This is a genomic window from Weissella koreensis KCTC 3621 (assembly GCF_000277645.1).
Map to the genome: position 1 here is coordinate 171,746 of NZ_AKGG01000016.1, position 57,671 is coordinate 229,416.

The 57,671-nt window shown below is 36.7% G+C and carries 55 protein-coding genes, 1 tRNA gene, 1 riboswitch and 1 other annotated feature (2 of these 58 running past the window's edge); of the genes, 8 read left to right on the forward strand and 48 right to left on the reverse strand.

Translation table 11 applies throughout. From position 1 onward, the window contains the following. The 19 genes from JC2156_RS07425 to leuS form a co-directional block, all read right to left on the reverse strand. Positions 1 to 956: the 5' portion of an L-threonylcarbamoyladenylate synthase gene (locus tag JC2156_RS07425; protein ID WP_006846016.1), read on the reverse strand. It extends 76 nt beyond the left edge of the window; only the first 956 of its 1,032 coding nucleotides appear in the window; the start codon lies at positions 954 to 956; its stop codon lies beyond the left edge, outside the window. Between the two features lie 114 nt (positions 957 to 1,070). Beyond that, positions 1,071 to 1,934: a peptide chain release factor N(5)-glutamine methyltransferase gene (gene prmC / locus JC2156_RS07430; protein WP_006846017.1), complete on the reverse strand. Its 864-nt coding sequence runs from the start codon at positions 1,932 to 1,934 to the stop codon at positions 1,071 to 1,073. 1 nt (position 1,935) lies between these two features. Continuing rightward, entirely contained in the window at positions 1,936 to 3,015 is a 1,080-nt protein-coding gene (prfA, locus tag JC2156_RS07435; protein ID WP_006846018.1) for a peptide chain release factor 1, read from the reverse strand. A gap of 5 nt (positions 3,016 to 3,020) precedes the next feature. Then, on the reverse strand, positions 3,021 to 3,626 hold the full coding sequence (locus tag JC2156_RS07440) for a thymidine kinase (protein WP_006846019.1): 606 nt from the start codon (positions 3,624 to 3,626) through the stop codon (positions 3,021 to 3,023). A 220-nt stretch (positions 3,627 to 3,846) separates the two neighbouring features. Continuing rightward, a complete protein-coding gene (locus tag JC2156_RS07445; protein ID WP_006846020.1) occupies positions 3,847 to 4,554 on the reverse strand; it encodes a type 1 glutamine amidotransferase in 708 nt (235 codons plus the stop codon). Beyond that, a complete protein-coding gene (locus tag JC2156_RS07450; protein ID WP_006846021.1) occupies positions 4,554 to 5,912 on the reverse strand; it encodes a Mur ligase family protein in 1,359 nt (452 codons plus the stop codon). The genes JC2156_RS07445 and JC2156_RS07450 overlap by 1 nt, the downstream gene beginning before the upstream one ends. Before the next feature lie 185 nt (positions 5,913 to 6,097). After that, a complete protein-coding gene (locus JC2156_RS07455; RefSeq protein ID WP_006846022.1) occupies positions 6,098 to 7,897 on the reverse strand; it encodes a M3 family oligoendopeptidase in 1,800 nt (599 codons plus the stop codon). A gap of 201 nt (positions 7,898 to 8,098) precedes the next feature. Continuing rightward, positions 8,099 to 9,514 carry an APC family permease gene (locus JC2156_RS07460; RefSeq protein ID WP_006846023.1) on the reverse strand — a complete coding sequence of 472 codons (1,416 nt, stop codon included), beginning with the start codon at positions 9,512 to 9,514 and terminating at the stop codon, positions 8,099 to 8,101. A gap of 82 nt (positions 9,515 to 9,596) precedes the next feature. Further along, positions 9,597 to 10,424 (reverse strand): hypothetical protein, encoded by an 828-nt coding sequence (locus JC2156_RS07465; RefSeq protein WP_006846024.1) that lies wholly within the window; start codon positions 10,422 to 10,424, stop codon positions 9,597 to 9,599. Positions 10,425 to 10,515: 91 nt separating this feature from the next. Next, entirely contained in the window at positions 10,516 to 10,923 is a 408-nt protein-coding gene (locus JC2156_RS07470) for a helix-turn-helix domain-containing protein (protein ID WP_006846025.1), read from the reverse strand. A 78-nt stretch (positions 10,924 to 11,001) separates the two neighbouring features. Beyond that, the gene (locus JC2156_RS07475; protein WP_006846026.1) at positions 11,002 to 11,859 is read right to left on the reverse strand and encodes a methyltransferase domain-containing protein; all 858 of its coding nucleotides are present in this window, start codon (positions 11,857 to 11,859) and stop codon (positions 11,002 to 11,004) included. 13 nt (positions 11,860 to 11,872) lie between these two features. After that, a complete protein-coding gene (locus JC2156_RS07480) occupies positions 11,873 to 13,210 on the reverse strand; it encodes an APC family permease (RefSeq protein WP_006846027.1) in 1,338 nt (445 codons plus the stop codon). Positions 13,211 to 13,459: 249 nt separating this feature from the next. Then, positions 13,460 to 14,887 (reverse strand): NADP-dependent phosphogluconate dehydrogenase, encoded by a 1,428-nt coding sequence (gene gndA / locus JC2156_RS07485; protein WP_006846028.1) that lies wholly within the window; start codon positions 14,885 to 14,887, stop codon positions 13,460 to 13,462. A 204-nt stretch (positions 14,888 to 15,091) separates the two neighbouring features. Continuing rightward, positions 15,092 to 15,229 (reverse strand): hypothetical protein, encoded by a 138-nt coding sequence (locus JC2156_RS09015; RefSeq protein WP_006846029.1) that lies wholly within the window; start codon positions 15,227 to 15,229, stop codon positions 15,092 to 15,094. A gap of 79 nt (positions 15,230 to 15,308) precedes the next feature. Beyond that, entirely contained in the window at positions 15,309 to 16,226 is a 918-nt protein-coding gene (locus tag JC2156_RS07490) for a magnesium transporter CorA family protein (RefSeq protein ID WP_006846030.1), read from the reverse strand. Between the two features lie 99 nt (positions 16,227 to 16,325). Further along, entirely contained in the window at positions 16,326 to 18,374 is a 2,049-nt protein-coding gene (locus JC2156_RS07495; RefSeq protein ID WP_006846031.1) for a putative polysaccharide biosynthesis protein, read from the reverse strand. A gap of 37 nt (positions 18,375 to 18,411) precedes the next feature. Beyond that, positions 18,412 to 18,484: transfer RNA gene (locus JC2156_RS07500), tRNA-Arg, on the reverse strand. A 72-nt stretch (positions 18,485 to 18,556) separates the two neighbouring features. Next, on the reverse strand, positions 18,557 to 19,786 hold the full coding sequence (locus JC2156_RS07505) for a D-alanyl-D-alanine carboxypeptidase family protein (protein ID WP_006846032.1): 1,230 nt from the start codon (positions 19,784 to 19,786) through the stop codon (positions 18,557 to 18,559). 217 nt (positions 19,787 to 20,003) lie between these two features. Continuing rightward, positions 20,004 to 22,421 carry a leucine--tRNA ligase gene (gene leuS / locus JC2156_RS07510; RefSeq protein WP_006846033.1) on the reverse strand — a complete coding sequence of 806 codons (2,418 nt, stop codon included), beginning with the start codon at positions 22,419 to 22,421 and terminating at the stop codon, positions 20,004 to 20,006. Between the two features lie 325 nt (positions 22,422 to 22,746). Here leuS and JC2156_RS07515 point away from each other — a divergent pair, with 325 nt between their 5' ends. After that, positions 22,747 to 23,388 carry a phosphatase PAP2 family protein gene (locus JC2156_RS07515; RefSeq protein ID WP_006846034.1) on the forward strand — a complete coding sequence of 214 codons (642 nt, stop codon included), beginning with the start codon at positions 22,747 to 22,749 and terminating at the stop codon, positions 23,386 to 23,388. A gap of 3 nt (positions 23,389 to 23,391) precedes the next feature. Further along, positions 23,392 to 23,907, forward strand: coding sequence for a hypothetical protein (locus JC2156_RS07520; protein ID WP_006846035.1), 516 nt, complete (start codon positions 23,392 to 23,394; stop codon positions 23,905 to 23,907). Between the two features lie 50 nt (positions 23,908 to 23,957). On the opposite strand, the gene rlmD is transcribed toward JC2156_RS07520, so the two are convergent. The 5 genes from rlmD to JC2156_RS07545 form a co-directional block, all read right to left on the reverse strand. Next, positions 23,958 to 25,337 carry a 23S rRNA (uracil(1939)-C(5))-methyltransferase RlmD gene (gene rlmD, locus JC2156_RS07525; RefSeq protein ID WP_006846036.1) on the reverse strand — a complete coding sequence of 460 codons (1,380 nt, stop codon included), beginning with the start codon at positions 25,335 to 25,337 and terminating at the stop codon, positions 23,958 to 23,960. A gap of 33 nt (positions 25,338 to 25,370) precedes the next feature. Further along, on the reverse strand, positions 25,371 to 26,720 hold the full coding sequence (gene brnQ, locus JC2156_RS07530; RefSeq protein WP_006846037.1) for a branched-chain amino acid transport system II carrier protein: 1,350 nt from the start codon (positions 26,718 to 26,720) through the stop codon (positions 25,371 to 25,373). 219 nt (positions 26,721 to 26,939) lie between these two features. Beyond that, the gene (yjeM, locus tag JC2156_RS07535; protein WP_006846038.1) at positions 26,940 to 28,463 is read right to left on the reverse strand and encodes a glutamate/gamma-aminobutyrate family transporter YjeM; all 1,524 of its coding nucleotides are present in this window, start codon (positions 28,461 to 28,463) and stop codon (positions 26,940 to 26,942) included. Positions 28,464 to 28,504: 41 nt separating this feature from the next. Then, the gene (locus JC2156_RS07540; RefSeq protein WP_006846039.1) at positions 28,505 to 29,929 is read right to left on the reverse strand and encodes a C69 family dipeptidase; all 1,425 of its coding nucleotides are present in this window, start codon (positions 29,927 to 29,929) and stop codon (positions 28,505 to 28,507) included. A gap of 362 nt (positions 29,930 to 30,291) precedes the next feature. Further along, the gene (locus JC2156_RS07545) at positions 30,292 to 31,620 is read right to left on the reverse strand and encodes an APC family permease (RefSeq protein ID WP_006846040.1); all 1,329 of its coding nucleotides are present in this window, start codon (positions 31,618 to 31,620) and stop codon (positions 30,292 to 30,294) included. Positions 31,621 to 31,919: 299 nt separating this feature from the next. On the opposite strand from JC2156_RS07545, the gene JC2156_RS07550 reads away from it, so the two are divergent. Next, on the forward strand, positions 31,920 to 32,378 hold the full coding sequence (locus tag JC2156_RS07550) for a LytTR family DNA-binding domain-containing protein (RefSeq protein ID WP_006846041.1): 459 nt from the start codon (positions 31,920 to 31,922) through the stop codon (positions 32,376 to 32,378). Then, positions 32,375 to 33,184, forward strand: coding sequence for a LiaF transmembrane domain-containing protein (locus tag JC2156_RS07555; RefSeq protein ID WP_006846042.1), 810 nt, complete (start codon positions 32,375 to 32,377; stop codon positions 33,182 to 33,184). Before JC2156_RS07550 ends, JC2156_RS07555 begins: the two co-directional genes overlap by 4 nt. Before the next feature lie 197 nt (positions 33,185 to 33,381). Here the strand turns inward: JC2156_RS07555 and JC2156_RS07560 are convergent, their stop codons facing one another. The 6 genes from JC2156_RS07560 to JC2156_RS07585 form a co-directional block, all read right to left on the reverse strand. Beyond that, positions 33,382 to 34,338, reverse strand: coding sequence for a nucleoside hydrolase (locus tag JC2156_RS07560; RefSeq protein WP_006846043.1), 957 nt, complete (start codon positions 34,336 to 34,338; stop codon positions 33,382 to 33,384). Between the two features lie 196 nt (positions 34,339 to 34,534). Continuing rightward, positions 34,535 to 35,197, reverse strand: coding sequence for an ABC transporter ATP-binding protein (locus JC2156_RS07565; protein WP_006846044.1), 663 nt, complete (start codon positions 35,195 to 35,197; stop codon positions 34,535 to 34,537). Between the two features lie 73 nt (positions 35,198 to 35,270). Next, positions 35,271 to 36,707: an ABC transporter permease gene (locus JC2156_RS07570; protein WP_006846045.1), complete on the reverse strand. Its 1,437-nt coding sequence runs from the start codon at positions 36,705 to 36,707 to the stop codon at positions 35,271 to 35,273. A gap of 272 nt (positions 36,708 to 36,979) precedes the next feature. Next, a complete protein-coding gene (metK, locus tag JC2156_RS07575; RefSeq protein WP_006846046.1) occupies positions 36,980 to 38,173 on the reverse strand; it encodes a methionine adenosyltransferase in 1,194 nt (397 codons plus the stop codon). Between the two features lie 96 nt (positions 38,174 to 38,269). Further along, positions 38,270 to 38,360: riboswitch (SAM riboswitch) on the reverse strand. 95 nt (positions 38,361 to 38,455) lie between these two features. Further along, a complete protein-coding gene (locus tag JC2156_RS07580; protein ID WP_006846047.1) occupies positions 38,456 to 39,304 on the reverse strand; it encodes a DNA-binding domain-containing protein in 849 nt (282 codons plus the stop codon). Next, positions 39,301 to 40,584, reverse strand: a complete 1,284-nt coding sequence (locus tag JC2156_RS07585; protein WP_006846048.1) for a sensor histidine kinase — start codon at positions 40,582 to 40,584, stop codon at positions 39,301 to 39,303. Before JC2156_RS07585 ends, JC2156_RS07580 begins: the two co-directional genes overlap by 4 nt. Positions 40,585 to 40,774: 190 nt before the next feature. On the opposite strand from JC2156_RS07585, the gene JC2156_RS07590 reads away from it, so the two are divergent. After that, positions 40,775 to 42,325 (forward strand): YfcC family protein, encoded by a 1,551-nt coding sequence (locus JC2156_RS07590; RefSeq protein ID WP_038241302.1) that lies wholly within the window; start codon positions 40,775 to 40,777, stop codon positions 42,323 to 42,325. 216 nt (positions 42,326 to 42,541) lie between these two features. On the opposite strand, the gene JC2156_RS07595 is transcribed toward JC2156_RS07590, so the two are convergent. The 5 genes from JC2156_RS07595 to JC2156_RS07615 all read right to left on the reverse strand — a co-directional run bounded on the left by JC2156_RS07595 (position 42,542) and on the right by JC2156_RS07615 (position 46,761). Further along, the gene (locus JC2156_RS07595) at positions 42,542 to 43,456 is read right to left on the reverse strand and encodes a GRP family sugar transporter (RefSeq protein ID WP_006846050.1); all 915 of its coding nucleotides are present in this window, start codon (positions 43,454 to 43,456) and stop codon (positions 42,542 to 42,544) included. Positions 43,457 to 43,599: 143 nt separating this feature from the next. Then, positions 43,600 to 44,022, reverse strand: coding sequence for a D-ribose pyranase (rbsD, locus tag JC2156_RS07600; protein ID WP_006846051.1), 423 nt, complete (start codon positions 44,020 to 44,022; stop codon positions 43,600 to 43,602). Between the two features lie 29 nt (positions 44,023 to 44,051). After that, on the reverse strand, positions 44,052 to 44,987 hold the full coding sequence (rbsK, locus tag JC2156_RS07605) for a ribokinase (RefSeq protein WP_006846052.1): 936 nt from the start codon (positions 44,985 to 44,987) through the stop codon (positions 44,052 to 44,054). 492 nt (positions 44,988 to 45,479) lie between these two features. Beyond that, positions 45,480 to 46,586: an SLC13 family permease gene (locus JC2156_RS07610; RefSeq protein ID WP_038241304.1), complete on the reverse strand. Its 1,107-nt coding sequence runs from the start codon at positions 46,584 to 46,586 to the stop codon at positions 45,480 to 45,482. Further along, entirely contained in the window at positions 46,579 to 46,761 is a 183-nt protein-coding gene (locus tag JC2156_RS07615; RefSeq protein WP_006846054.1) for a hypothetical protein, read from the reverse strand. Before JC2156_RS07615 ends, JC2156_RS07610 begins: the two co-directional genes overlap by 8 nt. A 449-nt stretch (positions 46,762 to 47,210) precedes the next feature. Here JC2156_RS07615 and JC2156_RS07620 point away from each other — a divergent pair, with 449 nt between their 5' ends. After that, entirely contained in the window at positions 47,211 to 47,729 is a 519-nt protein-coding gene (locus JC2156_RS07620; protein ID WP_006846055.1) for a dihydrofolate reductase family protein, read from the forward strand. 86 nt (positions 47,730 to 47,815) lie between these two features. Here JC2156_RS07620 and JC2156_RS07625 read toward each other — a convergent pair whose 3' ends face one another. The 5 genes from JC2156_RS07625 to JC2156_RS07645 form a co-directional block, all read right to left on the reverse strand. After that, complete coding sequence (locus JC2156_RS07625) at positions 47,816 to 48,139, reverse strand: DMT family transporter (protein WP_006846056.1); 324 nt, start codon at positions 48,137 to 48,139, stop codon at positions 47,816 to 47,818. Between the two features lie 164 nt (positions 48,140 to 48,303). Then, complete coding sequence (locus JC2156_RS07630) at positions 48,304 to 48,651, reverse strand: MmcQ/YjbR family DNA-binding protein (protein ID WP_006846057.1); 348 nt, start codon at positions 48,649 to 48,651, stop codon at positions 48,304 to 48,306. Positions 48,652 to 48,679: 28 nt separating this feature from the next. Further along, complete coding sequence (locus JC2156_RS07635) at positions 48,680 to 49,105, reverse strand: nuclear transport factor 2 family protein (protein ID WP_006846058.1); 426 nt, start codon at positions 49,103 to 49,105, stop codon at positions 48,680 to 48,682. A 292-nt stretch (positions 49,106 to 49,397) separates the two neighbouring features. Then, the gene (locus tag JC2156_RS07640) at positions 49,398 to 50,357 is read right to left on the reverse strand and encodes an ABC transporter ATP-binding protein (RefSeq protein ID WP_006846059.1); all 960 of its coding nucleotides are present in this window, start codon (positions 50,355 to 50,357) and stop codon (positions 49,398 to 49,400) included. Positions 50,358 to 50,364: 7 nt separating this feature from the next. Then, entirely contained in the window at positions 50,365 to 51,885 is a 1,521-nt protein-coding gene (locus JC2156_RS07645) for an ABC transporter permease/substrate-binding protein (protein ID WP_006846060.1), read from the reverse strand. 116 nt (positions 51,886 to 52,001) lie between these two features. On the opposite strand from JC2156_RS07645, the gene JC2156_RS07650 reads away from it, so the two are divergent. Both JC2156_RS07650 and JC2156_RS07655 read left to right on the forward strand, forming a co-directional pair. Beyond that, positions 52,002 to 52,418 carry an Lrp/AsnC family transcriptional regulator gene (locus JC2156_RS07650; RefSeq protein WP_038241308.1) on the forward strand — a complete coding sequence of 139 codons (417 nt, stop codon included), beginning with the start codon at positions 52,002 to 52,004 and terminating at the stop codon, positions 52,416 to 52,418. A 26-nt stretch (positions 52,419 to 52,444) separates the two neighbouring features. Further along, positions 52,445 to 53,404: a zinc-binding dehydrogenase gene (locus tag JC2156_RS07655; RefSeq protein WP_006846062.1), complete on the forward strand. Its 960-nt coding sequence runs from the start codon at positions 52,445 to 52,447 to the stop codon at positions 53,402 to 53,404. Between the two features lie 164 nt (positions 53,405 to 53,568). Here JC2156_RS07655 and rplL read toward each other — a convergent pair whose 3' ends face one another. From rplL to JC2156_RS07690, 8 genes are all read right to left on the reverse strand, one after another. Beyond that, positions 53,569 to 53,934 carry a 50S ribosomal protein L7/L12 gene (gene rplL, locus JC2156_RS07660; RefSeq protein WP_006846063.1) on the reverse strand — a complete coding sequence of 122 codons (366 nt, stop codon included), beginning with the start codon at positions 53,932 to 53,934 and terminating at the stop codon, positions 53,569 to 53,571. Positions 53,935 to 54,033: 99 nt separating this feature from the next. Next, the gene (gene rplJ, locus JC2156_RS07665) at positions 54,034 to 54,537 is read right to left on the reverse strand and encodes a 50S ribosomal protein L10 (protein WP_006846064.1); all 504 of its coding nucleotides are present in this window, start codon (positions 54,535 to 54,537) and stop codon (positions 54,034 to 54,036) included. Between the two features lie 29 nt (positions 54,538 to 54,566). Then, positions 54,567 to 54,697: a sequence feature (ribosomal protein L10 leader region), on the reverse strand. Between the two features lie 57 nt (positions 54,698 to 54,754). Then, entirely contained in the window at positions 54,755 to 55,447 is a 693-nt protein-coding gene (rplA, locus tag JC2156_RS07670; protein ID WP_006846065.1) for a 50S ribosomal protein L1, read from the reverse strand. Between the two features lie 121 nt (positions 55,448 to 55,568). Further along, positions 55,569 to 55,994, reverse strand: coding sequence for a 50S ribosomal protein L11 (gene rplK / locus JC2156_RS07675; protein ID WP_006846066.1), 426 nt, complete (start codon positions 55,992 to 55,994; stop codon positions 55,569 to 55,571). A gap of 313 nt (positions 55,995 to 56,307) precedes the next feature. After that, entirely contained in the window at positions 56,308 to 56,925 is a 618-nt protein-coding gene (nusG, locus tag JC2156_RS07680; RefSeq protein ID WP_006846067.1) for a transcription termination/antitermination protein NusG, read from the reverse strand. Between the two features lie 90 nt (positions 56,926 to 57,015). Next, on the reverse strand, positions 57,016 to 57,186 hold the full coding sequence (secE, locus tag JC2156_RS07685; RefSeq protein ID WP_006846068.1) for a preprotein translocase subunit SecE: 171 nt from the start codon (positions 57,184 to 57,186) through the stop codon (positions 57,016 to 57,018). Between the two features lie 38 nt (positions 57,187 to 57,224). Beyond that, a complete protein-coding gene (gene rpmG / locus JC2156_RS08785; RefSeq protein ID WP_006846069.1) occupies positions 57,225 to 57,374 on the reverse strand; it encodes a 50S ribosomal protein L33 in 150 nt (49 codons plus the stop codon). A 166-nt stretch (positions 57,375 to 57,540) separates the two neighbouring features. Beyond that, positions 57,541 to 57,671, reverse strand: the end of a protein-coding gene (locus JC2156_RS07690; RefSeq protein ID WP_006846070.1) for an RNA polymerase sigma factor. 412 nt of this gene lie beyond the right edge of the window; 131 of the gene's 543 nt are visible here — the last part of the coding sequence; its start codon lies off the right edge, out of view — the gene reads right to left on this strand; its stop codon occupies positions 57,541 to 57,543.

Below are 57,671 nucleotides of genomic sequence, written 5' to 3' on the forward strand. Positions count from 1 at the left end.
TTTTCTGGCTGAAGTGGCATTTCTGCTACTAAAATCATTTTAACATTCTTTTGGTCATCAAAGTTTCTTAATCCAGCAAACAATTTAGCAGCCGCAGTCGTCCCATCTGGACCCAAAGGCCAGACAAAATCCATTCCTGCTAAATGATGGGCTTCAATCATTTGATCTGATAACATTAAACCTACTGGTTCTAGTTGACTTTGAGCCCAAATAATTGCTTTCGTCCAATCTGCCTCTTTCACCATATAAACAGTTTTATCTGGTGCATAATGCCGGTACTTCATCCCCGGTGCTTTTGGTGCTTCGTCAGCTGAAACATGGTGTTCACTAGTATCAACGGATTCACCTAAAATCGCCTCAATTTGCTCCGCCGTAATCTTACCTGGCCGCAAAATCGCTGCCTGTGGAGTTGAAAGATCGATTACGGTTGACTCAACTCCAATCTTAGTTGCCCCATCATCAAGCACTCCCGCAATTTTACCGTGTAAATCATGATAAACATGATTTGCGATTGTAGGGCTAGGCTTCCCTGACGTATTAGCAGATGGGCCGACCAACGGTGATCCAACTTGATCAATTAAAGCACGTGTTAAGTCGTTATCAGGCATTCGTGAAGCTACTGTCTGTAGTCCACCGGTAACCAACGCAGATAATTTTCCTACTTGAATAGGTAAAATAATTGTAAGCGGTCCTGGCCAAAAGGTATCCATCAGTTTTTGCGCCCGTGCATCGACTTGGGCATATGTCTGTACCGTCTCAGGACGAGAAACATGAACAATGAGTGGATTATCTGACGGACGTCCTTTAGCCGCATAAACCTTACTTACGGCTTTTTCATTAAAAGCATCGGCTCCTAATCCATAGACCGTCTCAGTTGGAAATGAAACCAACTGACCTTTTTGCAAAGCTTTAACTGCTGGTTCTAGCTCTGTATTTTTCCATATTTTTGTTTCCATACTCATTTGCCTTCTTACTTTTAATATTTAAAATAATTGAATTTAAACATAACAAATTGAATTTAAACCCTTAACCTGGTCAATCCAATCCTAATTTTCAATCTAAACACTAGTTTAATTTGTCCGCTTAACCTTGATCATTCGATCATGTCCGCTTAAGTCAGGCCTCAATTCTACAACTACGTCTGGCAAAGTCTTAAATAAAGCAACTAATGCTGGCCCTTGTAAATATCCAATTTCAAAATAAGCACTACCTTTGGGTGTCAGATAATCCAATAATGATTGGGCCATTCTTTTATACAAAGCTAATCCTTCATCAGCGGCAAATAAAGCAAGATCTGGTTCATACATCAATACAGAATCATCCATTACAAATTTCTCTTGTTCTGCAATATAAGGCGGATTTGAAACAATGACATCAAACTGATGTTCAGGAACAAATTGATCCAATAAGTCACTCTCTACTAATGAAACATCCACATTTTGCTGTACTTGATTATCTTTAGCCACACTGAGCGCATCTTTTGAAATATCACTGGCTGTGACTGTCCAATTCGGACGTTCCGCTTTTAGTGTAATAGCAATTGCTCCGGAACCAGTTCCAATATCTAAAATATTTAAAAAATTTGCTGTTTCATCTTTTAAAATCCAATCAACTAATTCTTCGGTTTCAGGACGTGGTATTAATACCCGCCGGTCAACCTTAAATTCACGCCCATAAAAAGGCGCATGTCCAAGTGCATACTGCACCGGTTGTCCGCCCTTAATTGCTCTCACAGCTACCATAAACCGAATTCTTTTTTCATCTTCGATAACAGTATTCAAATTATTCTGTAACTGTCCATAATTCCAATTCATCATTCCAGTTAGCAAATAATCAATCTGCGCCATCCGTTCCGTTTTGTCTTGGATGTATGGTTCTAGTTGCCAATCGCCCCATTCTCTTAACGCTTCAAAGGTCATTTCTAATTCAAACATATTAATTCTTCAATTCTTCTAATTTGGCAGCTTGGTCTGCAATAACCAATGCATCAATCACATCTTCTAATTCACCGTTCATGATCCGGTCTAACTTATTCAAAGACAAACCAATTCGATGATCAGTCACCCGATTTTGAGGATAATTATAAGTCCGAATTCGTTCAGAACGATCACCGGTTCCCACAGCTGTTTTACGCATTTCAGAATATTCCGCCTCATTTTGTGAAGCATAGAAGTTATAAACACGAGTTTTCAAAATTTCCATCGCCTTAGCTCGGTTTTGTTGCTGTGAACGTTCATCTTGCATGGCCACAACAACTCCTGTTGGCAAATGGGTCATTCGAACAGCTGATGAGGTCTTATTAATGTGTTGACCTCCCGCCCCAGAAGAACGGTAAACATCAACTCGCAAATCTTTATCTTCAATTTTTATGTCAACATCTTCATATTCTGGCATCACACCGACTGTTGCTGTTGATGTATGCACTCGACCAGCTGATTCAGTTTCGGGAACCCGTTGAACTCGATGTGCACCATTTTCAAATTTTAACTTTGAATAAACATTGTCTCCCTGAATCATCAATACTAATTCTTTATATCCACCAATTTCAGTCCGATTCTCATCAATAATTTGAATCTTCCATCCTTGTTTTTCAGCATAACGAGAATACATTTCATACAAATTACCAGCAAACAAAGCGGCTTCATCACCACCAGCTGCCCCATGAATTTCCATGATAATATTCTTTTCATCATTGGGATCTTTTGGCAATAACATAATTTTCAACTGATCTTCAAAATCAGTTTTTTGACTAGTTAATTCCTTGATCTCTTCCTTGGTTAATTCTTCCATTTCGGGATCAAGTTTTTCTTTCAACATTTCTTTATCTTCTTCTAAATTCGTTACCACTGCTTGATAACGTTTGAAGGTATCAACCGTTTCACGTAATGAACCCTCTTCTTTTGAGAGTTCCATAAAACGTTTAGTATCCCCGATTACCTCCGGATCACTGAGCATTTCGCTCACTTCTTCATAGCGATCCACAAGGGTTTGTACTTTTTCAAAAATTTCATCCATCCGTCTTATTCCCCTTTTACAGCATTAGTATGTTTTTTGATCATTGCCAAATCTGGATTTTGATAATGGCGGCGGCAAACCGGCATATAGGCTTCATCGCCCCCAATTTGAATTTGTGCCCCTGAATACACGGGGTGACCATTGGCAATTCGCAAATTCATAATTGCCTTACGGGTACAAAATGAACATAATGTTTTCATTTCTTCAATTTTATCCGCATAGATCAGCAAAGCTTCAGACCCCGGAAACAATTGATTAAAAGCATCTTGTTTTAATCCAAATGTCAAAACAGGAACATCTAATTCATCCACAATTCGAGTTAATTGTAAAACTTGTTCTCGGGTTAAAAATTGAGCTTCATCAATTAAGACAGCTGAAAATTCTTCCGTTGATTCTAAAATGGTGAATATATCATCCTCGGCCTGAATTGCCCTAGCTTCTCTTTGCAAGCCAATTCGAGACGCAATCGAACCAATTTCGGTGCGATCATCCAAGGCATTCGTTAAGAGTAGTACTTTACGTCCTTGACTCTCATAATTATGGGCTACTTTTAGTATTTCAATACTTTTACCGCTTGCCATTGCACCATAACGAAAAAATAATTGTGCCATCTTTGCCACCCCTTTTTAAATATGTTCCTTTTATTATACACGAAATCGATATCCTATTTGCGGAACTTTCCACAAGATCTGATTCTGGATAAGTTAAAACAGCATACCAAATTCACGCTACCACCTTAGATTAATTTGGACTAAATAAAAATCGAACTAATCCACATTAAATATGCGTTTCAGTTCGATTCTCACCGAATTCGTTCCACTTAAATTAAGTTTAAAAATTTTCAGGTTCAATCGCAGAAATTTTTGTGGCCCAATCAACGTTAGGATATTTTCGCTCTAACGCAATTTTTAAAATACGTAATGCTAAATTTCCGTTGCGAGTTAAGATAGGTCCATGGAAATAAGTTCCAAAAACATTCCGATAGATTAAGCCCTCACTACCATCTTCACCGTTATTACCATTCCCGTGAAGCACCGTTCCTAATGGTCGTTCATCACTTGCAATAAATGTCCGACCTTGATGGTTTTCGAAGCCTTTATAAATTTGACCAGTTTCTTCATTTTTAATTTGAACATTACCAGTAAAGCGACCATGGGGTTGATTTAGGGTATAGTGATGCATTGCCGAAATTCCCTCAACTCGTGTGCCATCTGCTAACAAAAAATATTCTCCTAGTAGTTGGAATCCACCACAAACGCCCAAGAAGGGTCCATCAGCTTCGATGTATTTTTTAATATTTGCAGCTTTAGTCGGTAGATCTGCAGAAACAACCTGTTCTTCGTAATCTTGTCCGCCACCAAATAAAACAAAATCATAAGCATTCGCATCAAATTCATCGCCAATTGAAACAGTTGTGGTTTCAAATCTAACTCCAAGTTGTTTAGCGTAGTAGCGTAAGGCAACTAAATTACCATAGTCTCCATAAGTATTCATTAAGTCTGCATATAGATGTGCGGTATTCAATTGAAATTCAGCCATTATGCATCCCCCATTTTTTTGTTTTTAATAAATCCTTTTTGAGCGAGCCTAGTTCGTAATTGTAGCATTGCTGTATAAGTAGCCATCACATAGACCCGTTTTGTCGGCATCTTTTGAATTGCATCAACCACTTGATTCATATCCTGATAATAAGGATGATCTCCAAAGCCCGCCATCTTCAAGCGCACGTACAAATCGCGATATCTTTCACCACCTGTAGCAATTGCTTTCACGTTCATATCCATTAAATCTTCAAATTCAGCATCCCAAATCCAGCTAGTATCAATTCCATCAGCGTAATTAGCATTCAAAAGCCCCAAAACCGAAATTGGCTCCGGATCAGTTTTCATCATATCAATCACTTGATTAGCCCCAACCGGATTTTTAATCAACACAATGGTAACTTCTTTATCCCCAACATGAATCAATTCCTGCCGACCAAAGATTTGGGCATTTGATTCGAAAGCATGATGGATTTGTTGCTTGGTAACTCCTAGCCATTGACCCACGGCATATGCAGTCAAGGCATTATAAATATTATAAAGTCCTCCAATTTCGATTTGATAAGTTTCTCCATCCAAATCGAAGTTTGAATAACGTGGTGTTAGTTTATTAATATTGGTGACCGCATAATCCAATTCGGGACGTTTGAAATCGTCTGTTTTTGAAAAATAAAAGCCTTGATTGGCATACGTGCGGAAGTGATATGACAAAATACTATCATCGGTCGGTGATAAGACTCCATCAGTATTTATTGGAGCTCGTTTATCTCCTGTTACAGGTAAATGATTAAATCCAAAGTTAATCACTGGATTAGGTAGCTGCTCTCGTAAGAAAATCGGCGAATCAGCATTCAAAATCACTGTAGCTTCTGGGAATTGTCGAATTCCACGCAAAATTTTATCATAGGTTGTATAAATTTCTCCGTAACGATCTAATTGATCACGGAAAATATTGGTCAAAACGAAAGCTTGTGGCTTTAACTGAGCACTCACCATCTCCATATTTGCTTCATCGACTTCCAAAACCACCAAAACTTTCTCACCCTTTTTTGGTTGCTTAGCAGACAACATCGTTCCCGCAATTCCTTGAATCATATTAGATCCAGATGGATTCGTAATTACACGTGCATACTTTTCTCTTAAAACCCTTGTAATCAAGGCAGTTGTCAAAGTTTTACCATTAGTTCCCGTCACTAACACGACATCATAACGATCAGCTATGGTCTGTAAAACATTAGGGTCAATTTTAGTAGCTACCATTCCAGGAAGTGAAGTACCTCCGCGATGGAGCACTTTCGTCAAACTCAAATAAGTTAGGCGTCCTGCAAAAGTAGCCAGTGAACTTCTAAATGTCATTCTGTGCTTCCCTTCATTTTTAAATCTTCGTTTTATTAATTCTACAAATTGTTCTACCGGATGTAAAGCACATTAAAAATGAGTGCAACAAAGCAGCTTAGATGCAATTATCACTGACTTTAAACTTTAACCCATCATATTTTGATTGTAATAATTCATAATTAGGATCCGTTTATTTTTAAATCTTAGATAAACGGTTCTGATAGGTCTAGATACTGATCAATATCTGCTTGAATTGCTGAAACTCCAGCCTCAAAGAAATCAGGTTTGGTTAAATCAACTCCCAAATGCTTTTGTGCCAATTCCTCAGTTGACATAGCTGCTGTATCCCGTAACAAACTAATATAAGCTTCCTCAAAATTAGGTTGTGTCTTAGCCCAAGCATAAATTCCTGCACTGAATAGATAACCAAACGTATAGGGGAAGTTATAAAATGGAACATCATCTGCATAGAAATGTAACTTTGAAGCCCAAAAATGAGGGTGCCATTCTGATAAGCTATCTCTAAATGCTGTTTTTTGAGCATTTTCCATCATCTGATTAAGACGTGAAGCAGTTACATAACCTTCTTGCCGAGCTTGATAAAATTCATTTTCAAAAAGATATCGAGCATGAATATTTAAAAACATAGCTACTGGATTAGCCAGCTTAGCATCTAATAGCATTACTCGTTCAGCATCACTTTGGGCACTTTGCACATTTGCATCATTCACAATCAATTCGGCAAAAGTAGAAGCTGTTTCAGCCACATTCATTGCATAATCATTTCTTAAATATGGAAGATCCTGAAGTACGCTCGTATGGAAACCATGTCCTAACTCATGGGCAATCGTAGCTGCATCATTGGGAGAACCAGTGAACGTTAGGAAAATTCGTGATTCATTTATATCTGGAACACTCTCCATCCAACCACCAGGTTGCTTACCAGGCCGATCTTCTGCCTCAATCCAACCTTTTTCAAAGGCATTCTGCGCAAATTGTGCCATTTTAGATGAATATTGTCCAAAATTAGTAATAATTAATTTTGCGGCCTCATCATAGGATAGAGGAGCGAGTTGATATGTTCCCAAATGAGTCAAAGGTGCCGTTTGATCTTGCCATCCTAATTTATCGATGTCCATCAATTGGGCCCGCCGTTCAAAATATGGCTTAAACATATCTTTGTGCGCATCCACAACTGACCACATATTATTTAAAGTTTCAGCAGACATACGGTTTAAAGCTAATGGCTCTTCCATATAATCTTGATAACCTCGGGCTTTTTGTTCAGTTAGGCGTGCACCAGCTAGATGGTTCAACGTATCTGCTGCTAAATCTTCCACCTTAGTCCACATTTTTTCATAAGCCTGCATTATACCTCGTCGAACTTGAGCATCTGGATAGCCATCAATTTGATTTAAGGCTTGTCCAGCTGAAATCGTTTGTTGTTGCCCATTTTCATCTTCAAAACTCAAAGTCAGACCGGCCACCAAAGTTTCATAATGCTGCGACCAACCCATTAAACTATCCAACCGTAACTGATCCAAAAGGTCTTCAGTTTTTGAATCCAATAGATATTGGGCTTTTGCCCGTTGTTCACTTAAGTTGAATTGAAGCTCTGCTAACTCCGGTTGCGCTAATAAATTTTCAAATTCTGTCTCTGTTAATTCAGCTAAGAAAACTTGCAATTCCTTTTCAGGCTTAGCTAATTCTGTTCCTAATTGATCAATTTGATTTTGAATTGGTCTGAATTCTGAATTAGTATAATCATCAGCTGACCAAGCATTCACAAAGAGGTCTGCAGTTAAATACCCTGACAGAATTTCCTGATAAAGTCCAAACAGCTCCCCCATTTTTTCAATTTTGTGATCTGATTTATCTTGCTTTACTTGTGTACTGAATTCAATAACCTGTTGCCTAAGAGTTTCTATTTTAATATTGAATTCTGTTCCATGAACTCCACCCTTAAAAATAGTTTCTAAATTCCAATTTAACGAATATGTCATTTTTATACTCCTCTTTCTTGATTTAATTTTACCTTATTCTACTCTAATTTAAAGTGGACTCCAATCATTCGCATTCCAAGCATCAAAAAAGAGTTAATTAACATTAGGTTCAAAACCTAACTACGCTAATCAACTCTCTATCTTTTATTAACTTAACCCAGTGCTTGTAAATTACAACTTATATTAATTTTCACAGAACAGCTAACGAATTTTATGCTTCATTCCATAAGTAAAGTAAACAATTAGCCCTAAGATAAACCAACCAATCATCATTAATTTTGCATCTAATCCCAAACCTAATAATACAAACAGAGCAAATAAGGCTGCGACCATTGGTAAGACCGGATATAATGGCATTTTAAAAGCAGGATCAGTTAGATCACGCCCTTCACGTGGACGCAAACGATAAATACCTAATGCTACAAAAATAAAAGCAAATAGGGTTCCTGCCGAAATTAATTGTGCAAGTTGTGAGAATTCAAAGAAAGCAGTAATCACAATAGCAACAATCGCGACCGTCCAAAGACCGACATTTGGTAACTGGTCTTTATTTAAACGACCTAATGACTGAGGTAATAATCCATCCCGGCCGAATGAATAAACTAGTCTTGAACCGGCCATGCTCATTCCAATCAAAGCACTAAACATTCCAACTACCGCAATCATAGCAACTACTGCTGCTACAATTGGATGCCCAGCTTCTCGTAACGCCCAAGCCACAGGCTCAGCATTACCTGCATATGCGCTAGCTTTAAACATTCCAACCAAAACTAACGACACAGCTGAAAATAGGACAACGGCAATTAATAACGATCCTAAAATTCCATGAGGCATCGTCTTACCTGGGTTTTTAGCTTCCGCCGAATTGGCTGCAATAGCATCAAATCCAATATATGATAGGAAAATTCCCGAAACTCCTGCCCAAATCCCTTGCCAGCCACCATAAGGTCCAGGTTTTACACTCGGATCATATTGAGGAACAAATGGATGTAAATTACTAGCATGAAAAGCTGTTAATCCAACTACGATAAACAACAAGATAGCAAACACTTTAGCAATCACCAGAAATAGTTCTACCCGAGTGGCATTCTTAACTCCTCGTCCTAATAAAACCGTTACAATTAGAATTGAAGCAATTGAAATCCAATCCCCATAACCACCATCTACAATGGGAGTTACAAAGACTTGAGGTACCTGCAAACCAAATTCAGCTAACAGTCCCCTTAAATTAGCTGATAAACCAGCTCCCACAAAGGCTAGAGCAATAAAATATTCAGCTAACAAGGCCCAACCGACTAACCATCCTAGGAATTCACCAAACAAAACATTAATCCAAGAATAAGCAGAACCGGCAAATGGCATTGCTGAAGCCATTTCAGCATAAGCAAAAGCAATTAATCCAGCAACTAATGCCGCCAAAATAAACGAAACCACCACTGCTGGCCCAGCATGTCCAGCTGCAATGACGCCCGGCAATGTAAAGATCGAGGCAGAAACGATCGTCCCAACCCCTAATGCTAAGAAGTCTTTAACTCCCAATACCCGTTGTAGGCGGGCATCCTTATCTTCATAATTGGCAGCTGATTCTTTCTGCCACATTTGATCCCAAATTTTCATGTCATCTCACCCAATCCATTGATCTTTTTCACATAATTATTTAATAATATCTTAATTATGTTCATGAAACAAGTCTTTTAAGTCACTTAACCCGATATAATTTTTCATCAATTAAATCAAAACTTTTAAACCTTTGATTATATTCTTCCATTGGTTCTAAATTTGCTTTATCCCAAAATGCTTGCGAATTAGTCGCCCCTTTAAATTCTCCTAAAACTAAGAATTCTCCACTGAAATTTTCTCGTACCCAAGCTAATAATTCCAGATCAATTTCATCTTGATCAGGCGACCAACTCAAAATAATAACCTCAGACTCAGATCCATAATGTTTCAGGGCATCCAAAGCATCCATCTTTTCAACCAGTGATTGTGGCGGTAATAAACTTTGTTGGGGTTGAAATTGCCAACTCTCATTATCAACTGCATGAATCCAATGTAGCGGTTGTATGGACTTCAATCCAACTGATAAATATCCATAGCCAGCCATTAATTCTAAAGTCTTACGACCAGCTAAATATTTAGATAAATATTCAACCGCTGGGGATGAAACATAGCCATACATTTTATATCTTTTAATTAATTCATCTCGCAGACCATGCAACAAATGATCTAAACCCATCAATTCTTCAATTTTTTGATTCCATAATTGATTCCCCAACGTTGGTTGATTTGGATATTGGGTGATGATTTGCTGCTGAACCGCTGAAACCATCTGATCGTTAATCTCTAAAAATGGAAGGTGATCCGGTAAAATTCCTGCTTGCAAGTCAGTATCAACTGATAAGACATTATTGACCATATCCACAATCGTTGGTATTAGTTTGAATTTTGATTGATAATTTTTTATTTGTTGAAAATAAGAACTTGTTTCTAAACTTATCGGTTGCGATATTGTTATTTTATTCTTCATTTGATCCTCTTTTAAAATTGAAAAAGGCTGGCCCAAAAATATGTGCCAGCCGAATTTTTTATTTAATATTAATTATTTTTTATAAATACTCTTAAAACAAATCACCTTGTTGATTAATAATCGTCTGATTATTATTACCAAAAATACTATTTTTCTCAGCAAAATGACGATTAATAATTTGGAAAATATCAAACCGTTCTTGATCAGTTAAAGCTTTACCATTAAAATCAATTTCTTTTCCCGATAAAAATAGCAATGATAAATCAGTCGTTTCATCACTGGCCCGTCCCACTAGAAAATCCATTGTCACTTCAAAAAAATCAGCTAATTTACGCACTTCCAAATATGAAGGTGAACGGTCACCACGTTCCCAGTTCCCAATTTGAGCCGCGGTATTTGGTTTTTGCCCCGGATCTAATTGTTGATTTAGCGCTTCTGCTAACATTTCTAACGTAATATTACGGCTTTTGCGTAATTCTCGTAAGCGTTCTGGAAACATGTCTCCCCATTCCTCCCTTCATCTTCAATTCACTCTTTATAATTCTAACGAAAAATGATCAATTTTACCACAAAAAATTTATTTTCCTTCTTTTAACGTCGTCAAAACTTGAATATCAACCGTTACAAAAGGTAAGGAAGTTTGCTCTGCTGCAATTTGAGCTTCTTGCCGGGCACCCCAATGCAATGGGGTCATATGTAATAAATCAATCCATAAATCAGCTGGTATTTCCCATTGATAAGTAATATTTTGTATTTCTGCATCTGGATATTGAGATATAAACCGATCAACTACCTTTTGATTATCATAAGTATGATTAGGCGAATCTATTGGATACAGCATTTCTCTTAGTTCATGTAAATAATTGGTATTTGGCACAACTTTAACAATTTTTCCACCTGGCTTTAACACCCGATTAAATTCTTGATAGGCACTGGGTGAGAAAAATTCAACCACACTATCAAAACTATCATCATTAAAAGGTAGTTGTGCTAAATCTGCAACCGTGAAAAAAGCTGATGTATCCAGCTGCGTCGCTAGATTAATACCAGCTTTACTAATATCAAAGCCAATTGCTGTGTCCAAACCAGCTCTCTGTTCTAATAACCGAGCCAAAGGTGTCCCTTCCCCAGTTCCTACGTCCAAAACGGTTTGTTTAGTTGTGGGTAGATTCGCTGCCACTGCAGTAATAATCCCATCAAAAAGCCCCGCTGTTAGAACCCTACGACGTGCGGCAAGCATCTTATCATCATATTCAGTATTAACTGCATGATTCAAAAAAACCAAGCCACCTTTTTTATTTAAATCTAATCGATGCTGATTAGGGCATATTAAACTTGTGTCTTGAACTTCAGAATATGGTTCATGACAAACATTACAACGAAATAATTCTAGATTTTTAGTGATGAATTTTTGACCACGTTCAATTTTTTTCATATGATAATTTCACTCATTTCATGTGCTTTTGCTTATTGCTATAGTAATAGTATACTGGAATACCTACCAAAACCATAATAATTGAAGCCATTGCACCTTTAAAATCAGTAATTAAAGTAGAACCAACGACAAAAGTTCCCCCAAAAATTCCAATTAAAGGCGTAATTGGAAACAGTGGCGTTTTGAAATCAATTTTTAACTGCATATTTTTTTGACGATATCGCAAAATAAAAACGCCAATGAATGCCAAAACATAAAAAATCCAGATGGTAAAAATAGCAAGATTCGACAAAAGATCCGCTGAATCAGTGAAAGCAGCAATCAAAATGGCCATCAAAGCAATCGTAATCGTTGCTTGCGCTGGGACAAATGATTTTGTACTCAAGTTTTTTAAATAATTTGGGAAAAGGCCATCTTTTGACATGTTATAAGCCATTCTAGGAAAAGCCACCATTTTACCGTTCATCGTTCCTAGCATTGAAATAATAATAATTAAAGACATAATCCGGCCCCCCAAGAGACCAAAAGCTGACTTCACCACCGCAAAGACAGCATTATCCTTTAAATTTACTATTTCTTGTGCTGGCAAGACCCGATAAACGCCGTAAGTAACCCCTAAATATGATAGCAGAATCAAAAGAACTCCAAAAACTATCGATAAAGGTAGATCTCGTTTAGGATTTTTCATCTCATCTCGAATATTAGCTACAAGTACCCAACCATCATAAGCAAATAATGTTGCTAAAACAGCCATCCCAAAGCTTCCGCCAGGCGTTGCCGTTACTTGCGTGACTGTCTCTCCAACGGCGTCTACTCGTCCAAAAAAAAGTCCATAAACAATCAAGATAATTATCGGGATCATTTTAACTGCAGTAGTTAAAACTGCGAAGCCCGCTGCGATCCGATTACCTAATAAATTTAAGCCCATCACAAAACAAATGTAGCCAACGCCAATCCATCGAGCCCAAATCAAATCTAATCCTAAAAAATTAGCGGTAAGATGCGCCGCATAACCACCGATTGAGGCAATCACGGCCGGTGCATATACTACAACCTGCGACCATCCCGTCAAAAACCCCATTAAGTGACCATAGATTCCATCAATATAGCTATAAAGGCCACCAGCTTTAGGAATTCTCGAACCCACTTCAGCAATTGTTAGCCCAGCAGCTAAGGTTATAATTCCTCCCAAGCCCCAAGCTAACAAGCCTTGGGTTTGTCCACCGGCCATTTCTAAAACACTAGCTTGTTTAAAAAAAATACCTGATCCGATCACTGTTCCTACGACCATTGATAAACCAGAAATAATCCCTAAATCACGTTTCAAATCTACACTTGGCTTTGTTTGCATATCATTACTCCCTACCCATGTTCAGACTACTAGAAAAGACTTTTTTCCACCATATCATACATTTTTTTCTATTACAATTTAAACCCGTATGAAATTGTGTTGTTTTTGTGAAATATATAAATAAAACCAATTTTAGACATCATAAATAAAATAATTCGCCTTAATTTACGAACACTTTTCTTTTTATACATAAAAAAAAGGGCAAATCTCAAATAAGATCCGTCCTTTAACATTGATAATAACTAATGCCTAGGCTTCGTCATACCAGCTATAATGATACATTTTACCTGCTGGTTGGTCTACTCGTTCATATGTGTGTGCTCCAAAGTAATCCCGTTGTGCTTGGATTAAGTTTGCTGGCAAAACGGCTGAACGATATGAATCGTAATAAGCTACTGCGGCTGAAAGTGATGGTGCTGGAATTCCAGCTTCAACTGCCAAAGCCACAACCCGTCGAGCAGCTCCTTGATACTTTTCGGCAATCGTCTTAAAGTAGTCGTTCAACAAAAGATTATGCAATGCTGGATCAGCATCATATGCATCTGTAATCCGTTGCAAGAAGCGCGCCCGAATAATTGCACCGGCACGCCATAATTGAGCTAATTCACCAAATGGCAAATTCCAATCATAGTGGTCTGATGCCATACGCAATTGATCAAATCCTTGAGCATAAGACATAATCTTTCCGAAATACAAAGCTTGACGTAAGTCTTCAACTGTTGCCTTTAGATCACCTTCAAATTGATAATCAGGGCCATTTAGTTCCTTTGAAGCAGCAACACGATCATCCTTCATTGCAGAGATGTAACGCGCATAAACTGATTCAGTGATTAATGATTGAGGTGCCCCAACTTCCAAAGCTGATTGTGAAGACCACTTTCCAGTTCCCTTGTTACCAGCACGGTCCAAGATCATATCAACCATTGGCTTATCACTACCAAGATCATCTTTTCGCGTCAAAATGTCAGCTGTAATCTCGATCAAATATGAATCAAGTTCTCCAGCATTCCATTCTTTAAAGGTATCTGCTAAATCAGTTTGTGACAAACCAACTACACGTTTTAAAATATCATATGATTCAGCAATTAATTGCATATCTCCATACTCAATTCCATTGTGCACCATTTTAACATAATGCCCTGCACCATCTGGTCCAATGTAAGTTACTGTAGGCTTTCCATCTTCAGGTGCCTTGGCCGCAATTTCATGCAAAATTGGTTCTACTAGGTCATAAGCTTCCTTTTGACCACCAGGCATCATTGAGGGTCCTTCTAAGGCCCCTAATTCTCCACCAGAAACACCCATTCCGATGAAGTTAATTCCAGATGCCGCCAAATATTCAGAACGGCGCATTGTATCTTCAAAGAATGTATTCCCACCATCGATCAAGATATCATCTTTTTCCAAAAATGGTAATAATTCTTCGATGACAGCATCTGTTCCAGCCCCAGCCTTGACCATCAACAAAATTCGTCGGGGGCGTTCGATTGATTTAACAAAATCTTCAACGGTATAACTTGGAACAAAATGCTTTTCAGCATGCTTTGCTACCAAATCATCCGTCCGTGTGCGTGAACGGTTGTAAACTGCAACCGTATAACCTCTTGATTCAACGTTTAAAGCCAAATTACGACCCATTACAGCTAAACCAACTACACCAAAATTAGCTTGTTCCATGCTAATACCTCCATATTTACATTAATAACATACAATTCTATTATACTTTATTTTTGTAAGCACGGTAATGTTATTGTGAAAAAAATATCATTACAATTAATAATTTTATCAAACAATTAATCCATATTAATTTTTTAAACAAAAAAATCCTACTCGCATATCTGCGAAATAGGATCCTTTTGACTTCAGTTAACAAGCAAATAATTACTTGTTTTCAAGTTCTGCTTTACCCTTAGCCCAAGCTTGGATATTAACAGTAGTTTCTTGGCGAGCCTTCTTGCCGGCATCGTGGCCAACAGGACGCTTGCTTGCCCATGAATTATATGGTGAATGAATAGCCATTGTTATTTACCTCCGTTTTGTTATCGATAACTTTATAAGTCTAGCTAAAATTAAGGTAAAAGTCAATTACTGATTACAATTATCGCTTAAAAAAACCCCGATGCCATAAAATAATCACCGTTATGAGCATTAAAATACCAGTAATCAAGATCGTTATTAACCAACTTGTATGGTTTTGTGCAAACGGTAACCACTGGACATTTTGGCCATAAAACCCACTGACAATTGTCGGAATCGTTAAAACAACTGTTACCAACGTCAACATCTTCATCGTCCAATTCAGGTTATTATTAGCAATCGAAGCATATGAATCTTCCACTTGATTGGTAACCAATTGAGATAATTCACCGGTATCTTGTGCTTGTTGTAATTCAACTTGAACATCTACTAATTTCTCAATTTGAGCCGTTTCCAGACTTAACAATTTTTGGTTTTTCAAATTATTAATTAAGTCATTATCACTACGCAATGAATTTAATAAATAAATTAAATCGGTCTGTAAGTTCATTAATTCATCAATTTTACCTTGCAATGACTTCGCCTCACGTAAAGCCCGTTGAATTGGATTTCGACGACGGTTAATTTCTAAAATCACAGTTTGAAATTTACTTGATAAGATTCTGAGAGTATCAATCAAAATATCAATTGGTTGAAAATGATGCAAATTTTCATGTGCTTGCTCAATAATCTTATTAATATAATTGATAAGATATTTCGTTTCCATTCGAGTGAAAGTCATTAAAAACTTTTGATCTTGATTAACAATAAAGCTAGCCGGCTCAGTGGTTGCAATATCGGAAGTTGGGGTCACAACATCAAAAATAATCAATAAATTTTCACCATCAATCTCATTCCGTGCACTTTCATAGGGATCCAAAGCATAATTAATCATTTCATTTGCAATTTGATATTTTTGATTCAATTTTTCCCGCTCATTCGGTTGCATTTCGTGCACTTGCACCCAAGTCCAATCTGTAATTTTTTGTTCTTCAATCATCTTTGCGCTCCTAATTAATCAAATAAAAACGCTAAATTAAATATTCCCTTAATCCAAGCTTAGTCTTAGACAGAATATTAATTTAGCGCACAATGATTTTTATTTTAAATGTAACTTACGAGCAATCATCTGCGCTCTTAATCCAAAGATATCCTGACCCAGGTGTGATTTCAAGGCAACTATGCCATAAATAATCGCACCTACTATGGCACCTACTATCAAGACTAGTAATTGTTGCAAACGAGTTTCATTTAATAGAGTTTCCATTCCATAGACCAATGGTGTAACCACAGCAAACATAATTAAACTCCAGAATAAGATGGTCATTAATGAATAATTGAATTTTTCCCAATCGATAGGATAACGCCTTAACAATTGCCAAAGGGCCCAAATTAACCCAATTAAGAAAGCAGTTCCTGTTGCTACCAAAGGTCCCAGTCCTTGGAATAAATAGACTGCTGGGTATTGAAGCGCTAACTTCAACAGCAAAATTACGACCGTCCAAAGTACGGTGAATCGTAAATTGCCCAGCCCCTGATTAATTGCCAAGATTACCATATAAATTCCAAATAGTAGTCCAATGTAACCAGAGAATTGCAAAACTAATACTCCATTACTAACGTCAGATACTCCATAGAACAAAATATACAACGGCTTAGCAACAGCAACCACTCCTAATGAAGCAGGTATCATCACAAATGATAGTAATTTCAAAATATAATTAATTTGTTGGCCTGTAGCTTGAACATCATTTTTAGCATGAGCTCGAGCTAACATTGGTAATGCTGTCTCAGACATCGCAATTGCTAGTGATACTACTAACATAACCAATTTATTCGAATTAAATGAAAATTGAGCAAACATCTGATTTAATGCCGTTTGATTAAAATCAGTAAAGATATGCATTATCCGGAAGAAACTGAACTGATCAATTAATTGAACTAAAGAGATCGCCGAACCAGCAAAAACCACCGGAATTGCTTGCCACATCATTTTACCAATCAAACTACCCGCGGGAGCAACTTTCGGTTGTGCCTCTAAAACAAATTTACTGGCAAAGTAGCCACGTTTCAGAAAAATCCCAAATAAGATAACCAAAATACCGGCCAAAGCGCCCCAAAAGGCCGCAAAAGTTGATTGAACAGTGGCATCCACCCAAGTACCATGATGACCCACCATAATCCATGCAGTCATCCCCAACATGTAGATCACCCGTACAACCTGCTCAACAACTTGAGAAAGTGCAGAAATTTCCATCAGTTCAAAACCTTGTACATAACCACGTAACATCGAAAGAATTGGGATCACTAAAACGGCGGGAGCCAGTGAATACAAAACTGGCACCACATTATCATTTCCTTGCGATAAAGGTTCTGCCAATATGTACAACAGAAGCGCTGCAACTGCCCCCATCACCGCTCCTAGAAACAAAGATTGCCGTAAAATACTTTTCACGCGATTAAATTGTTTCTTTTCCGAAAACTCGGCTACTAGTCGAGCTAAAACATTTGGTAACCCCGCTGTAGCAATCAATAAGGCTACCGAATAAATTTGGTACCCTTGGGCATAAAGTCCATTAGCTGAAGTTGTGTACGCTGCTCCAATCATCATTGACCATGGAATCACGTATAAAGCTCCTAATAAACGAGAAACTAAATTTCCAATAGTCATCCACATTGATCCACGCAACATTTTACTTTGATCAGATAAAGCTTCACTCGGCTGTGTTACGGTCTCTGTTTTCATTGTATTTTGCATCGGTTGTTTGGTTCTTAGAGGTTTAATCTGTGGTTGTCCTTTTGTCACTGCCTTTTGGGTCAACGTTTTATCTAGATCACCATAATGATAAGAATCAGCGACCTCCGTCACTTGGATAGCATGATGACTAGCGGTTTCACCATTCATCACTTCTTTTTCTGGAAATGAAATTTTCTTACGTTGACTCGGCTTGACATAAACCTTCTGCGTACTTTTAACTAACTTACCAGAACGATTTAAAGCTCTTTTAGAAGCATCACTCAGACCTTGCTTATGTGTGGTTGTGACGACTGGTTCATTTCTTTGCTGTTGCATCCGGAGTAAATGCTGCACCTCTTGGTACGTCATTTCCCGCCGGATTTTTTTATCATGTTCCGTTTCAGCCGTCATGCAATCACCTCTGACCTTTCGTTCAATTTAAATTTAATGACGTTACACAGACTCGAACTGTGATCTAAGACTTAGGAGGTCCTTGTTCTATCCTGTTGAACTATAACGCCGATAACTCACATTCGTTTATTATACACGATATTTAATTTTATGTGAGAATCTTCAATCTTAGTTAACGAAAATTAAAAAACTTTTTCAATCCAAGTCATAACTGATCGTGAAATCAAAACTAACGGATTAGCTACTTTCACTGCGTTGACTGTTTCATAGCGCAAACTAGGTTGTGCACCCAAGTAATCGTTCAAGGACTTATTTTTAAACAAAACTCTTTGAGTTGCCACCCATTCGTTCTGGTTGAGAGGTGCATCAGCATGGCTATTCACTTTAAATGTTTGTTGAGTCGCTAAACGTTGTTCCTTCGCAAAAACAACAACATCTTTTTGCGGTTTTAATTCAACTAAACTTTGTTTATTTTTAGCATTTTTAACATACATTTTCTGATTAGCAGTCACTTTTACCAAATTGGTTTGTTTTTGAATTTGGTCTAACATATTTTCCGTCTCAGTAAAATCTTGTCCTTCAGATGCATTCAAAACGACAGTCAAAACTGGTCGATTATCGATCGTGGTATAGCCGACAACATTTTGACTATGATCAGCCGTAGTACCCGTTTTCAATCCTTCAAACTTATATTTAGAACTCCATAAAAGTTCATTAGTATTTTTTAAAGTCTGCGTACTATCATCCGGTTTTGGGAATTCTACTTCAGTTTGGCTCGTTATTTTAAAAATATCAGGATAATCTCGTACCAAATGCCAACTAATTTTAGCTACTTCACGGGCAGATAATTTATTTTCTAAATTGCCATCTAAGCTTTGATTTTGAAAACTACCCATGTCATTTTCACTTAATCCAGAGGCTGAAATAATATTAGCATTTTTAATCCCCCAACTCGTCAAAAGTTGATTGGCAACTTGATAATATTGTTCCTGACTTCCACAAACTTTGTCTGCCAAAGCGATTGCCGCCCCATTTGCTGAAGCCACTAAGGCCGCAGTTTCTAATTGCTCAACGGTGTACGTTTTATCTTCCGACAACTCAACATTAGCCGTTGCTAGATCTTGACTAAAATCGGCCACTTTAGATGAAACCTTCATCGTTGATTCATGAGTGAATTTCCCAGATTGAATAGATTGTTCTACTAAATAAATGACAATTAGTTTAGAAAGTGAAGCAATTGGCAAACGTTCTTGATCATTTTTACTCGCAATAACTTGTCCCGAAGTGACATCAACCGTAATTTCAGCCGGAGCCGAACTATCCGGGGTTAAAGCCGCTGCATTAGACATCGGTTGCACAAGGACTAAGCCCAGCAACATTACGATTATTCCTTTAAAAAAATTAATTTTCATATTTATACCTATTTTTAAATGACATTTCAACTTTCTCGTATCAATTATCAGTATATAATAAATTCCAAAATTCGCATAAGAAATATCAAATAAATCGTTTTATTAATTGATCTAGCTAAAAGTTAAATAAAAAAACTAGCTCAGTGATTTTAAAATCACCTAACTAGCTTAGTACGGATACTATAATTGGACTAAATTATTTTTCAGCTATTTTGATTTACATAACGACACTAACTAATTTACCAGGTACTGCAATAACCTTCTTTGGCTCTTGACCATCCAAAGTACGTTGCACTCCTTCATTTGCTAGTGCTGCTGCAATAATTTCTTCCTTCGTGCTGTCTTTATCCATTTGTGCTTTTCCACGTAATTTACCATTCACTTGGAAAACAATTTCAACAGTGGCTTCAACTAGCTTACTTTCATCATAAGTTGGCCAAGTTGTCATTTGAATTGACTCATCTTTATGGAAGTAACTCCAAAGTTCTTCACTAATATGTGGCGCAACTGGCGACAATAGTTGAATAAATCCTTCAATATATTCAGCTGGTAAATTATCAACCTTATAAGCTTCATTTATAAAGACCATTAGTTGTGAAATACCAGTATTAAAGCGCATATTAGTAAAGTGTTCAGTAACCTTTTTCACTGTTTCATTGTAAACTTTATCCAACTTATGATCATTCACCGTTGTAATGTGATCGCGTAGATGATTTTCATCATCGATCACCAAACGCCAAACCCGATCAAGCCAGCGACGTGATCCTGAAAGTCCATCTTCTGACCAAGCAATTGATTGTTCCAAAGGTCCCATGAACATTTCGTAAAGGCGCAAGGTATCTGCCCCATATTTTTCAACCACATCATCAGGGTTAACAACATTTCCCTTAGATTTTGACATCTTTTCGTGGTTTGATCCTAAGATCATTCCTTGGTTTGCCAACTTTTGGAATGGTTCCTTCGTTGTAACAATGCCTAGATCATACAAAACTTTGTGCCAGAAACGAGCATACAACAAATGCAAAACAGCATGTTCAGCTCCTCCAACATATAGATCAACATTTTGCCAATATTGTTCTAATTCTGGATCGACCATCATTTCGTCATTATGTGGATCCATATAACGTAAGTAATACCAAGATGATCCTGCCCATTGTGGCATTGTATTCGTTTCACGTCGACCATGACGACCTTGTTCATCTGTTACGTTTACCCAATCATCAATATTAGCCAAGGGTGATTCACCAGTTCCAGTTGGCAAAATATTCTCTGCATTTGGTAAGCGCAAGGGTAATTCTTCCTCTGGTACTAGAGATTTCGTTCCATCATGCCAATTAATCACTGGAATTGGTTCACCCCAGTAACGTTGACGTGAAAAGATCCAATCACGCAAACGATAATTCACCTTCTTAGCACCAATTTTATTTTCGCTTAACCAAGTTAACATACGTTCTATCGCAGCTTCTTTTTCCAAACCATTTAAAAATTCAGAATTAATATGAACACCGTCGCCAGTATAAACTTCATTTTCAATATCACCACCTGCTATAACTTCCAACTTAGGTAAATCATACTTAGTCGCAAATTCATAGTCACGGGCATCATGGGCAGGCACTGCCATGACGGCTCCTGTTCCATATGAAGCTAAGACATAGTCCCCAATCCAAATTTGCAATTTAGCACCATTGACTGGATTAATTGCATAAGAACCAGTGAAAATTCCTGACTTATCTTTATTCAAATCCGTTCGTTCCAAATCAGATTTTGAGGATAAGGCTTCCTTAAAAGCTTCAACAGCTTCTTTTTGGGCTGGTGTAGTGATTTCTTGGACCAAATCGTGTTCGGGTGCGAGAATAACATATGAAGCCCCAAATAACGTATCAGGACGTGTCGTAAAGACTTCAATCTTTTTATCAGCATATCCATCGATCTTAAAATCAATTGAAGCACCCGTTGATCGACCAATCCAATTTCTTTGTTGCTCTTTAATCGCTTCTGGCCAGTCTAAATCATCCAAATCATCCAACAAACGATCAGCATATTCGGTGATTTTCAAAACCCATTGGCGCATTGGTACTCGGTAAACTGGATAATCTCCACGTTCAGTCCGACCGTTAATGATTTCTTCATTGGCCACAACCGTTCCACCATTGTAATCAGGGGCCCAATTAACCATCATTTCATCTTCATAAGCTAAACCTTTTTTGTATAATTGCTCAAAAATCCATTGAGTCCACTTATAGTATTTAGGATTAGTCGTGTTAACTTCACGAGTCCAATCATATGAAAGTCCTAACGAACGCATTTGACGTCGAAAATTATTCACGTTGGTCTTGGTCACATCCTTGGGATTAGCTCCCGTTTTAATCGCATAATCTTCAGTGGGTAACCCAAATGCATCAAATCCCATGGGATGCAAAACATTAAATCCTTGCATCCGCTTCATTCGAGCTAAAATATCAGTTGCCGTGTAACCTTCAGGATGCCCGACGTGAAGCCCTTGTCCTGATGGGAAAGGAAACATATCTAAAACGTAATACTTAGGCTTAGATTGATCCGTTCCGGTTTTAAATATTTGGTTGTCTTCCCAAAAACGTTGCCATTTTTGTTCAACCGCTTGATGTTGGTATGCCATTTATCTCGTCCTCACTTTACTGACCAGCCCGATTTAAAATCCTTTGGTCCGGCGGCCGTTCTTTTCAGTTTATATTAAAAAATTATACGCTAAATCAAGTCTAATTTGTATGAGTATTTTCCAAACCACCTAAAAGCTAAATTCTCCTTTTTTAATTGAGCTCTCAATTCAATCAAATCCTACATTAACGAGCTAAAATCCTTTCAAATGGACCATCTAAAAATATTATTACAATTTTATAAGTTAAAAGTTATTTTTAATCATCGTTTTTAAAATTATGTGCTAATATGAAAGTTAAATTCTATTTCGACGGAGGATCATTTCTATGCAACGCCAAATCAGCCGTTGGCAAATTGGGTTAGCCCTTTTTTGCCTATTCATTTTTCTTATCTTACTTTTAGGTGTTCACTTTCAACTTCATTATATCCATCTAATTGACCAATTGGGTTTTAGACTGATCCGTGAACCAGTCACTAGTGAGCGAACTTGGTTTTTTAAAAATATCACCCGGGCTGGTAATCCAATTTGGACCGCCTTCATTGCCATGTGGGCATGTTTTTTTGCCGTAATACTTAAAAAATATGACATCGCTATCTTTGTAGTAGTCAACGTTGGAGTCTTCGGTTTAGGTGTGATGAAATTATTAAAGCACTTTGTGAATCGACCTCGGCCAAGTATCCTGCATCTCGTCAACGAGGGGGGCTCATCTTTTCCATCTGGTCATGCAATGAATTCAATGCTATTATACGGATCATTAATCGTTCTAGTTCATTATTATATTAAAAACGAACCAATCAAGTACGCCTTCATGACTTTGTTAACCTGTTTAATCGTTACCATCCCCATGAGTCGAGTTTATTTAGGAGTTCATTACCTCTCAGACGTATTAGCTGGACTATCTTTAGCTTGTTTCTTACTCATCTTCTCAAAAGAATTTATTTTCAAATATAAACCCAAGGAGGTTTAATCAATGCGAAAAACTCATAATTTTGCCCAAATGCAAATCGACGAAATTTTACACGTTGGAGATACTGTTGTTGATGCAACGATCAAAGCAGGTGATGGAACCCGTTATCTTGCTAGTCGAGTAGGTGACGGCGGTCACGTATTAGCTTTTTCTGATCAAAAAAAAGAAATCGATGATATGGCAGCCTCACTCTTTTTAAGCGGTTTAACGGCGCGAGTTGAACCAATTGAAAAAAGCTTTACCAATATTCCGGAATATCTAAGTCCTACTGAATTAGTATCAGTCTTTTTATTTCAAGTTGATCAACTAACTGATCCTAATCAACTAAAACAAACCATTCAGCAAATTCAATTATACCTCCGCACTCTTGGAGTCATTGTTTTGGATGGCCATCATCAAAATCCTGCCATGCAAGAAGTCTTATCAATGGCTAAAAAGCTTCCTGCTAATGCCTACGAAGTTCGTTATTTCTATGACGCCCTCACTGATGAAGCAGCCTTAATTCTACAACGAAATTAAAAAAAGCACAGCAGATGTAAATTACATCAGATGTGCTTTTTATTTTAGATTTAATTAGAATGAATCATTAAAGCTACACACTCAACATGCGCAGTTTGTGGGAATTGATCCAAAGGTTGAATATTCCCTTTTACCTGGTAACCATGTTCAGTCATATATTTAATATCTCGAGCCATCGTCACCGGATTACATGAAACATAGACAAAACGTTCAGGTTGAAGGTAGACCACTGCATCCATTAAGCTTTCCGTTAAGCCACGGCGGGGTGGATCAACAAAAATAACATCTGCTGGTAGATTTTGATCACGCCACTTTTCCATTTGGGCCGGTGCATCTGCAGCAATATATTCTGCATTTTCAATTTTATTTTGAGCAATATTAATTTTGGCATCTTCCACCGCTCTTTCGACCACTTCAACCCCATAAACACGTTGAACTTGATCAGCAATCGACAGACCAATTGTCCCAATTCCCGAGTATGCATCAATCGCCACATCACTCTTTTTTAATTCACCCATTTGAGCAGCTAATTGATATAAAACTTCCGTTGTTTTAGGATTGACCTGGTAAAAAGAATTCGGTCCGATCACAAAATCATGCCCTAATAATTGGTCATGAATTGCGGCATCCCCCCACAAAACACGATTATCACCAGTTAATTGTTGACTGGTTTGTCGTGGATTATGATTTAAGATCAAACTCTTTAACGCAGGAACCTTTGCCACAATGGCTGCTATGATTCCTTCTTCATCTGGTAATTCTGCTAAGTGGCTCACTAAAACAACCATCACCTGCTTAGAATAATATCCCCTTCGTACCATGATATAACGCATTGCCCCTTGTTTAGTGGCATCGTTATAAATCGGTGTTTTAAACTGATCTAATATATCTCGTACAATTCCAATCGTTTGATCAATCACAGGGTCATTTAAATAATAATCCTCCATTGGCACAATCAAATCTTTATTTTGACGATCAAAAAATCCCGTTGTTAGATGTCCTTGTTGTTTTTTCAAAGGTACAACCGTCTTATTGCGATAATGTGTTTGTTGCTCAGCTCCGATGGGGTACGCCACTGGCAAATCTAAATCAACAGATTGAAAGGCTTGTTCCACTTGCCGTTGCTTTAACTTTAATTGACCTTCATAGCTCAAATTAACATAGGGAGCTACTCCTGCTTTTAATAAGTAGGCTTTATTTTGATTCTTACGATCCGGTGAAGGTTCTAACACCTTAATGACTTCACCATATGCTGACAATCGGTCAACTTGTGTCAATCGATATTGAATTTTTTCTCCTAAGAAAGCATCAACTAATTTTACTGGATAGTGTTGATCTATCAAGATTACACCCATTCCGTTATGTAAAATATCAGTCACAACACCTTCTTTAATTTCATTCAATTTCACTGGCAGAATATTTCTGGGCATTCTCAATCCTCCCTAATTCATATCTAATATTTATTAATCAATTTTTTTAATGATTTTGGTTTGAATCAAACGATATTGACCATAACCAATCAAAGCACCTATTAATCCTGGTAAAATCCAACCTAATCCTTGGCTACTAAATGGCACTAAATGGTGATAACCCGTGACGATATGTTGTAAAACCCCATTTGAAATCGGTAAACTAGCTAACATATCTCCAATGGCTGGAATCGTAATAAAGCCAATCGTCCAACGATAAACTAATGGAGAACCATCAAAATATTTTTTGCATAGGCTCAAACCAATTATTCCCAGAGCGTAAGGGTATAGCATCATCATCACTGGTACTGACCAAGCAATAATAGTCGTTAACCCTAAATTAGCCACAATCAATGAGCCAATGGTAATCACACGAAGCCAAAAGCGATATGAATACTTAGGAAATACAGCTTCCATATCTTGTGCAAAGGCTTGAAATAGTCCCATGGCAGTAGTAAAGACTGTCAAAGTCACCAAAATAGCAGTTAAAACCAATCCTGCATTGCCGGCATAGTGACTAATAATTTGTGCAAGAGCAATCCCACCATTCTCAGAAAGCTTTAGCTGACCAAGACTCATTGTCCCCATTAAAATCAAGACAATATAAATTAAGGCTTCAGCTACAACACTTAATGCCCCTGCTTTAGCAATTTCTTTGGAAATATTATCATTATGGACCCCTAAACCTCGAACAGCGTAAACAATGGTTACACCAACCGTTAATAGGCCGACTCCATCCATCGTGTTATAACCTTCCATAAACCCTGCAGTGAATGCGTGATTTTGATAAGACGCAGATGGCGTATAATTCAAATGCCCCATTGGAAACAAAAAGGCAACGACAAACAATACTAACAATCCTAGCAAGAAAAGCGGATTCAAATACTTACCAATCCAAGCTGTAATATCAGCCTTTTTCACCGTCAACAAGTACGCTAATCCAAAGAAGATAACCGTAAAAATAAATAAGCCTACTGTAGCATATTTAGCTGGCAATAATGGCGCAATTCCTGTCGAAAATGCAACCGCTGGCAATCTTGGTGTGGCAAAAAGCGGTCCAATGACTAAGTGAAAGGCGACTACAATAAATAAGGCAAAATAGTGAGACACCGGTTGCGCTAATGCATACAAGTCCTCGCTTTTGGTCACTGACACAGCTAACATTGCCAAATATGGCACAATCGTTCCCGTCAATACGAAACCAATTGTGGCCGGTAACCAATGAGCACCAGCCGCTTGACCTAAATGGATTGGGAAAATTAAATTTCCAGCACCAAAGAAAATCCCAAAGATCAACGAAGCTAGTAAAATCACTTTATTAAAACCCAACTTTTCATTTTTCATTACTGGGGTACCCCTGTTCTAATTTTTATATTTTTACATAATTTTAAAGATACCATATTTAATCTCAAAAAGGCAGACTAACCTAATTAAATTAATCTGGTTTCTTATTAGAATTTATTGAAATTATAATATGTTAAAGCTAAGATTTGAATATTAAAATTCAAAAGACGACTACTCTAAGATCTCAGATCTCAAATCAGTCGTCTCATTTAAATTATTTTATGCGTTATTTTTTCGTTCATTCCGCTTCTTACGTTCATAGCGACGATATAAGATCACCGCAATCAAGGTGAAGAAGACTGGCCCAGAAACTGTCCAAAATGCATCTGTCCATTGATGTTCTAAAATTGGCTCAACACAAGTGAATAATACACTCAAAGCCAAGACAATAAATGAAATAGCAGTAACAATCCACATCATAGTCTTATTTTTAAAGAAGACGTAGGGTTTTTCAATCTTTGGATTTTGATTGAAGAAAGGATAAGCTCCCACTAAGAATAGATATGGTAAAGCCGTTGAAACGTTACCCATCAATGTCAAAATATTATAGAAGACTTGCGCTGTTGATCCACCAAAAGCAATCGCAAAGATCAAAATAATGACAAAGATTGCTTGGTACCACATTGCGTTAGCAGGCATTCCTGCTGAATTCAATTCAGTGACATGTTTAGGCCAGAAGTCCTTAGGTGTTCCCAAAACAAAGGCCTTAATTGGTGAATAAATCAAAACGAAAAATGAACCAATATAAACAATGAACATATCAAACCCAGCAAAACGAGCAAACCATTCACCCATCGTAGCTGCCCCAGCGGCATTCAAACCAATTTGATTACCAAAAGTGCTTCCTAAATTATTCATCATGACATAGGTTACGTTTCCTAAATTAACATGTCCTTGGTCAATAATTTGAGACCAATTAGCGCTAGCTCCCCAAAGAAAGATCGAAATAGCATACAAGACCGCGATAATCGCCGTTGAAATCAAGACCCCGCGTGGGAAATCACGTTTAGGATTTTCCATGCTATCAGTAATTCCACCCATCGACTCCATCCCTGCATAAGCAAAGACAGCATAAACCACGAAACTTAACATCGCAATTGGTGATGTGAAACTAGGATTAGCACTGTGCAAAAAGGTCGAAAGCCCATGAATTGGTTCTGCTGTATGGAAACCATTCTTCAAAAGAATGAAAATACTAAAAACGAAAAATAGAATATTAATGGTTACCATCATAATTCCACCAAAAGATGAAATTTTTGAAATCCAATCAATTCCTTTTGAAGCAAAGAAAGTAACCACAATAATCAATAGGACCGCCAAAACTCCAATTACTTGATTTGAGTGTAATCCCCAAAGATGCCAAGTCTGAGTTTGGTCGGACCCACTAATGAAAGTTGAAAATGGAATCCAAATCTTAGAAGCTGTAGCTACTAACCATGTTTCCCAAGAAGCCAACCACATAAATGTTCCGATAAAGGCAATTTTAGGTCCCACTGCCCCTTCAATCCAAGAGTAAATTCCACCCTTAGCCTCATTAAATGCTGATCCATATTCTGCCATCATAAATCCCAATGGTAGGAAGAAGAAAATTGCGGCAAAAATATACCAGATAATACTTGCATAGCCCATTTGCATAAACGCAATGGGGGTGTTCGCAAATCCAAAGATGGTCGTAAAGATCATCATGATCAAAGTCATTAGTTTGATCGATTTGCCGGTTTTTCCGTTTTCAGCGTCGTTCATAGTTCCATTCACTCCTTAAAAGCTCAGTATCAATTGTTATTTTATAAATTCAAATCTGTTTTAAAATTCAACTTCGAGAAATCAGTTGAAGCGGTAATAATATCAGCTGTTAACTTACGATAGGCAGTTAAAGCTTCATCTGCTAACTCTTCACCCGTCTTAGTCAAAAAAGCTGTCAATTCAGGTCCTGTCAAATTTTCAGCACGTTTGTCAGCATCACGAAGCCCCTTGTTCAAAGTGATATTAACTTGTTTTTGGGTTGTTTGAAGTTGCTTCCCAAATTCTTTATAGTGCCCATCTACCAAAACGCTCACTAACTTATATGCCCAATAAGCTGATTCTCCATCATAAGGCAAGGTCCCAATTTGATAAGCCTTCGGGGTGGCATCAATTCCAAGATAGAATGGAACATAAACGCTTTGGGCAGAAACACCCATCGCAATCCATTGGACACAAGCGACTGCTGGATCCATATTTGGTCGATGCTGTAAGATATGCGATTCTTGAGTTTTAGCTAAACTAATCGGCCGGAAAAGATGATTTTGCTCAGACTCATTCATTGGATCATAAGGTGTCTTTTCAAAATGAGAACTCAAATACATTTTCACGTCATCAACACTCAATAAACGATTAGCTTTTTTGATGAAATCCAAATCCTCACTCATGGGTGATTCATTTGTAGCTCCCGAAAATTGTTGCTGACCCCACCAAACTCGTGGTGTACTGTAATGTTCATCTGACAAAGTTTGAGTCCCAAAAATCTTGCGGAAATTAAAAGTTGCTGGATTTGGATTCAAATGATTACTTTGGACAAAATCAATAATTTGAGGTGCAAACATAAAGTTATCCGAATCGTTAAAGTCAATTGCCTGAATTGCTAGTTGATTGGCTACAACCGCATAGCTATCATCTGGTATTCGTTGGGCGACCCAATAATGACCTGTACTAGTTTCCATATACCAAACTTCATCAGCATCCGAAAATAGAATCCCATTGGTCTCACAAGTACCATATTCTTCAATGATTGATCCCAAGCGAGCTACCCCTTCACGCGCAGTTTTTACATATGGTAAAACAACCGTAACCATGGCCTCTTCACCAATTCCATCTTCTACTAGTGGATCGGCTCCCAATACCGTTTCATTCGCATAAGCACTTTCTGTAGCACTCATGGCTACCCCAAATTCATTAAATCCATCTTCTTCAAACAGACCCTCTTTAGTTGTCCATTCTGGGGTTGCTGTATATTTAAACTGCAATTTTGGTAATGGCATCTTAAACCCATTGGCCGATGAAACAAATGTTTGTTCTGTGGTATGTTCTGTATGGGGATGCACCACAAAATGTTTAGGCCATGATGCCTGGGAATCCTCATTTCGTCCAATCATCGTTGATCCATCAATCGTAGCTTTTTTCCCTACCAGAATACTAGTACAAGCACTCAATTCCGCTTTATTATATTCCATATTATTTCTCCAGTTAATTTATGCATACAATGTATAAATATTCTAAAATATTTCTATTAATAAAAATATCTTCACTAAAATTATATACCTATTTTCTTATAAGTCATCAGTTAATTTATAGAATTAACATTTATACAATCCAGTTATCCCTCAATATTTATGATATTTCAAAATATCGCCATTTTCATTAAATATATTCATTTTTTTGCATAAAAAAGTTCGAATTCTCATTGTTTTAAAATTATTTTTTCATTTGTTTTTAGTTTTTTTAGCAAGCCATACTAAACAACACCAAGTACTAAAAAAAGGTCAAGGTAATCTCACCCCAACCTTTTTTATATTTAAGCTTTAATCCTTTTAAACTAATTCACTTTATTTTTATGTTGCATCCAAAAATAAAATGGTAGACCAATCAAAGTCAATCCAATTCCAGTCATTGCCAACCAGAAATTTGATAGCAGCGTCATCACAAGAATAAAGACTCCTCCTAAAATAGCAATAATCGGGATCACTGGGTATAATGGCACCTTATATGGACGCGCCAATTCAGGCTCCGTGTGCCGTAATTTAATTACTGCAACAAAGACCAAAGTGTAAAACATCCAAATCACGAAAATCAACATATCAGTTAGTAGATCAAAACCACCGACAAACATCAAAGCAATCGACAAAACTAATTGAAAAATTCCAGCAATATATGGAATTTGATAACGATTCAACTTAACTAAATGTTTTGAGAATGGCAAATCATTTTCAAGAGCCATCGCATATGGCAGACGCATTCCCGTCATGGTATAACCGTTAAGCGTTCCATAGATTGAAACTAAGATTCCAATGGTAATTAACTTACCACCTAAATGGCCAAAAATCTTATCAGCCACATCCATAGCCGTAGTTTCATTACCAGCAATCGCATTAATAGGTAATGTATGTAAGAATACAAAATTAACTAAAAGATAGATAATCATAATACCGAATAAACCACCCGCAATTGCTCGTGGTAAATCACGAGACGGATTCTTCAATTCACCCGCAATGTTTCCAACGTGAATCCATCCATCATAAGCATACATTGTAGCTAATAATCCGGCTCCCAATCCTGTTAGGAAGCCATCAGTATGAGCACCTGCATGAATGGGGAAGAAGCTGACTTCAACTCCACCTGGCTGCAATAATCCAAATATAATAATTAATGCCAAAGGAATTAATTTGAAAAACAAGGTAATTGCTTGGAACTGACCTGCTACTTTTGAACCTAAGAGATTAATCAAAAAAACCGATCCCACAGCAGCAATTCCGGCTGGCACAGTATAATTAACAGATAAATGAAATAAGTTAACGACTTGTGTTCCAAAAATAATCCCTTTAGCCGCAATACTAGCTGGGAAGTAAACAATAACCTGAGCCCAACCTAGTAAATAGCTCATCATCTTACCGTATGCCCGTTCAATGTAAACTAACATTCCACCTGTTTCTGGAATCGCTGCGGCTAATTCAGCCCCCGTCAATCCGGCTGCTAATGTAATTAGCCCTCCTAATGCCCACACAAAAATTGACATGTTGGCATTTCCAGTGGCCGTTGCCACCCCTGATGCTTTAAAAAATACCCCAGCTCCAATAACCGTCCCCATCACGGTTGAAATTGCTGGAATCAAAGTCATCGTTCGCTTTAATTCTGTTTGCTCACTCATTTCTTTTCCCTATCCTTAACCTATATTTGATCTAAATATTACTCTTAGCATATCACCAGAAGCTCCCCAAGGCGCTTTTTTGATGTCATAAGCTGCTTTCTAAACTAGAAAAGTATAACAAACCACACTGCGATATGAAATAATTATGTTAAAAAAGCTTACATCAACTTAGTATGAAACTAACTAGACAATTTTAAAATTCATCCTAACCACTCACTTATTAAAATAAACCGGTTAGTCAAAATCAATTTACGTAAATCATTAATTATGGTGTACTACTAATGAAAGGATTCAGCCCTATGAAAATAACACTGGAAATCGACCCTAACTTAACGGCTCCCGAAGTAATTATTCGTGCGCCCGCAGATTCACCTGCGGTTGATGATATCAAACAAAAATTAACATCCACCTCATCTGAATTTGAACAAATCACCCTTTATCAACAACAAACTAAATTCGAAATGCCAGTTGATCAAATTCTTTTCTTTGAAACGGACGGACGCCAGGTGTGGGCTCATACAACGAAACAAAGTTTTGCTACTCGGCAACGCCTATATAATTTAGAAGAAACCCTGCCCCCGCAATTTATTAGAATCTCTAAAGCGGGAATTGTCAATGTAACCAAAATTCAAGCTTTAACCAAATCGATTTCAAATACATTAATTCAGTTTCAGAATTCACACAAACAAATTTACGCATCACGGCGTTACCATAAAGCCTTAGAGGCTCGCTTAATTGATTGGAGAAAATTATCATGAGAAAAACAAATTGGTTCTGGGGCAGCATTTTCATCATGGCTGCTGCTTTACTTATTGCAACCCAAATGGGCTGGTTATCATTGCAAATGCCCGTTGTTACCATCATTATTGCTATTATTTTAGTGGCACTCCTTGTTTCCAATCTGATTTATCGTTCAATTGGTGGCAGCATTTTTGCTCTAGCTGTGTTAGCCATGTTATTTAATCGTCAACTAGGAATTCAAGCATTAATGCCATGGACAATCATTGGAGTATCACTACTTTTAATCATTGGTTTGAAGCTGATCTTTAGGCCTAAAAGTCATTGGTCTCACTCCCACTATGATTGGACAAAAAATCAAAATAGTTATTATGGTCAAAATCATCACCGACCATACGAAAATTTTAATCATATGAATTTCGGACAACCAGGATCCACAGATGATCCAACATCGGATGATAATCGTACTGAGTTCAATTCAAATGATCAGTCAAATCCAAGCATCATTACTATTACAACGACAATGCAAAACAACATTCGCTATCTTCAAGGATCCAACCTCGAAACGATTAACCTGCGTAATTACATGGGTGATACTAAAGTTTACTTCGATCAGCTTACCGATACAGATCATCTAGAGCTAAACATTGATAATTCGCTAGGAAGCGTTAATCTTTATCTACCTCAAAATTGGCAAGTTACCAATGAATTGAATCTTTTCCTATCAGCCTCCGATGAACGAGGAATGCATAGCCAAACAATTGGCCCAAGAATCACTATCCGTGGTCGAATCTATCTGGGAAATTTAGTAATTCACTATATTTAATAACATTTAAAATTAAAAAGAGACGGGTAATTTTATCCCGTCTCTTTTCTGCATTATGAAGATGAAAGTATTTTTTAATCCGCGTATAGATGATACAGAATAAATTATAATATTCCAAATTAAAGGAGGTTGGTAATCTATTTACTCAACCTCCTTTGATTTATTTTATAAATAACATTATGTTACTCAATTGAATGTTAAATCTTTGACATCTCTAAAATGTTGGTTTCAAAGTAATTAAAAAATGCATCATGATCAACTTGATATACAAATTCAACTAAATTTCCAGTTGGGGTTATAAACGTTCGGCCACGACTTATCCCATCTGGAACTACATCTATTTTCAATATCTTAGTCTGTACCAAACGATCATTTAGCATGAATGCAGTGGTTAAAACATCCCATAGGAAATATGCTATAGACTTGGTTTCAAAACGATTCAGAGTCGGTACTGTTGCATAAGCTTGTCCAATAAAATCAAGACCTGGGTTTTGACGAAGTTTGGCCCAACGCAATCGATCAGCTGGACGCAAAGGGACTTCATGTGTACTTTCCAGTCCCACCATTTGCAAGTTTAAACCAGCATTTACCACTACCTTAAAAGCTTTAGGATCCCAAAAGGCATTCCACTCTGCCGTTCCATCTTGTTCTGGTTCAGTGATATTACCTTGTCCAAAAGTACCACCCATCACCACCAAGCGCTTAATTTTATTTTTAAGTTCCGGCTTCCTAGTTAAAACGGTCGCTAAATCACTGACCGGTCCAGTAAATAATAAGGTCAGTGGCTCTGATGCCTGCGTTAATAACATTTGTAAATCATCGGCAGCCGAACGATCCGAAATTTTAGTCGTACCAATCCCAAATTCATTTAAAATTGGAAGTGCATCTACCGTAAAAGCATCCAATCGCCATTCTTTCGGGAATGGGTCACTAGACGTAGCATCCGAGGCACTAATGATTAGATCTTCGTGTTTTCCAAACCGATGAATAATTTTTTGAGTCGCTTTAATTGCTGGAGCTAGATATGAATCAGCGGGTACAACTCCCACCCCGACCAATTCAATTTGTTTTTTCCCCTCAGCTGCTAACAATAACATCAACGATGCCAAATCATCCACACCACCATCATGACTAAAATATACTTTTTCCACCATTTTATAGAATCCTCCGCTTGAAATATTCGTAATTAGACCCGTTTACGTAATTATAACATATAATTCTTGACTAATAAACGAACTTTATTCCGGTGACTTATTTCTATTTCATGAATACAGTCTAATCTATTATCCTTCCATCTATCTCGATAAAATAATTTATCTTCACATTACAAATTCAGCCTTATTTTACCCATTATGAAATAACTTCAAATTTATTTTTTTGTAATTTAATTTGAATATCAGCTTGCTGAGCCAACTTATCATCATGAGTAATCATAATGACGGTTTTACCATATTCACTCGCTAATTCTTTGAATAAATTAACGATCAATTGCGAATTGTCATGATCTAAATTTCCAGTCGGTTCATCAGCCAAAACAATTTTAGCATCTACTAACAATGCTCGTACAATGGCGACACGTTGTTGCTCACCACCAGACAACTTTTGAATCGACATCATAGCTTTAGAACGACTAATTCCAACACTTTCTAGGCTATTTAAAATAAATTTTTTATCACCACGATGTCTTGAATCTGTTATTTCTAATGCAGTTTCAATATTTTGATAAGCTGTCATCGTTTTTAATAAATTATAAGCTTGATAGATGGTTGAAACATATTTTTGACGATATTTAGTTAAGCCAATTTTATAAATTGAAGCTCCGTTAACCCTTATATCGCCTTTTTTAGGAACATCTAATCCAGCAAGAAACGACAACATCGTCGTTTTCCCCGAACCCGATTCGCCTACAATCGAATAAAAATTACCATCTTCAAATTCTAAATTTATATTTTCATATAATCTTTGATCTTCATCTGCATACCAATGACTTAAATTATCCACTTTTAGGCTCATTATTTGACCTCCTATACTTATTGAGTGCTTTATTAACTCAAAGCCACTTAATTTCAAACTATGATTGACAACATTAATCATCTTGCAATATTTGCTTTGGCTTTAATTTGAGAATCATAATTGCTCCTCCAGAGACGGACAAAAATGCTATTAATATGGCAACTGAACCTAGTTCTGCAATCGTTGATGGTGTCATTACATTCTTTAGATTCACGTTTTTTTGTGTCGCAACTTGACCACCCCCAATGTCACCAATAGGTTTGTTCCCAGCCATCTTACCAGGAACTTGACCTCCACCTCCTGGTGCACCGCCAGCTTTATTTTGGATCTGATTAGTTTGTTGTTGATTCACTAAGGTCTGTCCCACTTTATTAGAAGCAGCTGTTCCAACCGCCGTGGCAACTCCCAAAGCGACCACTAAAATGATCAACAATTCGGTGAAAAGTTGTCCGACTACCTTTATTTTTGATTCTCCCAAGGAAACTAGTATTCCAATTTCTCGACGCCGTTCCCGAGTTAGCAAAAGAATAATCAATCCCAAAATTAACACTCCAGCAATAGAAACAACCCAAACGATTTTGCTAGCTAGTTTTGCAACATTCTCCATATTCTTAGCAGCCGTTTTGTACGAAGATTCATCAGAGGTCAATTCCATATTACTGTCGTCTAAAATCTTTTTAGCATCTTTAACAAACTGTTTAGTTTTAGCCGGTTCCGTCATGTTGAAGGTAACGTTTGAAACTTTATTTTCCGTACCCGCTAAAGTATTAGCCAAAGTATATGATCCATAAATGGTATTGGCTGGATCACCAGTCATCGGCTCGCCATTCTTCTCAGAACTTTTATAGATTCCGACAATTTTTAAAGTTTTCGTCTTAGAACTATCATCAATATTGGTAACCTTAATTTGATCACCAACTTTAATGCTATTAGCTAACGCCAATTCAGTCTCAACTACCACATTATTGGTATCAACATCGCTGGCTTTAATTCCACGTCCAGAAGTTATTTTATCCGTTTTAGTCTTAAAACCTGACAAACCAGCCGTAGTTATAGTTCCACTAATTGTAATATCACCCGAACTGGATTTGCTCATATCTCCGAGATTTTGGTTTTGCTTCGTGGTTGAAGTAATAGTCTTAAACCCGCTGGCATTCACTGAAGCACTATTGGTAATATTATATGAACTAACATTTGATAATGCGGCCATCTGTTTGACCTTATCCACTGTCGTCGTTGCTACTGTCATCGCAGGAGTAGCTGTACTTGTCTGGTTTGAACTATCGTCAGTCTTAGCTCGCATTTTATCAAACATTTTTTCCCGATCAGCGGACAAAGTTACCGTGGATCCCACCGAATCCGATGCAATTTTGGCTGAACTAAGCGCGGCATTTTGAATGATTAACCCCGCCATTACAAAAATTAAAATTACGCTGGCGACAATCGTCAACAAGATGGTGCGTCCCTTTCGTGCCCACAGGGTCAGCCCTGCTCGTTTTATAAAATTCATAATATGTCCCTCGTTTTTCTATCCTGAATATTTTTAATTATAGGAACACGTACTTATACTAAGCATAAATATACTTCAAACGAAACTTAAATTCATAAACATGCACTATTTGAGATAAACGTTTATAAAAACCAAAAATTAAGCTAATTTTATCCAATCCATTTTGCACTGATTCAAAATATTAAAGTTAGCCTATTTTGATCATCATTTCTGATCAACAAAAAAATGCCATCAGTTATGATTTATTCATAACTAATGGCATCAATTTTTTATTAATCTGCAAAATACGCTTTTAAAGCATCGACCTTATCCAAACGTTCCCATGGCAAATCTAACTCTGGTCGACCAAAGTGACCGTAGGCAGCAGTTGCTTCATAGCGAGGTTGACGCAAGTCCAATTCCTCAATAATTCCAGCTGGACGTAACTCAAATAAGTCCCGAATCGCTGTCACTAATTGTGCATCTGCAACTCGACCAGTCCCAAACGTATTAACATCAATCGAAACTGGTGCCGCCACACCGATTGCATACGCAACTTGAATCTCAACACGATCAGCTAATTCCGCTGCAACGATGTTCTTAGCAATGTGACGAGTGGCGTAAGCAGCACTTCGATCTACCTTTGTGGCGTCTTTTCCGGAGAAAGCACCACCACCATGACGAGCATAACCACCATAGGTATCAACAATGATCTTTCGCCCTGTCATACCAGCATCACCCTTAGGCCCACCAATCACAAAACGGCCAGTTGGATTGATATAATACCGTGTCTTTTCATCAACTAAATTGGCTGGCAAAATTTCATCAATAATAACCGCTTTAACTTCTTTTCGTAACTGTTCCAAACTCACACTCTCACGATGTTGAGTCGATAAAACAACCGCATCAATCCGTTTAGCTTGATCATTATCATCTAATTCGACTGTCACTTGAGCCTTAGCATCCGGTAAAAGATATGGTAAAGTTCCTGTTCGGCGTACTTCGGCTTGTTTTTTAACCAGGGCATGTGACAAGACTACTGAAAGAGGAAGATACTGATCTGTTTCGTTGGTAGCATAACCAAACATTAATCCTTGGTCTCCAGCCCCAATTTGATCCAGCGGATCAACCCCACCATCTTCACGTTGTTCCATCGCACTATCAACCCCTTGCGCAATATCAGGAGATTGTTCATCAATCGTTAGTGCCACATGAATATCATCTGCTAAAAATCCAGCATCTGGATCATCATAACCAATCCGTTTTAGCGTTCGACGAACTATTTGATTCATATTAACATAGGCACTTGTTGAAACTTCCCCAAAAATATTCACAAATCCAGTTGTAACCGATGTTTCAATTGCGGTCCGAGCCATTGGATCGTCCTTTAAAATGGCATCTAAAATGGCATCTGAAATTTGATCGGAAACCTTATCGGGGTGACCTTCTGAAACTGATTCTGAGGTAAATAGACGTTTTTCCACCATCATAAAACTCCTTTAAGTATTAATTTTTTTATGTTTCTTAATTTTGATCAATAAAAAATGACATACGATAAGCGCATGTCATTTTAATGATCATTACGCCCATCTGCTAGAAGTTACCACATCGCCCAATTGGGTACGTTGGTGTCAGATCATCGGGTCTAGTCCCTCCCTGAACTCTTGATAGGAATGTTATTTTTACTGCTAGATTATATTTTACACGATTAAACAAAGATAACAAGGACTTTTAGCCTGAAAATTCCCAATCATTTTAGTATGTGACGTTTAAACTTGGCTCTCTAACACTAATCCTTCAAAAAAAACACGTAATGAAGTTTTACCATGTTCCGCTCGTTTACCTTGTAAGTATTGCATTTCTTCGTGTACATTTTTATATTCAAAAAGCGCATTTCCATAATTAATGAATAATTCATTCTCATAGTCATCTAAGCACAAATGAGCTAAATTGGTTAACCCAACTTTAAGCGCTCGTCTTACTCGCTGAAAAATAATCTTTTTTTCATGTTCATCAATTTGATAATCAGCTGCAAAATTGATTTCCTTAAAATGTAACTGCTTTTCTAACATGATTTCAGCAATAAACAAGATATCTGATACTCCAGTCTCCGTCGCAATTCCTAATAAATTTAAAATCGAACGCATTTTAGCTTGTTGTTCTTTTTGAATCACCTTTTTATCTACCACTACTTGTAACGAAGCTGATTGATTGCCTAATAAATTCTGAATATGATTTAATTTTTGTTCCATTTGGAGATTTTGTACCACTTTTTCTAAAACCGTTTTAACTTCTATCACATTAATAGGCTTATCAATAAAAAATTCGATCCCACCACGATAAGCATCCTCACGTAAATGAGGCGAGCGAACTTGTGAAATCATAACAACTCGCAAATTTGGTTGAATTACCTTTAATTTTTTTACCAAATCGATTCCAGACATCTCAGCCATCAATAAATCAACTAATAAAATATCAACATCCAAGGCCAGCCACTGATCCAAAGCTTCTCGGGCAGAATTAGCCCATCCCACCACGGTGAAATCAAAATTTTGTTCAATAATTTGTTTTAAAACTAAAGGAACAGAAACATCGTCATCCACAATAAAGAAATTCATTGTTCCACATCCTCCATCTTACTTTGCAAAAGATACACTGTAAAAGTAGTTCCTTCACACGGCTTTGATTCAACTGTAATTTTGCCTTGAAATTGTTCCTCGATAATTTTTTTCGTATGGTATAAACCAATTCCTCGATAGACATCGCCTGTTTGCAGATCAAATTTAGTCGTGAAGCCTGGTTGAAAAATTGCCGCTTGAACACCTGGATCCATTCCCACCCCATTATCATCAATTTCAAAAATAATTTCATTATTCATACGACTGATATTAATTTGTAGCCGCCCTGACCTTTGATTAGACATTGCTTCTAACCCATTTAATAATAAATTAGATAAAATTGTTACCAGCGCATAATGTTTACCCACCACAACTTCAACTTCATTTTGAGCCTGGACTATTACATTTAACTGTCTTTCCTTAATGGTAGCACGCAGATCGGAGATAACAATTCGTAAAATCTCAGTTAAATGCATGGTCTGCATTTGATTTAAATCAAATTGTTCACCCAAACCCGTAATTACATTTCGATAATTTTTCTTAACCTCATGGACATCACGAGCAATTTCTAAAGCGCGTTGACTAGCAGTAGGATTTTCATCCTGTAGACTTTGGTTCAAAAAATAAGCATTCTGCATAATTCGCTCAATCTCAACGACATTTTTTTGCATAAAATATAATTCATTTTTAACTGCGGCAGCCGCTAAAACAAATTGATAATATTGTTTCTCATGTTTTTCTTTACGCATCATTAAATTTAAATAATGGTAACCAAAAGCAAATATACAACCCAACGTACTACGTAGCAAAGCCACAATAAACAATAATTGGAAAAAGTGATAATCTGCAAAATTACCCTGATTCATTATGCCAATTTCAAATAAGTTAGCACCATAATCACACAAAACAATCGTACAGAAAAAGGTTAAATCGTTCCAACCACCACGCCTCCAATACAACCAATAATATAAAACGCCATAACAAACATAGAACCCAATATCTGACAAGGTTAACAATCCAATCGTCGTAATCTGGTCTGAATGGCTAAGCCACAAAAGTAATCCTCGAAAAATAGGGGATGCTAGCGCCACAGTCCCGACAAGTGAAAGTGGATTTAAATCGGTATTAAAATATAAAAAAGCTGGTAATAGCAATGGTGAAAAAGCTACGATAAAACCGGGCATCAATGCTTCAAAATTAACTTGCGAAGCCAAAGCAACACATAAAGCCACTACTAAAATTCTTTGCCATCGACCAAATCGATTCATTCTTAGACCCATTATCAATCCTTCTTAGTTTTATTTTTGAAGCTTAGTGAAGTTTTTTGAAACCGCTTACTTATAATATTATTGTAAATAAGAAGCCAAGTGTCAAGGAAGCACCCTCTTCCTAAATAATTTAAACACTGCATTTTTTGAAATTGTCTTCTTACCTTTACAAATTTAATCATAAAGGTTTAGGTGAATTCGTATGACTGGTCTTAAAAAACATGCACATTTTAGGCTCAAAATGCCAGGTGCCTTCGTAATTCTATTCTTATTAACCGTGATAGCCGTCTTGGCCACTTGGTTTGTACCTGCTGGAAGTTACTCCAAATTGTCCTATGATCAACCCAACAAGCAGTTGAAAGTCCACGTTCCGGATGGACCCACTCATAAATTACCTGCTACCCAAGATTCATTAAAAGAATTAGGGGTCAAAATTGATATTAAACAATTTACAAGCGGCGGAATCACCCAAGAAATTTCCGTACCAGGGACCTATCGTCGTCTCAAGCAACGGCCTGCTAGTGTCGTCGCCATTCCTAACAGTATGGTTCGAGGCACCATCGAAGCGGTCGATATTATGGTCTTTATCTTCGTTTTGGGTGGCTTGATCGGAGTCGTAAAAGCCAGTGGGGCTTTTGAATCCGGACTTATGGCCTTAACTAAAAAGACCAAGGGGCACGAATTTATGTTGATCTTCTTGGTCGCTGTCCTCATGGTCTTAGGAGGAACCTTGTGTGGAATTGAGGAAGAAGCTGTAGCTTTTTATCCCATTTTAGTTCCCGTCTTCATCGCCATGGGTTATGACTCGATTGTCAGTGTAGGGGCCATCTTCTTAGCTAGTTCAGTCGGGACAGCTTTCTCCACAATTAATCCTTTCTCCGTGGTCATTGCTTCAAATGCCGCTGGAATTAATTTTACCCAAGGAATTGCTTGGCGAATTGTTGGTTGTGTAGTTGCCGCCTGCTTCGTTATTGCTTATCTTTATTGGTATAGTAAAAAAGTTAAAAATGATCCCAGTTTTTCATATGCCTATGAGGATCGAACCCAATTTGAAAAAATGTGGTCGGTGACCGGTGAACAAAATAGTATTGCTAGAATCTTTGACTTTCGACAAAAATTAATATTAATTCTCTTCGTTATCACTTTCCCACTCATGGTTTGGGGTGTAATGTCTCAAGGTTGGTGGTTCCCTACAATGGCAGCTTCCTTCTTAACTTTTGCAATCTTCATTATGTTCCTAACTGCCACCGGACCAAGTGGAATTGGCGAAAAGGGTGTGGTAGATGCCTTTGTTGCTGGATCATCAAGTTTGGTAGGAGTTTCACTCATTATCGGATTAGCTCGTGGAATCAATATCGTCTTAAATGAAGGAATGATTTCAGATACTATGCTACAATTTTCATCATCATTGGTGACCCATATGAGCGGTCCACTCTTCATTTTGGCCATGCTTTTAATCTTCTTCGTTTTAGGCTTCATTGTACCTTCATCATCTGGATTAGCAGTTCTTTCGATGCCTATCATGGCACCTTTAGCCGATACTGTCGACATTCCTCGTTTCGTCGTAGTCACAGCTTATCAATTCGGACAATATGCCATGCTCTTCTTAGCCCCAACCGGCTTAGTGATGGCCACTTTGCAGATGTTAGATATGAAATACTCACACTGGCTTAAATTTGTCTGGCCTGTGGTAGTCTTTGTTTTAGGCTTCGGAGCTATTATCTTAGTTGCAGAAGTTTTGGTCTATTCATAAAAATAAATCTTATCTATTTTCAAAAGACTTCGCTACTTAATTGTCAGCGAAGTTTTTTATTAAGGTTTTAATCAGTTACAATCTCAATTCGAGTACGTTTAAAAACAAAAAAGGCTAGGACAATTGTCCTAGCCTTTTAATAACGTGAAACAAATTTAAAGTTAATCGCACTTATTGTTTGTTCAATTAAATTTAATTTTCAGTTATTAATTATAATTAATTTTTCAAGAAAGCAGTAACAGCGGCAGCAAGCACGATCAAGACCAACCCAATTACAATTACAAGCCATTCTTTTTGAGTCTTCTTAGTGTGCATTACAATAATTCCTGAAACGGTTGCTCCAACAATTGAAACTTGTGAAAGCACAAATCCAGTTGCCAAACCAAGCATTGCTGGTTGAGCAGAAACCAAGTATCCTAAGGCAGCCATAGAAAAGAAGAAACCAGAGAAAATTTGCTTGTAAGTTACGCTTTGCTTGAAGATGTTGTTGTGGTTCTTAGCAACTTCATAGATTCCAAGAATCAAACCAAAGGCAGCCATTCCCATTGCTTGGGCCAAGAACATGTGTAATCCATCAGTTCCACGTGTGTATTGTGGAAGAATTCCGTAAAGTGAGTAACCAACTTGAGCAATCAACAAAATACCAACAGCCTTCATCAATAATTGCTTATTTCCAGCTGACTTCTTTTCTTGATAAGTAGTCATGTAAGCTCCAACCAAGATTACGATTACGGCAAGGAAACCATAAACCTTTGATGAAACAGGGCCCCAGTTACCAAGCATGATAACACCCCAAACAACGTTAGCCGTGATTTGGAAGGCCGTTGAAATTGGCATTGCCTTAGCTGATCCCAATTCGTTTCCGGCTTTATCTTTCATCCCAAAGGCGAAGATTGTCAAAACGTTACCAAAGGCCCATGCAGCCCCTGAGAAGAATGCCAACCAGAAGTTAGCTCCGTGTAGCATTGGCATTTGCATGATTAATGAAAGCACAATGGCAACGATAAATGTTCCCCAAGTAGCTCCAAAGATACCTTGAACGGGCTTACCACCAAAGTAAGAAACAAAAGTTGGATAAGCACTCCAACCAATAATCGCTAATAGCGAGAAAAGCAATCCATACATATTCATTTTTTCATCATCCTATTCTAATTGATTACATCGTAAAAACTTCCAAATTAAAGAAGCGAACCATAAAACAAATTAACAATCCCCTAAATTGGGGAAATCAATTTGTCGATACCCGCTTCTTAATCTAAAAGCATTAATATTTATTATTTAATTGCTTCTCCAGCAAAATCAACGTTTGATTCCAAAACAATGTTTGAGAATGGTGTGATTTCACCAGTACGAACTGTCGCAATATTATTATCATCACGGCTCATCGCTTTAAGCTCATCATGTGAAATGAATACAACTTCAACATCGTCATCCAACAAAGCTTGAATTGCAGCAAATTGTTCTGGATTGTCAGTCTTAATTTCTTCAGCCAAGTAGGCTTTTTGAATTTTCATTTCTGAAAGAGTTGCAGCCAAAACATCAATGAACAAAGGAAGTCCACGAACTACTGAAAGGTCAATTTTACGACCATCATCTTTAACTGGAAGACCTGAATCACCAATGGTTAACCATTGTGTGTGCCCAATTTCTGAAATGGCATTTGATAACTTAGTATTTAAAAGATTTGTCTTACGCATAATCTATCTCCAATTCAATAATTAATTAATTATTTGTGTGCTTCCAAAACAGCCAAAACTTCGTCTTCAGTTGGAATACTTGGTTGTGCACCGGCACGTGAAACTGTCAAAGATGAAGCAGCTGAACCGTAACGCATTGATTCTGCTAAGTTATCCAAGTTAGCGTGCAAACGAGTTGCAGTAGCTCCGATAAATGTATCTCCGGCTGCAGTTGTATCAACAGCACTAACCTTAAAGGCTGGCACAATTCCTTCAGTTCCATTATCACGCATGAAGAATGATCCTTCTGAACCAATAGTAATGATCACAGTATCAATTCCGCGTTCGAAATAGTAAGCCGCATTGTGCAACATTGAGTGCTCATCAGTCACTTCAATCCCAGTCAACAAGAATGTTTCATGTTCATTAGGTGCAATAATGTCAGTTAATTCTAGTAATTCGGCTGGCAAACCACCAACTTCAGGCATTGGAGCAGGGTTCAAGATTGTCTTTACGCCATTTTCGTGCGCAATTTTGAATCCTTCAATAACTGTTTCCATTGGTGTTTCTAATTGTGCAATTACGAAGTCTGATTCAGCAATAGCATCTTCATGTGCACGAACATCTGCAGCAGTCATATCAGCATTGGCTCCACCATAAATGTGGATGATGTTATCTCCAGTTTCAGCAGAAACCGTGATATATGCTTGTCCAGTTTCTTCAGTTTCAGAAACCATTACATGTTCAGTGTTCAAATTAGCTACGTTCATGCTCTTAGCAGTGTCAAATTCAGCACCAACCTTAGTGATCATGTTAGTCTTAACACCTGAACGTGCTACGGCTACGGCTTGGTTCAAACCTTTTCCACCCATTGCTTCAACTTGATGATTTGGAGTGTGAAGAGTTTCTCCACTTGCTCCAAAACGGGGTACAGAAACAACTTTGTCAATGTTAGTTGAGCCTAAAACAGTAATAATCTTTGCCATTAAATTATCCTTCATTTCTTTAGTATATTTTTTAGTAGCACCACTTAACTGTCCGTATAAATTGACAAGCAATGTGAAGCAAATTTCAATAAATATATTATAATATACCTTTTTTTGTTTGTAAACGTTTTCTGAATGTTTTTTTCAAACGTTGTGGTTATTAGATGTTAAACGTTTTATCTATTTTAGTTAAAAGTTTTATTTGTAATCGGTTAATGCATGTTTTTTAATATACTTTATATATACATTATCATATTAATGGTTTATACAAGCAATTTTGATTATTTTCATATTTCTTTTGAAATTTTAGTAAATTCAATTAACCATGAAAATTACTTACATTTTGTTTGAATTTCTTTACTTTAATCTCACCCAAAATTGAATTAAATCAAATTTTATGGGTTTTGTATTGTTTATCACAAATTTTATGGATTTTCATATAAAAAAGAAGCTGTACAAATAAATACAGCTTCTTTATATAATTATTTATTTTTATAGACTCCAAAGTCCAAAAATCAACAGTAACACCGCTGCAAAAGCAAAATTAACTATCATGAAAACTTTTAAGAAGGTCCAAGAAAACTTAGGATCTAACTGACGGAAAACACGATACCCTATTAAATTAGCCATTGAGGCGAAAATTGATCCATATCCTCCAATATTTGATCCAATAAATAAATCATAAGCATGATCTGTGAAGGTTGAAATCAAAATCGTTGAAGGTAGATTTGAAATAAATTGACTTAAGAAGAATGTTCCAAATAAAACGTGAGACTTGGTATCAAACAAGGTTTCAATTAAATGTTTTACCTCTTCTAAATGAGCTAAATTATTAGTCGCAATAAAGAAGAAAATGAACGTTGCCAATAAACCAAAATCCACTAAGTTAAACATCTTGGGATTATATAGAAAAAAGGCGATTAAGATTAATGGCACCACCAGATTAAACGGTGTCCAACCAAAAATCGTAATAATTAAAATAATTCCAGTAACCGTCAAAAAACTCAAACGTCCCCGATGAATTTTATCTGGTTTTGGTAAATCAATTTGGATTGGTGTACTTCGAACAAAGCGCGTAATGATAAACATTAAAACTAACGTAGCAACCGTTAACGATGCTGACCATTCAAAAAATTGAATAACATTAATCTTATAGTGTACAAACATATATAGATTTTGCGATTTACCAAAAGGAAACAAAATTGCCCCAGAATTAGCCGCCATGATAACCAAAGTCGAACCAACGACCTTTAAACGGGTCGTTAGTTGATCAGCTAATTTTAAATAAATAGGTAATATCGTTAAGATCGCGATATCATTTGATAACAACATTGCCCCAAAAGAAGATAGAAATGTAACACTTGTCATTAATGTTCGCGCATGATGACTTCGGTTCACTAACCAAACTGAAACGGTATGCAGAATTCCAGCTTTTTCTAAAAATCCTACCCAAATCATCATAGTCATTAAACTAAAAACAGTATGCCAATTGACCGCCCCAATGTCAGGACGAACCAGAAGAGATGTAATCACAGCTAACACCATACTAGCCGTAAACATTACATCCTCTTTCAAGTATGTAAAGATACGATTAATCATTAAGATGCTTCTCTTTCTCCAACATTGTGCCGTATGCGTTTGCTAATCGAATTATTTGATACGCTTTTGCAGCCATTAATGCTGTTATTCCTGCTGAAATCATCATTACAGGAATACTAGCCACTGCGATACTTCCCGTTGTAATTGAACGGCTCGTATGCGTTTTATGTGTCATGCTACAATCTCCTTAAATTATAAAACTCAACCTTTCTATTATCTGAAATTTGCTATTATTAATCAAACGCTAAACTGTAACATTCACACTATGATGTTATAACATTATCTGTCTTTAGAAACTATTTAATCGTTTATTTTCATAAAAAAGTTATAAATATAGTTAAACACGAACTTCAAGACGTGAATACCTTTTCAAAGTTAGTGTTTTTCTGTAACAATCTTTACAAATATATTTTTTAAATTTTTTTAAAATTAACACATTTAAATACGTTTTAGATTGATCCAATTTTTACCCTTGCAAATTGTCGTAATTCAAACAATTACAAAACATCAATTATATAAATATAGACATCCTAATGTACATACTTTTAATTTCTCACCATCGATCATTTTATTATTTATTTCTATAACTTAATGTTATATTGAATGCAAAAAGGAGAACTACTAATGAGAAAGATCGTTTTTTACGGTGCAGTCAGCCTCGATGGATATTTATCAGACCAAAATGATAATTTAGATTGGCTTTTTCAAAGTGACCTTAATGGCATATCAACTTATGAAGAATTCGAAAAAAATGTCAGCACATTCGTCATGGGACGAACCACCTACCAAGAAACTCAAAAATATCTAAAAGGAAATGAGTTATATCCTGGGAAGGAAAAAATTATCTTTTCACATCATATTTTAAATCACAATAAGGATACATCTTTTGTAGCTGGTGATATTATCAAAATATTTAATAGCTTAAAAGCTCTCGACGGAGGGTTAATCTGGATTATTGGTGGCGGATCTATTGTCAAAGTATTATTAGAAAATAACATGTTAGATGAAATTTGGTTACAAATTGCACCCGTCTTATTGGGAAAAGGTAAAAAATTATTTGAACCTGGTAATTATTATCAAAAATTCAATCTTAAATCAGTGAAACAAATGGGTGAATTAACGGAATTACATCTTGTTAAATAACATTTAATTTTTTAATTCAAATTTACTAATTTAACTAATAAAAAAAGCATCTTATCCAGATGCTTTTAATTATCTAAATCTTTTAATCAATGGCCCGAACCAAACATATTTACTAAAATTACCCCAATCACAATTAGCCCCGTTCCTAAGATCGTTGGATAATTAATAGAATTATGGAATACAAAAACCGAGATTAAAGTCACTAAGACAATCCCCACTCCACTCCAAATTGCATATACAACGTTAACTGGTAGAGCTTTAACTACAATCGATAGGCAATAAAACGAGACCACGTAAGCTAACAAAGTCGCAACTGTAGGGTACATTTTGGTAAATCCATCTGTATATTTCAATAAACTGGTTCCAATTAATTCAGAAACAATTGCTAAAGCCAATAATAAATAATTCATAAATTCATCCCTCTGATTTCATATCCAATATAACTGATCAATAAAAGATGATGATTCACCACAATGTCTCCCAAGCAACATAAAAATATTTATATAACATTATTTTATAACTACCTCAAAATCAATTTTATAATATATCGATGCTCTTTGCCCATTAATGTAATTTATGCCTTCGTTAGCTCATTACTTTCTTGGATAATATTTTTGATCTCTTTTAACGTTAATTCTGTATTATTTATTAAAATGGTGGTCCAATACTTTTTATTCATATGATAACCAGGTTCTACGCCTTTTAACGTCCTTAAGCTCTCACTATGCTCGGGTAAAAGCTTAACATTCAATGATAGCTCATCATCTTTGATATAGACCATAGCTAAAATTTTATTATTTTTATGATGCTTTAAAATCGACCATTTAATCGTTGATTTTGTACCAGGCTTATTAAATGGATATGATAAATATGCATCCGTCTCAGAAATGATAATATCTATCAATTCTTGTTCTTTCATCATTATTTCCCCCATCTTTAAAAAAATTAAATTATACAATTTCCTTAGCTTGATTAAAATCCATATCCATCGGTCTGATGAATGACCAAGTTGAATGAATTACTTTCCATTCATCTGCTTCTAACTGATACACTTCAATACAATTATATTGCATGTCAATCAACGAAGTTTTTGCATACAATTGATAAGTTAGAACTGCCATATCAGCGACTGCTTGCACCCGTGGGGATTCAAAATTATATGTATCAGCAAATAATTTTCCTTCTACATTTTTTAGAACCATTTCTTTAATATCATTATATGTATCCACACGATGTTCCACAGCTCCATCAAAATAAGAAAACTGATTCTTTGACCAGATATCTAGATAACCTGATGTATCCCCTTTAAACCACTTATCCAAAGCACCTTTTTCAAGTGAAATTATTTTTTCTTCTAAATTATTTTCTTTATTCATCATAATTCTCCTATTACTTTTTAGTTTCTTAACATCTGGTGCAAACGGTGGAATCAAATCCCATGTAGAATTAATTACCTTCCACTCTTTTACCTCATTTTTTATCTGTCTTTTTTAATGTACATTTTATTATAAACTATAACGTAACAAGACAATCAAATGTTTATTTACAAAAATATGAATTATTTTTATTAAGCATCTCTAAATTTCAAGTAAAGAATCATGGTCGTAAATAAAAATGAGAACAATCATAACAACTGTTCCCATCAAATATATAAAACCAAACATTTTTCTAATCTTTTTCATGTTGAGTTAAATATGCAATTATTTGTTTCCGATTTAAGTACCCTAAAATTTGGGTCTTATCAGTTACAGCAACATATTCATATTCGGCTAATACAGCAAAAGTATCTCTCAATGTAGCTTGTTCATCTAAAGTCTTAATTTCACCGATAGGCTTTTCTGTTAGATACCCTTGAACAATCCCAACACGGCCGAGATAAATATCATAAATATTTTTAGCTCGACTGGCACTGAAAAAATTACGGACAAAATCATTCGTTGGATTTTGAGCAATCTGGGTCGGCGTATCAACTTGGACAATTTCACCTTTACTCATGATCCCCACTCTGTCGCCTAACTTTAAAGCTTCATTCATATCATGAGTAACAAAAACAATGGTACTATGATATTTATCATGCATTCTTATGACTAAATTTTGCAGTTGTTGCCGCGATAAGGGATCCAATGCACTAAATGGTTCATCCATTAAAACAATATCCGGTTGGGATGCAATGGCACGTAAGATCCCAATTCTTTGCTGTTCACCACCCGATAATTCATTAGGTTTTCGATTCCAATAACTTTTTGGATCCAATCCAACATCCATTAACAATTCATGCGTAATTTCATTAATTTTACTTTTATTCATCCCCTTCATTTCAGGAATAACGGCAATATTTTGAGCAACGGTCATGGTAGGAAATAAGGCAATTTGTTGTAATACATAACCAATATCTTGTCTCAATTCACGATTAGAAAGATTAGCTATATCATTTCCATTAATTATAATCTCACCGGCATTTAGTTTCTCTAATCGGTTAATCATTTTTAAAGTTGTAGTCTTTCCGCTTCCAGATTCACCCACCAGCACGAATAATTCACCTTTATTGATAGCTAAATTCAAATCTTGAATAACGTTTTGTGCTTGATATTCTTTTTTAACATGTCTAAATTCAATTGCAATAGTCATTCTAATGTCACTCCTTTATCAAGTCATGCTGAACCAAATACTGATGTGCCACAGATGCAGCCGGCTCTTTCTTTACATTCACCGCATAGTTCATTTCTTGCATATCTTGATTCGATATTTTCCCAGCTAATTTATTCAAAGCCTTGACTACTTTAGGATGTTGATTAGCAAATTTTGTCTTCATCAAAGGGGCTCCTTGATAAGCCGGAAAGAAATTTTTATCATCTTTTAAAAGTGCTAAGTTATACTCCTTAAGTTCACTGTCAGTTGCGTAAGCATCCACCAAATTAATTCGTCCATCGTTTATCGCCTCATACCGTAACGCTGGCTCCATAGACTTAGCTGATACCTTAAAGCCATAAGCCTTTTGTAGTCCCCGCATTCCATCATCACGATCGATAAATTCTAATGTCATTCCGGGTTTTAGTAAACCATTGATTTTAGCTAAATCACTAATATTATTTAAGTTATTTTCTTTTTTAAATTTTTCAGTTACAGCTAATGCATAAGTATTGTTATATTGCATTGGCTTAAGATAAGTCAACTTATCTTCTTTACTTAACATATTTTTCGCCAAATCATAAGTTTCTTGAGCCGTTTGATGTTTCGCCACTTTTCCTTTAACTAATGTTTCCAATACTGATCCACTAAATTCTGGATAGATATCAATCTGATCATTTTGTAATGCACTAAATAAGAAAGTGGTCTTCCCAAAGTTGGGTTTTAATTGGACATTCGCATGTTCATCATTGTCTTCGATTAATTCCTTATACATATTAATTAATATTTCCGGTTCTGAGCCAAGTTTCCCAGCAATTGTAATATTTTCGATGCGATTATAGTAAGTAGTATAAACACTTCCACTACCAATCAGCAAGAGCAGACTTAAAAAGGCAAGTATTGCATGAATTGGTTTAATAGACTGAAACCACCTGACCACTAAACTTAAAGTAACCGCTAAAATGGCCGACGAAACCGCCCCAATAATCAATAGCGAAGTATCATTTCTATCAATCCCTAACATAATGAAAGTACCCAACCCACCAGCACCAATCAAGGCAGCTAACGTAGCAGTTCCTATAATTAAAACTAGAGCCGTTCTAATCCCCGAAATTATTTGGGGCATTGCAATCGGTAATTCAACTTTAAATAATTTACGTGCTGATGACATTCCAAATGCATCAGCTGCCTCCTCAATTGATGGATCAATTTCTGATATACCTAAATATGTGTTTTGAAAAATAGGCAATAAAGCATAAACAACGAGCGCTATGATCGCAGGCAACGTTCCAATTCCAACAAATGGAATTAATAATCCCAACAATGCCAACGATGGAATTGTTTGTAAAATACTAGTTAGTTGTAAAAAAAATTCTGAAAAACGTCGATGTCTGACAACCCAAATAGCTAATGGAATTGCTATTAACATAGCAATCACGAGCGCTATAATTGAAATCTGTACGTGTTGCCATAACGCCAATAATAAATCTGTCTTTCGTTCAATAATGACTTGTATTAATTTTTGCATTTTATTCCCCTAATTGATTTAAGCAATATATGAAACTATACTCGTTATATATTTAAATGTTAATATTAATTTGAAGGTATTTTGCCTTTTAACTTTAAAAAAGAAGGATATAAATTTTGCTTGATTCAACAGATCTAAATATTCTAAAAGAACTGAATAAAAATAGTCGTATAAAAACAAGTCATCTAGCGCAAAAAATACACCTAACTCCACCCGCCGTTAGCGAAAGAATTAGGAAACTTGAAGAAACTGGGGTTATTGAACGTTACCGAATCGAAGTTAATTTAGAGAAAATGGGATTTTCTCGACAGATATTTATTGAAGTTACTATGGATACCCCCAATTCCGATATGTATCTTCAGCTTATTCATAGATATAGAAATTCTATATTGCATCATTATAAAATAACCGGAGACAGTAATTATTTAATTGAAGGTGCTTTTTACACAAAAGTTGACTTAAACAAATTCTTAAATGAGCTAGATCGCTTAGCTACATATAGAATTTCTGACGTCATTGACGAATTAATATAAAATAATCAATAAGGTGGTCTTAAAACATGAAAGCAATTGTCGTTAATCAACCAGGTGGTCCTGAAAATTTATTCTATCAAGACGTTCCTAAGCCCAAAACAGTTCCTGGATGGTCTTTAATTAAAATCAAAGGATTCGGTATTAACCATTCTGAAATTTTTACTCGTGAGGGAAAATCCCCTTCAGTTAATTTTCCAAGAATATTAGGAATTGAATGTGTGGGGGTTATTGAAGAAACAACTGATCCGAATAGATTACCTAACCAACAAAAGGTCATTTCGATTATGGGGGAAATGGGGCGTGCCTTTGACGGAAGCTATGCCGAATACGTCCTTGTTCCAAATGAACAAATTTATCCGGTTAATACTGAACTGGCATGGGGTGAATTAGCTGCAATTCCAGAAACATATTATACAGCCTATGGTTCAATGTTAAATCTTAACATTACTGAGTCTGACGAATTACTCGTTAGAGGGGCCACCAGTGGTGTTGGAATCGCATTTTTAAATCTAATAAAAAGTAAATATCCTTCCATTAAAGTTACTGGGACTACTCGGAACCTCGATAAAAGCGCAAATTTAAAAAAAGTTGGCTTTGATCATATCATTGAAGAAAAAAATGGTGTAATTCAAGGAGACAATTCCTTTGACAAAATTCTCGAATTAATTGGCCCTGCAACTATTAAAGATAGTTTTAATCACTTAAATGAAAAAGGAATCGTATGTAGCACTGGCCAGTTAGGTGGACAATGGGATCTTAATAATTTTGATCCCATTATGGACATTCATCAAAACAGCTATCTAACAAGCTTTTATTCGAACAATGTGGATGAACATAAATTAAATGATCTTTTGAATTACATTACTAGAAACAAAGTAAATGTTAAACCGGAAAAAATTTTTAATTTAAGCGATCTTTCTAAAGCACACAGTTACCTCCAAAGTAGCCAAAGCTTTGGTAAAGTCATTGTCTTAACTGAGCAATAAATATATAACAATCAATCTAGCTAAAGGAAGATTAATACTCACAAATAAATATTCATATATGCAAAATTAAATCAAAATCAGGACAAAAAAACCGTTATACAAGCATAAATGCCTATATAACGGTTTTTAATTTACCTTTTGAAAGGTATTAAGCCTAAATGAAATTACTTAACAGTAACTTCGGCTCCAGTTTCTTCCAACTTAGCCTTTAATTCGTTAGCTTCGTCTTCTGAAACAGCTTCCTTGATAACTGAAGGTACGTTGTCAACAAGTCCCTTAGCATCCTTCAATCCCAAACCAGTAACTTCGCGGACAGCCTTGATTACTTGAACCTTAGCGTTACCTGCTGAAACCAATTCAACATTAAATTCAGTTTGTGCAGCAGCTTCGCCACCAGCAACACCAGCAGCTGCAACAGGGGCAGCAGCTGAAACACCAAATTCTTCTTCGATAGCTGAAACCAAGTCAGCCAAGTCCATGATCGTTGCTTCCTTCAATGAAGCGATGATTGAATCCTTATCAAAAGCCATGATAATAATCTCCTTTAATTTTAGCCATATTGGCATAATTTATTAGTAAGTAATATAACTTTATGGTTAAATTTACATTTAGCAAAAAGTTTAAAAGCTTTATGCTTCTGCTTCTGCCTTCGCGTCTGACACAGCCTTAACGGCATAAGCGACGTTACGAACAGGTGCTTGCAATGTTGACAACAACATTGAAAGCAATCCATCGCGGTCTGGCAAAGCGGCATACTTGTTAATGTCTTCGACACTAGCAATGTTTCCGTCAACCACACCACCCTTGATTTCAAGGGCTTCGATTTCATCAGCATACTTCTTCAAAATCCGGGCTGGAGCAATTGCATCTTCGTTTGAAAATGCAACGGCTGAAGGTCCGGCAAACAAGTCATTCAAGGCTGACAAGTCAGCAGCTTCGGCGGCACGCGTCAAAACTTTGTTCTTGATAACCTTCAACTCAACGCCTTCCTCACGTAATGACTTACGTAAGTTGTTAGATTGCTCAACAGTCAATCCACGGACGTCAACTACAACAGAAGTAGTTGCATCTTTAAACTTTGATGCAATTTCTTCTACTTTTTGTGCTTTAACAGCAATAGTTGCTTCACTCATGGTATTTGATTCCTCCTATATTAGATTTGATCCTAACTAAGAAACCCCCAACACCATAGTGCCGGGGGTTCCAATTTGCTTTCGCTCATTTTCACTTCCTCGGCAGGATATATTAAGGCCAAAAGGCCTCCGGCGTCTTAGGTAGAATCTATTTAATTCATTAGACAATATACCAGAAATATCCGGGAAATGTCAATAAACGTCTACAACTTTTTTATTACAATGATGTAATATCTAAGTTAATAGCAGGTCCAAATGTAGAAGCAATTGATACATGTTGTACATATGTTCCCTTAACAGCAGATGGGCGAGCCTTGATAACAACGTCAGAAATTGACTTGATATTTCCAGCAAGCTTGTCAGCATCAAATGAAACCTTACCAACAGGAACAGCAACGTTTCCGTCACGATCAGTACGGTAAGTAACCTTACCAGACTTAGACTCTTCAACGGCCTTAGCCACATCAAAAGTAACTGTTCCAGTCTTAGGGTTAGGCATCAATCCCTTAGGTCCAAGCACACGTCCAACACGTCCAACTTGAGCCATCATATCAGGAGTAGCGATGGCAACATCAAAGTCCAACCATCCATCAGCGATACGCTTAACTAAGTCAGCACCACCGACAACATCGGCTCCAGCTGCTTCAGCTTCTTTTGCCTTATCTCCTTGAGCGAAGACAACAACTGTTTGGTCCTTACCAGTTCCGTTAGGCAAAACTACAGCCCCACGCAATTGTTGGTCAGCTTGACGTGTATCCACGTTCAAGTTGAATGAGATTTCAACAGTTGAATCAAACTTGGCGAAGTCAATTTCCTTCACCAATGCAGCAGCTTCATCCAAGTTGTATAACTTTTCAGCTTCAACTTTTTCTGCGGCTGCTAAATACTTTTTTCCATACTTCTTAGCCATGGTAGCTATTCCTCCTTGCAAATGCGGTCAAACGGTCGTCTAAGACCTCCCGCTTGATCATGCTTAGTTTCCTAATGCGATCCGTCTGAAACGGCAATAGTAATTCTTGTGAGATAAAAAATTATCCTTCAACAACGAATCCCATTGAACGTGCAGTACCTTCGATCATGCGAACAGCTGCATCAACGTCAGCCGCGTTTAGATCTTGCATCTTAGTCTCAGCGATTTCTTTGACTTGCGCCGCAGTAACCGTTGCTACCTTCTTGGTGTTAGGTTCTCCTGAACCCTTTTCAACACCAGCAGCCTTCTTCAAAAGAACGGCAGCAGGTGGTGTCTTAGTTACGAATGTAAATGAACGATCTTCATACACTGTAATAACAACAGGAATCAAAAGACCCCCTTGATCCGCTGTACGAGCATTAAACTCTTTGGCGAACCCCATGATGTTAACACCAGCTTGTCCCAATGCAGGACCAACTGGAGGAGCAGGTGTAGCCTTACCGGCTGGAATCTGCAACTTAACAATACTTGAAACTTTCTTAGCCACGATTGTATCCTCCTTCGTGCTTGTGGTATAAAATGGCGAGTTTCGATTTCCGCCTCCCACATATACATGTCACCACGCATACAATGAGTATAATAACAAATAATCTAGATAAAAACAAGAACATCTCTATTTGTTTCTACTATAAAATAAAAAATGTTCTTTAATTACTACGCCATTCCTTCATTTAATTAAATGCATCAAGTTTATTTAATATAACCTATTATTGATGATATTTATTGTTAAATCTTAAAAAAATAATATTAAAAAGCTGAGATCCAAAGGGTCTCAGCTTCAATTTTAAATATATTCTATACTAATATTTAACAGGTTCAACGTCCGCAAATGAAACTTGAGTGGGTGTTTCGCGTCCAAAGAAAGTTACCAAAACCGTAACTTCAGCTTTGTCTTCATCAATTTCAGTGATTGGTCCCTCTTGATCAGCCATTGGTCCGGCGATAATCTTAACGTAATCACCAACAACAGCATCCAACTTTAACTTGTCATGTGATACTTCTTCTTCAGCATCTATTTCTAATGGATTTCCATTTTCATCATAACGATGCAAGAAAGTTGCAGCTTCATCCGCTGTCAAAGAAACAGGTTTAGCACCTCCACCACGTGAACCTAAGAATCCAGTAACGTTTGGTGTATTTCGCACGACATACCAAGCTTCATTGGTCATGACCATCTTCACCAAAACATAACCAGGATATTCATTTTCCATATGGGTCTTAATTTCCCCATCAGCGTCACGAACAGGCATTCCGTCTTTATCACGATCTACCACTTCTTGTTCTGGTACAATCACGCGATAAATGAAATCGGTCATATTCATTGTTTCAATACGAGATTCCAAACTAGATTTAACTTTATTTTCATACCCTGAATACGTCTGTAAGACATACCATTCCGCTTCAACTGATTCAACCATTAGAGCCTCCATTTTTTCCAAATTAAAAACCCCCTTCATCAGAGGGCCGTTCTATATCTCAATTAGTAACTTAATTATAAGCTGTTTTAATTACTTGGACAAGAGCAAAATTCCTTGTTCTAAGAGCCAGTCAACGCCACCAAAAAATAGGGCGAAGAAAATCGATGTACCCAACACAATTCCCGTATCCCGCATATTTTCACTAAACGTTGGCCATGTCACACGGCGCATTTCTGATGCAACTGATCCTAAAAACTTCATTTTACCAATCTCCTTATCCAAATAATTTAAAACGAAACTTACATTGTTTCACGATGCAAAGTATGATGTCCACAAAATGGGCAATACTTTTTTACTTCAAGGCGTTCCATGCGTTCTGGCTTTTTAGTAACCATATAATTACGTGAAGCGCAGACGCTACATGCTAAAGCAACTTTTTTAACTCCCATGTCGTTTCCTCACTTATTCAATAGTGCAATTATTATAACATACTTATTTGATCCGATACTAACTATAAGTCACTAACAATTAAATATGGTCCTATACTATTAAACGATTTGTATTTAAATAATGAATATACCCTATTAAATTACCAAAATTATAAACATACAATAATCATTCAATCCCTTTGATCTTCTTGCGAATACGCATTAAATTTGTGCGAACTTGATTAATAGTTTGGTTCAACATTAGCGCGATTTCAGAGCCTTTATAACCTTCAACTGAAAGTTTCAGAATTTGTTGTT

Excerpts from the sequence above, each read along its gene's own strand:
- prmC (WP_006846017.1), bottom strand. The coding sequence starts at position 1,934 with ATGTTTGAATTAGAAATGACCTTTGAAGCGTTAAGAGAATGGGGCGAT.
- prfA (WP_006846018.1), bottom strand. The coding sequence starts at position 3,015 with ATGGATGAAATTTTTGAAAAAGTACAAACCCTTGTGGATCGCTATGAA.
- JC2156_RS07440 (WP_006846019.1), bottom strand. The coding sequence starts at position 3,626 with ATGGCACAATTATTTTTTCGTTATGGTGCAATGGCAAGCGGTAAAAGT.
- JC2156_RS07445 (WP_006846020.1), bottom strand. The coding sequence starts at position 4,554 with ATGGCTGAATTTCAATTGAATACCGCACATCTATATGCAGACTTAATG.
- JC2156_RS07450 (WP_006846021.1), bottom strand. The coding sequence starts at position 5,912 with ATGACATTTAGAAGTTCACTGGCTACTTTTGCAGGACGCCTAACTTAT.
- JC2156_RS07455 (WP_006846022.1), bottom strand. The coding sequence starts at position 7,897 with ATGACATATTCGTTAAATTGGAATTTAGAAACTATTTTTAAGGGTGGA.
- JC2156_RS07460 (WP_006846023.1), bottom strand. The coding sequence starts at position 9,514 with ATGAAAATTTGGGATCAAATGTGGCAGAAAGAATCAGCTGCCAATTAT.
- JC2156_RS07465 (WP_006846024.1), bottom strand. The coding sequence starts at position 10,424 with ATGAAGAATAAAATAACAATATCGCAACCGATAAGTTTAGAAACAAGT.
- JC2156_RS07470 (WP_006846025.1), bottom strand. The coding sequence starts at position 10,923 with ATGTTTCCAGAACGCTTACGAGAATTACGCAAAAGCCGTAATATTACG.
- JC2156_RS07475 (WP_006846026.1), bottom strand. The coding sequence starts at position 11,859 with ATGAAAAAAATTGAACGTGGTCAAAAATTCATCACTAAAAATCTAGAA.
- JC2156_RS07480 (WP_006846027.1), bottom strand. The coding sequence starts at position 13,210 with ATGCAAACAAAGCCAAGTGTAGATTTGAAACGTGATTTAGGGATTATT.
- gndA (WP_006846028.1), bottom strand. The coding sequence starts at position 14,887 with ATGGAACAAGCTAATTTTGGTGTAGTTGGTTTAGCTGTAATGGGTCGT.
- JC2156_RS09015 (WP_006846029.1), bottom strand. The coding sequence starts at position 15,229 with ATGGCTATTCATTCACCATATAATTCATGGGCAAGCAAGCGTCCTGTT.
- JC2156_RS07490 (WP_006846030.1), bottom strand. The coding sequence starts at position 16,226 with ATGATTGAAGAACAAAAAATTACAGATTGGACTTGGGTGCAAGTGCAC.
- JC2156_RS07495 (WP_006846031.1), bottom strand. The coding sequence starts at position 18,374 with ATGACGGCTGAAACGGAACATGATAAAAAAATCCGGCGGGAAATGACG.
- JC2156_RS07505 (WP_006846032.1), bottom strand. The coding sequence starts at position 19,786 with ATGAAAATTAATTTTTTTAAAGGAATAATCGTAATGTTGCTGGGCTTA.
- leuS (WP_006846033.1), bottom strand. The coding sequence starts at position 22,421 with ATGGCATACCAACATCAAGCGGTTGAACAAAAATGGCAACGTTTTTGG.
- JC2156_RS07515 (WP_006846034.1), top strand. The coding sequence starts at position 22,747 with ATGCAACGCCAAATCAGCCGTTGGCAAATTGGGTTAGCCCTTTTTTGC.
- JC2156_RS07520 (WP_006846035.1), top strand. The coding sequence starts at position 23,392 with ATGCGAAAAACTCATAATTTTGCCCAAATGCAAATCGACGAAATTTTA.
- rlmD (WP_006846036.1), bottom strand. The coding sequence starts at position 25,337 with ATGCCCAGAAATATTCTGCCAGTGAAATTGAATGAAATTAAAGAAGGT.
- brnQ (WP_006846037.1), bottom strand. The coding sequence starts at position 26,720 with ATGAAAAATGAAAAGTTGGGTTTTAATAAAGTGATTTTACTAGCTTCG.
- yjeM (WP_006846038.1), bottom strand. The coding sequence starts at position 28,463 with ATGAACGACGCTGAAAACGGAAAAACCGGCAAATCGATCAAACTAATG.
- JC2156_RS07540 (WP_006846039.1), bottom strand. The coding sequence starts at position 29,929 with ATGGAATATAATAAAGCGGAATTGAGTGCTTGTACTAGTATTCTGGTA.
- JC2156_RS07545 (WP_006846040.1), bottom strand. The coding sequence starts at position 31,620 with ATGAGTGAGCAAACAGAATTAAAGCGAACGATGACTTTGATTCCAGCA.
- JC2156_RS07550 (WP_006846041.1), top strand. The coding sequence starts at position 31,920 with ATGAAAATAACACTGGAAATCGACCCTAACTTAACGGCTCCCGAAGTA.
- JC2156_RS07555 (WP_006846042.1), top strand. The coding sequence starts at position 32,375 with ATGAGAAAAACAAATTGGTTCTGGGGCAGCATTTTCATCATGGCTGCT.
- JC2156_RS07560 (WP_006846043.1), bottom strand. The coding sequence starts at position 34,338 with ATGGTGGAAAAAGTATATTTTAGTCATGATGGTGGTGTGGATGATTTG.
- JC2156_RS07565 (WP_006846044.1), bottom strand. The coding sequence starts at position 35,197 with ATGAGCCTAAAAGTGGATAATTTAAGTCATTGGTATGCAGATGAAGAT.
- JC2156_RS07570 (WP_006846045.1), bottom strand. The coding sequence starts at position 36,707 with ATGAATTTTATAAAACGAGCAGGGCTGACCCTGTGGGCACGAAAGGGA.
- metK (WP_006846046.1), bottom strand. The coding sequence starts at position 38,173 with ATGGTGGAAAAACGTCTATTTACCTCAGAATCAGTTTCAGAAGGTCAC.
- JC2156_RS07580 (WP_006846047.1), bottom strand. The coding sequence starts at position 39,304 with ATGAATTTCTTTATTGTGGATGACGATGTTTCTGTTCCTTTAGTTTTA.
- JC2156_RS07585 (WP_006846048.1), bottom strand. The coding sequence starts at position 40,584 with ATGGGTCTAAGAATGAATCGATTTGGTCGATGGCAAAGAATTTTAGTA.
- JC2156_RS07590 (WP_038241302.1), top strand. The coding sequence starts at position 40,775 with ATGACTGGTCTTAAAAAACATGCACATTTTAGGCTCAAAATGCCAGGT.
- JC2156_RS07595 (WP_006846050.1), bottom strand. The coding sequence starts at position 43,456 with ATGAATATGTATGGATTGCTTTTCTCGCTATTAGCGATTATTGGTTGG.
- rbsD (WP_006846051.1), bottom strand. The coding sequence starts at position 44,022 with ATGCGTAAGACAAATCTTTTAAATACTAAGTTATCAAATGCCATTTCA.
- rbsK (WP_006846052.1), bottom strand. The coding sequence starts at position 44,987 with ATGGCAAAGATTATTACTGTTTTAGGCTCAACTAACATTGACAAAGTT.
- JC2156_RS07610 (WP_038241304.1), bottom strand. The coding sequence starts at position 46,586 with ATGATTAATCGTATCTTTACATACTTGAAAGAGGATGTAATGTTTACG.
- JC2156_RS07615 (WP_006846054.1), bottom strand. The coding sequence starts at position 46,761 with ATGACACATAAAACGCATACGAGCCGTTCAATTACAACGGGAAGTATC.
- JC2156_RS07620 (WP_006846055.1), top strand. The coding sequence starts at position 47,211 with ATGAGAAAGATCGTTTTTTACGGTGCAGTCAGCCTCGATGGATATTTA.
- JC2156_RS07625 (WP_006846056.1), bottom strand. The coding sequence starts at position 48,139 with ATGAATTATTTATTATTGGCTTTAGCAATTGTTTCTGAATTAATTGGA.
- JC2156_RS07630 (WP_006846057.1), bottom strand. The coding sequence starts at position 48,651 with ATGATGAAAGAACAAGAATTGATAGATATTATCATTTCTGAGACGGAT.
- JC2156_RS07635 (WP_006846058.1), bottom strand. The coding sequence starts at position 49,105 with ATGAATAAAGAAAATAATTTAGAAGAAAAAATAATTTCACTTGAAAAA.
- JC2156_RS07640 (WP_006846059.1), bottom strand. The coding sequence starts at position 50,357 with ATGACTATTGCAATTGAATTTAGACATGTTAAAAAAGAATATCAAGCA.
- JC2156_RS07645 (WP_006846060.1), bottom strand. The coding sequence starts at position 51,885 with ATGCAAAAATTAATACAAGTCATTATTGAACGAAAGACAGATTTATTA.
- JC2156_RS07655 (WP_006846062.1), top strand. The coding sequence starts at position 52,445 with ATGAAAGCAATTGTCGTTAATCAACCAGGTGGTCCTGAAAATTTATTC.
- rplL (WP_006846063.1), bottom strand. The coding sequence starts at position 53,934 with ATGGCTTTTGATAAGGATTCAATCATCGCTTCATTGAAGGAAGCAACG.
- rplJ (WP_006846064.1), bottom strand. The coding sequence starts at position 54,537 with ATGAGTGAAGCAACTATTGCTGTTAAAGCACAAAAAGTAGAAGAAATT.
- rplA (WP_006846065.1), bottom strand. The coding sequence starts at position 55,447 with ATGGCTAAGAAGTATGGAAAAAAGTATTTAGCAGCCGCAGAAAAAGTT.
- nusG (WP_006846067.1), bottom strand. The coding sequence starts at position 56,925 with ATGGTTGAATCAGTTGAAGCGGAATGGTATGTCTTACAGACGTATTCA.
- secE (WP_006846068.1), bottom strand. The coding sequence starts at position 57,186 with ATGAAGTTTTTAGGATCAGTTGCATCAGAAATGCGCCGTGTGACATGG.
- rpmG (WP_006846069.1), bottom strand. The coding sequence starts at position 57,374 with ATGGGAGTTAAAAAAGTTGCTTTAGCATGTAGCGTCTGCGCTTCACGT.